42 protein-coding genes, 6 tRNA genes, 4 other RNA genes and 12 pseudogenes (2 of these 64 running past the window's edge) are annotated in these 57260 nt (G+C 57.6%); 32 read left to right on the forward strand and 32 right to left on the reverse strand.

Translation table 11 applies throughout. The annotated features are described in order from the left end of the window. Nucleotides 1-174, forward strand: partial view of a uracil permease gene (gene uraA, locus ABOC21_RS01415; protein WP_426811860.1) — the final stretch only. The gene continues 1125 nt to the left of window position 1, outside the view; the window shows 174 of its 1299 coding nt (coding positions 1126-1299); the start codon falls outside the window, past its left edge; its stop codon occupies nt 172-174. 94 nt (nt 175-268) lie between these two features. Next, on the forward strand, nt 269-970 hold the full coding sequence (locus ABOC21_RS01420; protein ID WP_217698328.1) for a DnaA inactivator Hda: 702 nt from the start codon (nt 269-271) through the stop codon (nt 968-970). A gap of 41 nt (nt 971-1011) precedes the next feature. On the opposite strand, the gene arsC is transcribed toward ABOC21_RS01420, so the two are convergent. Next, nucleotides 1012-1371 carry an arsenate reductase (glutaredoxin) gene (gene arsC / locus ABOC21_RS01425; protein ID WP_426811861.1) on the reverse strand — a complete coding sequence of 120 codons (360 nt, stop codon included), beginning with the start codon at nt 1369-1371 and terminating at the stop codon, nt 1012-1014. A gap of 9 nt (nt 1372-1380) precedes the next feature. Continuing rightward, nucleotides 1381-2845, reverse strand: a pseudogene (bepA, locus tag ABOC21_RS01430) (beta-barrel assembly-enhancing protease). Nucleotides 2846-3070: 225 nt separating this feature from the next. Between bepA and ABOC21_RS01435 the strand changes: the two are divergent. Next, the gene (locus ABOC21_RS01435) at nt 3071-4141 is read left to right on the forward strand and encodes an AI-2E family transporter (RefSeq protein ID WP_426811862.1); all 1071 of its coding nucleotides are present in this window, start codon (nt 3071-3073) and stop codon (nt 4139-4141) included. Between the two features lie 79 nt (nt 4142-4220). On the opposite strand, the gene bcp is transcribed toward ABOC21_RS01435, so the two are convergent. Beyond that, the gene (bcp, locus tag ABOC21_RS01440; RefSeq protein ID WP_041146681.1) at nt 4221-4691 is read right to left on the reverse strand and encodes a thioredoxin-dependent thiol peroxidase; all 471 of its coding nucleotides are present in this window, start codon (nt 4689-4691) and stop codon (nt 4221-4223) included. 3 nt (nt 4692-4694) lie between these two features. Beyond that, a complete protein-coding gene (locus ABOC21_RS01445; RefSeq protein ID WP_426811863.1) occupies nt 4695-5264 on the reverse strand; it encodes a glycine cleavage system transcriptional repressor in 570 nt (189 codons plus the stop codon). Nucleotides 5265-5417: 153 nt separating this feature from the next. Between ABOC21_RS01445 and dapA the strand changes: the two genes are divergently transcribed. The 6 genes and pseudogenes from dapA to ypfH all read left to right on the forward strand — a co-directional run bounded on the left by dapA (nt 5418) and on the right by ypfH (nt 11956). Continuing rightward, nucleotides 5418-6296, forward strand: a complete 879-nt coding sequence (gene dapA / locus ABOC21_RS01450) for a 4-hydroxy-tetrahydrodipicolinate synthase (RefSeq protein WP_426811864.1) — start codon at nt 5418-5420, stop codon at nt 6294-6296. A 16-nt stretch (nt 6297-6312) separates the two neighbouring features. After that, a pseudogene (gene bamC, locus ABOC21_RS01455) lies at nt 6313-7345 on the forward strand (outer membrane protein assembly factor BamC). A 113-nt stretch (nt 7346-7458) separates the two neighbouring features. Beyond that, a complete protein-coding gene (purC, locus tag ABOC21_RS01460) occupies nt 7459-8172 on the forward strand; it encodes a phosphoribosylaminoimidazolesuccinocarboxamide synthase (protein ID WP_095100368.1) in 714 nt (237 codons plus the stop codon). Nucleotides 8173-8294: 122 nt separating this feature from the next. Further along, a pseudogene (gene ypfJ, locus ABOC21_RS01465) lies at nt 8295-9168 on the forward strand (KPN_02809 family neutral zinc metallopeptidase). Nucleotides 9169-9180: 12 nt separating this feature from the next. Next, nucleotides 9181-11181, forward strand: a complete 2001-nt coding sequence (locus ABOC21_RS01470) for a tRNA(Met) cytidine acetyltransferase TmcA (RefSeq protein WP_426811865.1) — start codon at nt 9181-9183, stop codon at nt 11179-11181. 76 nt (nt 11182-11257) lie between these two features. Further along, nucleotides 11258-11956: an esterase gene (gene ypfH, locus ABOC21_RS01475; protein ID WP_426811866.1), complete on the forward strand. Its 699-nt coding sequence runs from the start codon at nt 11258-11260 to the stop codon at nt 11954-11956. Nucleotides 11957-12050: 94 nt separating this feature from the next. On the opposite strand, the gene ABOC21_RS01480 is transcribed toward ypfH, so the two are convergent. From ABOC21_RS01480 to ABOC21_RS01490, 3 genes are read right to left on the reverse strand one after another with little or no spacing between them, the layout of a single operon-like run. Next, on the reverse strand, nt 12051-12251 hold the full coding sequence (locus tag ABOC21_RS01480) for a YpfN family protein (protein ID WP_426811867.1): 201 nt from the start codon (nt 12249-12251) through the stop codon (nt 12051-12053). 50 nt (nt 12252-12301) lie between these two features. Then, nucleotides 12302-13429, reverse strand: a complete 1128-nt coding sequence (gene dapE / locus ABOC21_RS01485; RefSeq protein WP_426811868.1) for a succinyl-diaminopimelate desuccinylase — start codon at nt 13427-13429, stop codon at nt 12302-12304. A 3-nt stretch (nt 13430-13432) separates the two neighbouring features. Then, nucleotides 13433-13789, reverse strand: coding sequence for an ArsC family reductase (locus ABOC21_RS01490; RefSeq protein WP_426811869.1), 357 nt, complete (start codon nt 13787-13789; stop codon nt 13433-13435). Nucleotides 13790-14261: 472 nt separating this feature from the next. On the opposite strand from ABOC21_RS01490, the gene ypfM reads away from it, so the two are divergent. Further along, on the forward strand, nt 14262-14321 hold the full coding sequence (gene ypfM, locus ABOC21_RS01495; protein ID WP_100181659.1) for a protein YpfM: 60 nt from the start codon (nt 14262-14264) through the stop codon (nt 14319-14321). 134 nt (nt 14322-14455) lie between these two features. Here the strand turns inward: ypfM and acrD are convergent, their stop codons facing one another. After that, nucleotides 14456-17569, reverse strand: a complete 3114-nt coding sequence (acrD, locus tag ABOC21_RS01500) for a multidrug efflux RND transporter permease AcrD (protein ID WP_426811870.1) — start codon at nt 17567-17569, stop codon at nt 14456-14458. A gap of 613 nt (nt 17570-18182) precedes the next feature. On the opposite strand from acrD, the pseudogene nudK reads away from it, so the two are divergent. Together nudK and ABOC21_RS01510 are read left to right on the forward strand one after the other, a co-directional pair. Further along, nucleotides 18183-18780: pseudogene (nudK, locus tag ABOC21_RS01505) on the forward strand (GDP-mannose pyrophosphatase NudK). 66 nt (nt 18781-18846) lie between these two features. Continuing rightward, on the forward strand, nt 18847-19893 hold the full coding sequence (locus tag ABOC21_RS01510) for a DUF1176 domain-containing protein (RefSeq protein WP_426811871.1): 1047 nt from the start codon (nt 18847-18849) through the stop codon (nt 19891-19893). On the opposite strand, the pseudogene tkt reads toward ABOC21_RS01510, so the two are convergent. Continuing rightward, nucleotides 19883-21878: pseudogene (gene tkt, locus ABOC21_RS01515) on the reverse strand (transketolase). The gene ABOC21_RS01510 and the pseudogene tkt sit on opposite strands and share 11 nt — an antisense overlap. Before the next feature lie 289 nt (nt 21879-22167). Here tkt and maeB point away from each other — a divergent pair. Further along, nucleotides 22168-24447: an NADP-dependent oxaloacetate-decarboxylating malate dehydrogenase gene (gene maeB, locus ABOC21_RS01520; RefSeq protein ID WP_426811872.1), complete on the forward strand. Its 2280-nt coding sequence runs from the start codon at nt 22168-22170 to the stop codon at nt 24445-24447. A 28-nt stretch (nt 24448-24475) separates the two neighbouring features. Here the strand turns inward: maeB and hemF are convergent. Beyond that, nucleotides 24476-25376, reverse strand: a pseudogene (gene hemF / locus ABOC21_RS01525) (oxygen-dependent coproporphyrinogen oxidase). After that, a complete protein-coding gene (amiA, locus tag ABOC21_RS01530) occupies nt 25373-26248 on the reverse strand; it encodes an N-acetylmuramoyl-L-alanine amidase AmiA (RefSeq protein ID WP_045856213.1) in 876 nt (291 codons plus the stop codon). Before amiA ends, hemF begins: the two are co-directional and overlap by 4 nt. A gap of 211 nt (nt 26249-26459) precedes the next feature. On the opposite strand from amiA, the gene ABOC21_RS01535 reads away from it, so the two are divergent. The 9 genes and pseudogenes from ABOC21_RS01535 (at nt 26460) to cysM (ending at nt 33996) form a co-directional block, all read left to right on the forward strand. Then, nucleotides 26460-26885 carry a GNAT family acetyltransferase gene (locus ABOC21_RS01535; protein ID WP_123710307.1) on the forward strand — a complete coding sequence of 142 codons (426 nt, stop codon included), beginning with the start codon at nt 26460-26462 and terminating at the stop codon, nt 26883-26885. Next, a complete protein-coding gene (locus ABOC21_RS01540) occupies nt 26872-27306 on the forward strand; it encodes a DUF2919 domain-containing protein (protein ID WP_426811873.1) in 435 nt (144 codons plus the stop codon). The genes ABOC21_RS01535 and ABOC21_RS01540 overlap by 14 nt, the downstream gene beginning before the upstream one ends. Nucleotides 27307-27367: 61 nt before the next feature. Next, a pseudogene (locus ABOC21_RS01545) lies at nt 27368-27944 on the forward strand (RpoE-regulated lipoprotein). 94 nt (nt 27945-28038) lie between these two features. After that, nucleotides 28039-28939: pseudogene (locus ABOC21_RS01550) on the forward strand (Dyp-type peroxidase). 209 nt (nt 28940-29148) lie between these two features. Then, on the forward strand, nt 29149-30165 hold the full coding sequence (gene cysP / locus ABOC21_RS01555) for a thiosulfate/sulfate ABC transporter substrate-binding protein CysP (RefSeq protein ID WP_426811874.1): 1017 nt from the start codon (nt 29149-29151) through the stop codon (nt 30163-30165). Beyond that, entirely contained in the window at nt 30165-30998 is an 834-nt protein-coding gene (gene cysT / locus ABOC21_RS01560) for a sulfate/thiosulfate ABC transporter permease CysT (protein ID WP_426811875.1), read from the forward strand. Before cysP ends, cysT begins: the two co-directional genes overlap by 1 nt. Next, nucleotides 30998-31873: a sulfate/thiosulfate ABC transporter permease CysW gene (gene cysW / locus ABOC21_RS01565; RefSeq protein ID WP_426811876.1), complete on the forward strand. Its 876-nt coding sequence runs from the start codon at nt 30998-31000 to the stop codon at nt 31871-31873. The genes cysT and cysW overlap by 1 nt, the downstream gene beginning before the upstream one ends. Beyond that, nucleotides 31863-32957, forward strand: coding sequence for a sulfate/thiosulfate ABC transporter ATP-binding protein CysA (cysA, locus tag ABOC21_RS01570; protein WP_426811877.1), 1095 nt, complete (start codon nt 31863-31865; stop codon nt 32955-32957). Before cysW ends, cysA begins: the two co-directional genes overlap by 11 nt. A 127-nt stretch (nt 32958-33084) precedes the next feature. Continuing rightward, nucleotides 33085-33996 (forward strand): cysteine synthase CysM, encoded by a 912-nt coding sequence (gene cysM, locus ABOC21_RS01575; protein ID WP_426811878.1) that lies wholly within the window; start codon nt 33085-33087, stop codon nt 33994-33996. Here cysM and ABOC21_RS01580 read toward each other — a convergent pair. Together ABOC21_RS01580 and ptsJ are read right to left on the reverse strand one after the other, a co-directional pair. Further along, complete coding sequence (locus tag ABOC21_RS01580) at nt 33993-34394, reverse strand: YybH family protein (protein WP_426811879.1); 402 nt, start codon at nt 34392-34394, stop codon at nt 33993-33995. The two genes, cysM and ABOC21_RS01580, sit on opposite strands and share 4 nt — an antisense overlap. A gap of 5 nt (nt 34395-34399) precedes the next feature. Next, nucleotides 34400-35708: pseudogene (ptsJ, locus tag ABOC21_RS01585) on the reverse strand (transcriptional regulator PtsJ). Between the two features lie 82 nt (nt 35709-35790). On the opposite strand from ptsJ, the gene pdxK reads away from it, so the two are divergent. Continuing rightward, the gene (gene pdxK / locus ABOC21_RS01590; RefSeq protein WP_426811880.1) at nt 35791-36660 is read left to right on the forward strand and encodes a pyridoxine/pyridoxal/pyridoxamine kinase; all 870 of its coding nucleotides are present in this window, start codon (nt 35791-35793) and stop codon (nt 36658-36660) included. 61 nt (nt 36661-36721) lie between these two features. On the opposite strand, the gene crr is transcribed toward pdxK, so the two are convergent. The 5 genes and pseudogenes from crr to cysZ all read right to left on the reverse strand — a co-directional run bounded on the left by crr (nt 36722) and on the right by cysZ (nt 41642). Continuing rightward, a complete protein-coding gene (gene crr / locus ABOC21_RS01595; protein ID WP_426811881.1) occupies nt 36722-37231 on the reverse strand; it encodes a PTS glucose transporter subunit IIA in 510 nt (169 codons plus the stop codon). Between the two features lie 42 nt (nt 37232-37273). Continuing rightward, on the reverse strand, nt 37274-39001 hold the full coding sequence (gene ptsI / locus ABOC21_RS01600; protein ID WP_426811882.1) for a phosphoenolpyruvate-protein phosphotransferase PtsI: 1728 nt from the start codon (nt 38999-39001) through the stop codon (nt 37274-37276). Between the two features lie 44 nt (nt 39002-39045). Continuing rightward, nucleotides 39046-39303 carry a phosphocarrier protein Hpr gene (gene ptsH / locus ABOC21_RS01605; protein WP_000487600.1) on the reverse strand — a complete coding sequence of 86 codons (258 nt, stop codon included), beginning with the start codon at nt 39301-39303 and terminating at the stop codon, nt 39046-39048. A gap of 381 nt (nt 39304-39684) precedes the next feature. After that, nucleotides 39685-40656 (reverse strand): cysteine synthase A, encoded by a 972-nt coding sequence (gene cysK, locus ABOC21_RS01610; protein WP_426811883.1) that lies wholly within the window; start codon nt 40654-40656, stop codon nt 39685-39687. Between the two features lie 223 nt (nt 40657-40879). After that, nucleotides 40880-41642, reverse strand: a pseudogene (gene cysZ / locus ABOC21_RS01615) (sulfate transporter CysZ). 230 nt (nt 41643-41872) lie between these two features. Here cysZ and zipA point away from each other — a divergent pair. The 3 genes from zipA to ABOC21_RS01630 all read left to right on the forward strand — a co-directional run bounded on the left by zipA (nt 41873) and on the right by ABOC21_RS01630 (nt 45193). Further along, on the forward strand, nt 41873-42883 hold the full coding sequence (gene zipA, locus ABOC21_RS01620; RefSeq protein ID WP_426811884.1) for a cell division protein ZipA: 1011 nt from the start codon (nt 41873-41875) through the stop codon (nt 42881-42883). Nucleotides 42884-42957: 74 nt separating this feature from the next. Further along, nucleotides 42958-44973: an NAD-dependent DNA ligase LigA gene (gene ligA, locus ABOC21_RS01625; protein WP_426811885.1), complete on the forward strand. Its 2016-nt coding sequence runs from the start codon at nt 42958-42960 to the stop codon at nt 44971-44973. Between the two features lies 1 nt (nt 44974). Next, nucleotides 44975-45193: a DUF3820 family protein gene (locus tag ABOC21_RS01630; protein WP_426811886.1), complete on the forward strand. Its 219-nt coding sequence runs from the start codon at nt 44975-44977 to the stop codon at nt 45191-45193. On the opposite strand, the gene ABOC21_RS01635 is transcribed toward ABOC21_RS01630, so the two are convergent. Beyond that, nucleotides 45190-46188, reverse strand: coding sequence for a bile acid:sodium symporter family protein (locus ABOC21_RS01635; RefSeq protein WP_426811887.1), 999 nt, complete (start codon nt 46186-46188; stop codon nt 45190-45192). The two genes, ABOC21_RS01630 and ABOC21_RS01635, sit on opposite strands and share 4 nt — an antisense overlap. An 89-nt stretch (nt 46189-46277) precedes the next feature. On the opposite strand from ABOC21_RS01635, the gene ABOC21_RS01640 reads away from it, so the two are divergent. Beyond that, on the forward strand, nt 46278-47204 hold the full coding sequence (locus ABOC21_RS01640) for a LysR substrate-binding domain-containing protein (RefSeq protein ID WP_426811888.1): 927 nt from the start codon (nt 46278-46280) through the stop codon (nt 47202-47204). Between the two features lie 45 nt (nt 47205-47249). Here the strand turns inward: ABOC21_RS01640 and ABOC21_RS01645 are convergent. From ABOC21_RS01645 to ABOC21_RS01680, 8 genes are all read right to left on the reverse strand, one after another. Then, nucleotides 47250-47386: non-coding RNA, RtT sRNA (locus ABOC21_RS01645), on the reverse strand. 43 nt (nt 47387-47429) lie between these two features. Further along, a non-coding RNA gene (locus ABOC21_RS01650) (RtT sRNA) lies at nt 47430-47566 on the reverse strand. Nucleotides 47567-47597: 31 nt separating this feature from the next. Continuing rightward, nucleotides 47598-47734: non-coding RNA, RtT sRNA (locus tag ABOC21_RS01655), on the reverse strand. Nucleotides 47735-47777: 43 nt separating this feature from the next. Next, nucleotides 47778-47914: non-coding RNA, RtT sRNA (locus ABOC21_RS01660), on the reverse strand. 43 nt (nt 47915-47957) lie between these two features. Further along, nucleotides 47958-48033, reverse strand: a tRNA-Lys gene (locus tag ABOC21_RS01665). A 4-nt stretch (nt 48034-48037) separates the two neighbouring features. Then, nucleotides 48038-48114, reverse strand: a tRNA-Val gene (locus ABOC21_RS01670). 46 nt (nt 48115-48160) lie between these two features. Then, nucleotides 48161-48236, reverse strand: a tRNA-Val gene (locus tag ABOC21_RS01675). Between the two features lie 44 nt (nt 48237-48280). After that, nucleotides 48281-48356 (reverse strand) — tRNA-Val (locus ABOC21_RS01680). Nucleotides 48357-48615: 259 nt separating this feature from the next. On the opposite strand from ABOC21_RS01680, the pseudogene gltX reads away from it, so the two are divergent. After that, nucleotides 48616-50035: pseudogene (gltX, locus tag ABOC21_RS01685) on the forward strand (glutamate--tRNA ligase). 43 nt (nt 50036-50078) lie between these two features. On the opposite strand, the gene ABOC21_RS01690 reads toward gltX, so the two are convergent. Both ABOC21_RS01690 and ABOC21_RS01695 read right to left on the reverse strand, forming a co-directional pair. Beyond that, on the reverse strand, nt 50079-50468 hold the full coding sequence (locus ABOC21_RS01690) for a YfeC-like transcriptional regulator (protein ID WP_426812015.1): 390 nt from the start codon (nt 50466-50468) through the stop codon (nt 50079-50081). 4 nt (nt 50469-50472) lie between these two features. Continuing rightward, nucleotides 50473-50826 carry a YfeC-like transcriptional regulator gene (locus ABOC21_RS01695; RefSeq protein ID WP_426811889.1) on the reverse strand — a complete coding sequence of 118 codons (354 nt, stop codon included), beginning with the start codon at nt 50824-50826 and terminating at the stop codon, nt 50473-50475. A 219-nt stretch (nt 50827-51045) separates the two neighbouring features. On the opposite strand from ABOC21_RS01695, the gene ABOC21_RS01700 reads away from it, so the two are divergent. From ABOC21_RS01700 to ABOC21_RS01710, 3 genes and pseudogenes are all read left to right on the forward strand, one after another. Further along, nucleotides 51046-51121 (forward strand) — tRNA-Ala (locus ABOC21_RS01700). Between the two features lie 40 nt (nt 51122-51161). After that, a tRNA-Ala gene (locus tag ABOC21_RS01705) sits at nt 51162-51237 on the forward strand. A 210-nt stretch (nt 51238-51447) separates the two neighbouring features. Further along, nucleotides 51448-53630: pseudogene (locus ABOC21_RS01710) on the forward strand (EAL domain-containing protein). Between the two features lie 41 nt (nt 53631-53671). On the opposite strand, the gene nupC reads toward ABOC21_RS01710, so the two are convergent. After that, complete coding sequence (gene nupC / locus ABOC21_RS01715; RefSeq protein ID WP_426811890.1) at nt 53672-54874, reverse strand: nucleoside permease NupC; 1203 nt, start codon at nt 54872-54874, stop codon at nt 53672-53674. Nucleotides 54875-55218: 344 nt separating this feature from the next. Between nupC and ABOC21_RS01720 the strand changes: the two genes are divergently transcribed. After that, nucleotides 55219-56457, forward strand: a complete 1239-nt coding sequence (locus tag ABOC21_RS01720) for an Nramp family divalent metal transporter (RefSeq protein ID WP_426811891.1) — start codon at nt 55219-55221, stop codon at nt 56455-56457. A gap of 52 nt (nt 56458-56509) precedes the next feature. Here ABOC21_RS01720 and ABOC21_RS01725 read toward each other — a convergent pair whose 3' ends face one another. Together ABOC21_RS01725 and mgrA are read right to left on the reverse strand one after the other, a co-directional pair. After that, the gene (locus tag ABOC21_RS01725) at nt 56510-56851 is read right to left on the reverse strand and encodes a DUF2502 domain-containing protein (RefSeq protein ID WP_426811892.1); all 342 of its coding nucleotides are present in this window, start codon (nt 56849-56851) and stop codon (nt 56510-56512) included. Nucleotides 56852-56996: 145 nt separating this feature from the next. Next, nucleotides 56997-57260, reverse strand: the 3' end of a protein-coding gene (gene mgrA, locus ABOC21_RS01730) for an L-glyceraldehyde 3-phosphate reductase (RefSeq protein WP_426811893.1). The gene runs 729 nt beyond the window's last position; the window shows 264 of its 993 coding nt (coding positions 730-993); the start codon falls outside the window, past its right edge; it ends in the stop codon at nt 56997-56999.

The following is a 57260-nucleotide window of genomic DNA, read 5'->3' on the forward strand; positions in this document are numbered from 1 at the left end:
GGCGTCAGCGGCGCGAAGGTGCATATCGGCGCGGCGGAGCTGAAAGGCATGGCGCTGGCCACTATCGTCGGCGTCGCCCTGAGCCTGATCTTCAAGTTAATCAGCATTCTGCGCCCGGAAGAGGTGGTTCTCGACGCCGCCGATGCGGTTGAGGAAGCCGAGGCAAAACGCTGATCCTCCGGCCGGGCGGCGATCCCGCCCGGTTCTCTCCCGGCACACTTCGTGCTAAACTCTTGACGTTTTTCTGTCAGTCTATGATGAGGTCCATCTGAACGCACCGGCACAGCTATCCCTGCCACTGTACCTTCCTGACGATGAAACTTTTGCGAGTTTTTGGCCGGGGGGTAATCCTTCTCTTCTCGCTGCCCTACAGAACGTTCTGCGGCAGGAGCACAGCGGGTACATCTACATCTGGTCTCGTGAAGGCGCGGGGCGCAGCCACCTGCTGCATGCCGCCTGCGCGGAGCTTTCCCAGCGCGGCGATGCGGTGGGCTACGTGCCGCTGGATAAGCGCACGTGGTTTGTTCCGGAAGTGCTGGAGGGGATGGAGCAGCTGTCGCTGGTTTGTATCGATAACATCGAATGCGCGGCCGGCGACGAGCCGTGGGAGATGGCGATCTTCAATCTTTACAACCGGATCCTTGAATCAGGTAAAACCCGCCTGCTGATCACCGGTGATAGCCCTCCGCGCCAGCTCAATCTTGGCCTCGCGGATTTGGCCTCGCGCCTTGACTGGGGACAAATCTACAAGCTGCAGCCGTTATCCGATGAAGACAAGCTGCAGGCGCTGCAGCTGCGCGCGCGGCTGCGCGGGTTTGAAATGCCGGAAGACGTCTGCCGCTTCCTGCTTAAGCGCCTCGATCGCGAAATGCGCTCGCTGTTTATGACGCTCGATCAGCTCGATCGCGCTTCCATTACCGCCCAACGTAAGCTGACCATTCCCTTCGTTAAAGAGATCCTCAAGCTCTAGCGAGCCGGGGGGCGGCGCCATCGCGCGATGGCGCATATTGCTTAATTCACGATATCCAGCACCTGCTCCGGCGGTCGGCCGATCCGCGCCTCGCCGTGGCTGACGACGATAGGGCGTTCAATCAGCTTCGGGTTGGCGACCATCGCCTGGATCAGCGCATCTTCGCTGAGCTGAGGGTCGGCAAGTTCTAATGACTTATACAGATCTTCCTTCTGGCGCATCAGCTCGCGGGCGCTCGCCATACCCAGCATTTTCAGCAGCTGGCGCAGCGTCGCCGCATCCGGCGGCGTCTCCAGATAGAGCACCACTTCCGGGTCGATACCGTTAGCCTTCAGCAGGCTGAGGGTGTCGCGGCTCTTGGAACAGCGGGGGTTATGGTAGATTTTTACCGCGTCAGACATGACGTCTCCTTACATTTTTTGATATGGGCGGAACCGTTCCTGCAGCTGGCGCAGCTGATCGATGCGCGCATCGTAGCGGGCCTGCTGCAGGCTGCCCAGTTTCACCTGTGAACTGGCGCTGCTGAGCAGCGAAATAGCCTGCGCAAGCTGGCCGACCAGCGCCATGCCTTCCGCGCGGGCCGCCAGCTCCTGATCGCGATTGCCGAGGGCCGCTTCCGCCTGCGCCAGCAGGTCCCAGCCGTTGACATCGTCCTTATTATTAAAGGTGTAGCGGTTAAGGATATTCGCCGCGTCGGCCGGCTGGCCGCCCTGCAGGTAGGCGTTGGCGAGGTTCAGCTGCAGGACCGGATTGGTGCGGATCTCGCGGGCGTTCTTCAGCCGGTTAATCGCATCGGCCGTTTTCTTCTGGCCAAGGTCAATATCGGTTGCCAGATCGAGATACCAGGCATTTTGCGGATCGGCGCTCAGCAGGGGCTGCAGGGTTTTACGCGCCAGATCGTAGTTATTGCTGCCCATCGCCAGCAGGGCGCGGCCGTACTGCGCGGCGTGCTGCTCGCGGATATTGCCTTTCGCCCACGCGTTCAGCAAATCATCGCCGAGCTTGTTGTCTCCGTTGTTATACATTCCCAGCGTTCGCGCCTTGGCCATATAAAAATCGGCCGATGATTGCACCACCACCGGACGCATCTGGTTCGCGCGGTTGCGGGCGTCAGACAGGCGGCTTTCCGGCAGCGGGTGGGTGAGCAGCATTTCCGGCGGCCGGGTGGAGTAGCGCGACTGGTCAAGCAGCTTGCTCATAAACGCCGGCATCGCCTGCGGATCGAACCCGGAGCGCTGCAGCACCTGAATCCCGATGCGGTCGGCCTCTTCTTCATTCTGGCGGGTAAAGCTGATCAGCCCCTGCTGGGTGCCGGCCAGCGTGCCGGTGAGCGCGGCCATACCGGCCTGCGGGCTGGCCATCGCCAGCAGAATCGAGCCCAGTGCGCCGACCCAGGTCAGGGGGGCGTTGCGCTTTTGGTCTTCCATCGCGCGCGCTAGGTGACGCTGGGTGACGTGCGAAATTTCGTGCGCCATGACTGACGCCAGCTCGCTCTCCGTATCCGAGTAGCGGAACAGGGCCGAGTGCAGCACTACGTTGCCGCCAAAGAAGGCGAAGGCGTTAATCTCGTCGTTATTAATCAGGTAGAAGTGGAAGGGCGTTCGCACCGAGTTGGCGTGCGCAACCAGGCGCATACCTAATCCGTTAACGTACTGTACCAGCAGAGGGTCGTTAATTAGCGGAGCGCTGCCGCGGGAGCTGGCGGACGTAGTAATCCCCCATCTGCATCTCCTGACCGATGGAGAGCGTGCTTCCTGCTGAGGTACCCATATCAGGCAGGGTATCTGCGGAGTCAGCAAAAGCAGGTAAAATCGAACCCAGCGTCAGCGACGCTATCACGGTTGCCACCAGCGTTTTCTTTAACTGCCTGAACATAACCTCTGTCCTGTGTATGTGGATGTGCCAGTTTGACCGGTAGGGCGGCGTAATGTTCCCTTTCCGCGCGTCCTGCGAGTTTAGCTGTGGTTGACGCCGTTGAAAATATGATATTGCCGCGGGAGGTCATGTTTGTTGTTTTGCTAATAAAAAGCGAAGTCTTTTTTGTGACATTTAGATACACTTCCTCGGGTTGTTGCGGTTTTACGCTTCAGGGAAGGGTTTATGCTTGAGTTGTTAATACAGTGGTATCGCCGGCGGTTCAGCGATCCGGAGGCGATAGCGCTGCTGGTTATTTTGCTGGCTGGATTCGGCATTATGTTCTTTTTCAGCGGTCTGCTGGCGCCGCTGCTGGTGGCTATTGTGTTGGCCTATCTGCTGGAGTGGCCAACCGTCAGGCTTGAGCGCGTGGGGCTGTCGCGTACCTGGGCGACGTCGATCGTGCTGATACTGTTTGTCGGTATTTTGCTGCTGATGGCCTTCGTGGTGATGCCCGTCGCCTGGCAGCAGGGTATCTATCTGATCCGCGATATGCCGGGCATGCTGAATAAACTCTCCGATTTTGCCGCCACCGTGCCGCGCCGCTATCCGGCGCTGATGGACGCCGGGATCATCGACGCGATGGCGGACAATATGCGCAACCGCATGCTGACCGTCGGCGATTCGGTGGTGAAATACTCCCTGGCCTCGCTGGTGGGCCTGTTGACGCTGGCGGTCTATCTGGTGCTGGTGCCGCTGATGGTTTTCTTCCTGCTGAAAGACAAAGAGCAGATGCTGAACGCCGTACGCCGCGTGCTGCCGCGTAACCGTGGGCTGGCAGGGCAGGTGTGGAAGGAGATGAATCAGCAAATCACCAACTACATTCGCGGTAAGGTGCTGGAGATGATCGTCGTCGGCGTAGCGACGTGGATCGGCTTTATTCTCTTCGGACTCAACTATTCGCTGCTGCTGGCGGTGCTGGTCGGCTTTTCGGTGCTGATCCCCTATATCGGCGCTTTCGTGGTCACCATCCCGGTGGTGGGCGTGGCGCTGTTTCAGTTCGGCGCGGGCACCGAGTTCTGGAGCCTGTTTGCGGTCTACCTGATTATTCAAGGGCTGGACGGTAACCTGCTGGTGCCGGTGCTGTTCTCAGAAGCGGTTAACCTGCATCCGCTGGTGATTATCCTGTCGGTGGTTATCTTTGGCGGGCTGTGGGGGTTCTGGGGCGTATTTTTTGCCATCCCGCTGGCGACGCTAATCAAGGCGGTGGTGCACGCCTGGCCGGACGGAATGGTGGTTGAAGAGGATAATAAATAGCGCGACGGCTTGACGAGCGAAGGGGCTAAAAGGACGCCGGGGCGGTGAAATGCCCCGGCGTCCCGCGTTCAATAAAACGTTAACCGTTTTCTTTCAGCCAGTTCAGCACCACGTCGTGGTGATTGCTGGTTTTGAAGTTATCAAACACGTGTTCAACTTTGCCATCTGTATCAATCAGGAAACTAATACGGTGAATGCCGTCGTAGGTTTTCCCCATAAACGATTTTTCGCCCCAGATACCAAACTGCTCGCAGACCTGATGGTTTTCATCAGACAGCAGCGTGAAGTTCAGCAGCTCTTTTTCGGCGAAACGGGAGAGTTTTTCTGGTTTATCCGTACTGATGCCGAGAACCTCAACGCCCGCTTTCTTTAAGTCATCCATATTATCGCGCAGGCCGCAGGCCTGAACGGTACAGCCCGGGGTCATGGCTTTCGGGTAAAAATAAACCAGAACACGCTGTCCCTGGAAGTCGGTCAAATTTACTTCCTCGCCGTCCTGGTCTGGTAAGCTAAATTTCGGTGCAATATCACCGGCTTTCAGTGGATTCATTACTCAAACTCCATCCTGTTCATCATGCTGTGAATAATTAACGATGTTAATACTGCCTTGTGCGTTCAGTTCTGTACATAGGGCTTTGAACGCTTGTTCGATATTTGATGCATTTTGCGTAGCGGGGCTGTGCGCCGTTATCTGGATGAACAGCTGGGCTGAATCGTCATCGCCGCCGATCCGGGTACGAGAAACCAGCTCGGCGATATTCATACTCCATGCGTCAAACAGGGCGGTGAAGCGCTCGATAATATGCGGCGAGTCCGGTACTTCAACCTGGACCCAAACGGTGTTCGGCATGGCCTGAGGCGGGCGAGCGGTTGTCCGTTTCATCACGATCAGCAGATCCAGCTCGGCGCCTTTCAGCGGTAAGGTCGATTCAATCAGGTTAATCGCGTTCCACGTCCCGGAAAGCAGCATGATAAACGTAAATTCGTCACCGAGCATGGCCAGCCGGCTGTCTTCGATATTACAGCCGCAGCTGCTGACGTGGCGGGTGATCGTGTTCACGATGCCGGGACGGTCAGCGCCCAAAGCGGTAATAACCAGATAGTGTTGTAATGAGGCGGTCAAACCTGTTCTTCCTTTAAAAAGGTGAGGTAACATTAGGAAAGCATAAAAAAAACCGGCATACAACATCCCTGAAGGCCTCGGGTCTCTTGCTTTTATTACGGCACCAAACGTAACATTGAGAATCTTGTCGCACTTCTGCTCTGAGGATGGCCCATGTTCACGGGAAGTATTGTAGCGCTTGTCACGCCGATGGATGAAAACGGTAACGTCTGCCGGACAAGCCTGAAAAAACTGATTGATTACCATGTCGCCAGCGGAACCTCGGCGATCGTTTCGGTAGGGACTACCGGTGAGTCCGCGACGTTGAGCCATGAAGAGCATGGCGACGTTGTGATGATGACGCTTGAGCTGGCCGACGGGCGTATCCCGATTATCGCGGGGACCGGTGCAAATGCAACCGCAGAGGCGATCAGCCTGACCCAGCGCTTCAACGACAGCGGAGTCGTTGGCTGCCTGACGGTAACCCCTTATTACAACCGTCCGACTCAGGAAGGCCTGTTCCAACACTTTAAAGCCATCGCAGAACACACCGACCTGCCGCAAATCCTGTATAATGTGCCGTCCCGTACCGGCTGCGATATGCTACCGGAAACCGTCGGTCGCCTGGCGGAAGTAAAAAATATTATCGGTGTTAAGGAAGCGACGGGGAACTTAAGTCGAGTTCATCAGATCAAAGAGCTGGTTTCAGACGACTTTATTCTGCTGAGCGGCGATGACGCCACCGGAATGGACTTTATGCAGCTGGGTGGTCATGGCGTGATTTCCGTCACCGCAAACGCTGCGGCGCGTGAAATGGCGGACATGTCCCGACTGGCTCTGGCTGGTCAATTTGCCGAAGCGCGGGCGATTAACCAGCGTCTGATGCCATTGCATACAAAATTATTTGTCGAACCCAACCCTATCCCTGTGAAATGGGCATGCAAGGCGTTGGGTCTTGTGGCGACCGATACGCTGCGCCTGCCGATGACGCCGATTACCGAAGACGGTAAGAAGGCGGTAACCGCAGCGCTGAAGCATGCCGGTCTGCTGTAAAGTTTAGGGAGATTTGATGGCTTACTCAGTACAGAAGTCGCGCCTGGCGAAGGTTGCGGGTGTTTCATTGGTCCTGCTTCTTGCGGCCTGTAGTTCGGATTCGCGCTACAAGCGTCAGGTGAGCGGTGACGAGTCTTACCTGCAAGCAACGCCGCTCAGCGAGCTTCACGCGCCTGCGGGGATGATTCTGCCGGTTCAGGTTGGCGATTATAATATTCCGGTTGCGACCAGCGCCGGCGCGGTGGGTAAAGCTCTGGACATTCGTCCACCGGCCCAGCCTTTGGCCCTGGTCAACGGCGCACGCACTCAGTTTAATGGCGACACTTCGACGCTGATGGTGGAAAACGGCCGCAGCGGTTCGCTGTGGGCGCAGGTCGCCAGCATTCTGCAGTCAAAAAACTACGTCATCACCAAACGTGACGATGCCAGCCAGACGCTGAACACCGACTGGGTGGAGTGGAATCGCCTCGATGAAGACCAGCAGTACCGCGGTCGCTATCAAATCTCAGTTAAACCGCAGGGCTATCAGCAGGCGGTGGTGGTGAAGCTGGTTAACCTCGAGCAGGCCGGGAAACCGGTATCCGATCCGGCATCGCTGCAGCGCTACAGCACCTCTATGCTGAACGTCATTTCCGAAGGTCTGGACATGAACGCCACCAGCGCGCAGAACGCGGCGCAGAAAAACGCCGGCGCGACCTTCGACGTGCAGAGCGCCGCCGACGATACCGGTCTGCCGATGCTGGTTGTCCGCGCGCCGTTTAACCTCGTGTGGCAACGTCTGCCGGGCGCGCTGGAAAAAGCGGGCATGAAGGTGACCGACAGCACGCGCTCTCAGGGCAGCATGGCGCTGACCTACAAGCCGCTGTCTGACAGCAGTTGGCAGGAGCTGGGCGCCCACGATCCGCAGTCTGGTTTCAGGTGACTACAAGCTGCAGGTCGGCGATCTCGATAACCGCAGCAGCCTGCAGTTCATCGACCCGAAAGGTCATACGCTGACCCAGTCGCAGAACGATGCGCTGGTTGCCGTATTCCAGGCCGCATTTCGGTAAGTAATAAACAGGGCTGGAGTAATCCGGCCCTTTTTTCTGTATAGTGACGCAAACGTGTGCGTCGGCAGAAAAACGCAATTTTTATCGTCTATATCTTCACTGGAGTGACAAAGATGAACAAGCAAGCTGAGTTGTATCGTGGTAAAGCGAAAACCGTTTACAGCACCGAGAACCCGGATCTGCTGATACTCGAGTTCCGTAACGATACTTCAGCAGGGGATGGCGCGCGCATCGAACAGTTCGACCGTAAGGGGATGGTGAATAACAAGTTCAACCATTTCATTATGAGCAAGCTGGAAGAAGCCGGCATTCCAACCCAGATGGAAGCGCTACTTTCTGACACCGAGTGCCTGGTGAAAAAGCTGGAGATGGTTCCGGTTGAGTGCGTAGTCCGCAACCGTGCGGCCGGCTCTCTGGTTAAGCGTCTGGGCATCGAAGAAGGTATTGAGCTGAACCCACCGCTGTTTGACCTGTTCCTGAAAAACGACGCGATGCACGACCCGATGGTCAATGAGTCCTACTGCGAAACCTTCGGCTGGGTGAATAAAAAGAACCTGGCCCGCATGCAGGAGCTGACCTTCAAAGCTAACGACGTGCTGAAAAAGCTGTTTGACGACGCGGGTCTGATCCTCGTCGACTTCAAGCTGGAGTTTGGCCTGTTTAAAGGTGAAGTGGTGCTGGGCGACGAGTTCTCGCCGGACGGCAGCCGCCTGTGGGACAAAAATACCCTCGATAAAATGGACAAAGACCGCTTCCGTCAGAGCCTCGGCGGCCTGATTGAGGCCTACGAAGAAGTGGCCCATCGCCTTGGCGTTAAGCTCGACTAATCCTCCCTTCGCCAGAAGGTGGCTCTACCTTCTGGCGCTCTTCTTGTTGTTTCCAGTGGTAATCCTGCGCCGAACCGCCTACGATCTCTCATATTCGAGAACTTGATGGATTGAGGTAGCCTATGCGCTGGCAAGGACGTCGCGAAAGCGACAATGTAGAAGATCGACGTAATGATTCCGGTTCGCCCCTTGGCGGAGGCGGCGGTGGCTTCCGTCTTCCCAGCGGGAAGGGCGGTATCGTCCTGCTGATTATCGTGCTGGTCGCCGGCTATTACGGCGTGGATTTGACCGGCATGCTGACCGGAGAGCCCGTTTCACAGCAGCAAACCACCACCCAACGATCCATCAGCCCGCAGGAAGAGCAGGCGGCGAAGTTTACCAAGGTGATTCTTGCGGATACCGAAGATACCTGGGGCGCTATTTTCCAAAAGATGGGCCGTCAGTACCCGCAGCCCAGGCTGGTGCTCTATCGCGGCGCTACGCGGACCGGCTGCGGTACTGGCCAGTCGGTGATGGGGCCGTTCTACTGCCCGGCCGATAGCACGGTCTACATCGATCTCTCGTTCTACGATGAGATGAAAAGCAAGCTCGGCGCGGACGGCGACTTTGCTCAGGCCTACGTGATTGCGCACGAGGTCGGGCACCACGTGCAGAAGCTGCTGGGCATTGAATCCAAAGTGCGTCAGTCTGCAGCAGCACGCGTCGCAGGCGGAAGTTAACCGCCTGTCGGTGAAAATGGAGCTGCAGGCCGACTGCTTTGCCGGCGTCTGGGGCCACAGCATGCAGAACCAGGAGGTGCTGGAAACCGGCGATCTGCAGGAGGCGCTGAACGCCGCAGAGGCCATTGGCGACGACCGCCTGCAGCAGCAAAGCCAGGGGCGCGTCGTCCCGGACAGCTTTACCCACGGCACCTCCCAGCAGCGCTATACCTGGTTTAAACGCGGTTTTGACAGCGGAGATCCGGCGCAGTGCAATACGTTCGGTAATGCGCTTTAACCGCTGTCGTAGATGGAAGACATCCTTAACCTGACGGCCCGGATGGCGCAGCAGGGTATTCGTCGCCTGCTGGTACTCAGCGGCGACGAGGCGTGGTGCCTGCAGCAGGCGCTGGCGCTGCGTGAACGGCTGGCCGGAGACGGCCTGTGGGTTGGGCCGCAGCCCGTCGTCGAACCCTGCACCGCGCCCGGCGCGCTGAAGTCTCTGCTCGGACGCGAATACCAGCACGCTTTCTTTGACGCCCGCAGCGGCTTCGACGTGGCGGCGTTTGCCGCCCTGTGCGGCACCCTGCGCGCCGGGAGCTGGCTGGTGCTGTTGACTCCTCCTTTTGCATGCTGGCCGGCACAGCCCGATGCGGATTCGCTGCGCTGGAGCGATGCGCCGGAAGCCATCCCAACCCCTAACTTTGTGCAGCGCTTTTGCCAGCTGGCCGCCGCGGCTAAAGAGGCGCTGGTCTGGCGGCAGGGGGAGCCGCCTCGCCTGCCGGATGCTCTCCCCCGGCCCCCGTGGCATGCCGCCGACGGCCATCCTCAGGCGGAACAGGCGGCGATTCTTGCCGAGCTGGCCGCTTTCCCTCCCGGTATTGCCGCGGTAACCGCCGAGCGCGGGCGAGGGAAATCGGCGCTGGCGGGAATGCTGATTCGACAGCTGGGAGGCGATGCGATCGTGACCGCCCCCGCCCGCGGCGCTACGGACGTTATCGCGGCGTTCGCCGGGGAACATTTCCGCTTTATGGCCCCGGACGCGCTGCTGGCGTCCGAGATTAACGCCTCATGGCTGATCGTTGACGAAGCGGCCGCCATTCCCGGGCCGCTGCTGTGTCGGCTGGTGGCGCGTTTCCCGCGCACGCTGCTGACCACCACCGTACAGGGATATGAAGGGACCGGCCGCGGCTTTCTGCTTAAGTTTTGTGCGGGCTTCACGCAGCTGCGCCAGTTCAGCCTCTCTGCGCCCGTTCGCTGGGCGCCGGGCTGCCCGCTGGAGGCGCTGGTGGGTGAACTGCTGCTGTTTGGCGATGAGGCCTTTATGCATCCACCGCAGGGCCAGGCGGTGCTGGAAACGCCTGACCAGGCCAGCTGGCAGCGGCAGCCGGCTCTGCCGGAGGCGATGTATCAGCTCCTTTCCGGCGCCCACTATCGTACGTCGCCGCTGGATTTACGCCGAATGATGGACGCTCCCGGGCAGCGGTTTATCTGCGCGCGCGCCGGGAGCCGCGTCGCCGGGGCGCTGTGGCTGGTGGAGGAGGGGGGGCTTGCCCCGGCTCTCAGTCAGGCGGTGTGGGCGGGATACCGCCGCCCGCGCGGCAATCTGGTGGCCCAGTCGCTGGCGGCGCACGGCGGCGCTCCGCAGGCCGCTACGCTGGTAGCGAGACGAATTAGCCGCATTGCCGTGCATCCGTCGCGCCAGCGCGAAGGGTTAGGCCAGGCGCTGGTGGCGAAGGCCGCGGCCGAGGCGGAGGGCCTTGATTATCTCTCGGTGAGCTTTGGCTATACCGCCGAGCTCTGGCGCTTCTGGCAGCGCTGCGGTTTTACCCTGGTACGCCTCGGCACGCACCGTGAAGCGAGCAGCGGCTGCTATACGGCGATGGCGCTGTATCCGTTATCCCCCGCCGGCCGCCGCCTGCAGCAGCAGGAGCTGGCGCGGCTGCAGCGCGACGAGTATTGGCTGCGCGCATGGCGGGAGGAGGCGCTGCCGCTGCCGGTTGTCGAGGCTGCTATGCTGACGGAAGAGGACTGGCTTGAGGCCGCCGGCTTTGCTTTTGCCCACCGCCCGCTGCTGGCGACGATAGGCTGCCTGAACCGCCTGCTGCTGCGGGTCGATCTGCCGCTTCCGGCTCTGCGCGCCCGGCTGCGGCGGCAGGATGAGGCCGAACTCTGCGCTTCTCTGCGGCTGGCCGGGCGCAAAGCGCTGCTGGCAAAGCTGCGCGAGGAGGCGGGGCAGGCGCTGTTCAGCCTCGATGCGCCCCGCGCCGATGCGCTGCGCCAGCGGGTTGAGCAGCTGCAATTTTTTTAACTAACTCATTCAGTTAAATGTCATGGTCATATTTTATCGGCGGCGTACACTGCCCGCGTAGACTAAGGAGAAAGCCATGAAACACGATCATTTTATTGTTCAAAGCCCCGTGACACCTGCCCAACAGCTGCTGCTGCTGTTTCATGGCGTCGGTGATAATCCGGTTGCAATGGGGCAGATCGGCAGCCTGTTCGCGCCGCAGTTCCCGGATGCGTTAATCGTCAGCATCGGCGGCGTTGAGCCGTGCGGCCCGGCGCCCGGCCGCCAGTGGTTCTCCGTGCAGGGGGTGACCGAGGAGAACCGGCAGGCGCGTATTGACGCCATCATGCCGATCTTTATTGAGACCGTGCGTTACTGGCAGAAGCAGAGCGGCGTGCCTGCGCAGGCAACGGCGCTGATCGGCTTCTCGCAGGGGGCGATTATGTCGCTGGAGAGCATCAAGGCCGAGCCGGGACTGGCCTCGCGGGTGATCGCCTTTAACGGGCGCTACGCCACGTTGCCGCAGTCGGCGACCACGGCGACCACCGTGCACCTGATCCACGGCGGCGAGGATCGGGTTATCGATCTGGCGTGGGCCGTCGCGGCGCAGGAGGCGCTGGTGCAGGCCGGCGGCGACGTGACGCTGGATATCGTTGAGGATTTGGGACACGCGATTGACGATCGCAGCATGCAGTTTGCGCTCGAACGCTTGCGCTATACCGTACCGAAGCACTATTTTGACGAAGCGTTAAGCGGCAGCACGCCGAAAGATGACGATATTATCGAACTGCTGTAATCAGGCGCTATTCGGCCCGCATAAGGCGCATAAGACCGCTATTCGGCAGATCCCCCGGCGAAGTGACCTTCACCGGGGAGACCGCGCAGAGAACCTACTTCTTCGACGAGTCGTGCTTTGGCCAGTCGTCGTCATCATCCCACTTATCGTTGCAATCACGATGGGGGGGAAGGTCCGGCTTATTGGCGAGAAACTTTTTGTGGTCGACGCGATTAAGGTCCTTAATCACGTTAATAATGACGCCCACTAAAAAGACTAACACCAGAATCCACCAGTATTTACTTAGCCATTCCATGCTGCTTCCTCTTTTATACCCGTCATCGTTCAGGGTATTTGTCGATGTTGTCAGGCGACCAGCTGTTCCATGATCCGTTGATACATCCGCGCCAGCAGCTGCAGGTCGGCGGCGTTCACGCACTCGTTAATTTTATGGATCGTGGCATTCACCGGCCCCAGCTCAACCACCTGGGCTCCCATGCGGGCGATAAACCGCCCGTCGGAGGTGCCGCCGTTGGTCAACAGCTGCGGCTTGATCTCATTATAGTGCTCAATGGCATTCACCACCGCTTCAACCAGCTTGCCGCGGTCGGTCAGGAACGGCTGGCCGGAGAGCCACCAGTCGAGGGTGTAACGCAGCTGGTATTTTTCCAGCAGCGCGACAACCCGGGCTTTGATCATCTCGTCGGTCAGCTCGGTGCTGAAGCGGAAGTTGAACTGAACGAACATGTCGCCCGGAATGACGTTATTGCTACCGGTTCCCGCCCTGACGTTGGCAATCTGCATGCTGGTCGGCGGGAAGAACTCGTTGCCTTTGTCCCATTCGATGCCCACCAGCTCGGTGAGCATCGGCGCGGCGCGGTGCACCGGGTTATCCGCCAGATGGGGATAGGCGACGTGGCCCTGTACGCCGTGGATGGTTAAATTGCAGGTTAACGAGCCGCGGCGGCCGTTCTTTACCACGTCCCCGACAACTTCGGTGCTGGAGGGCTCGCCCACCAGGCAGTAGTCGAGGCGCTCTTTGCGGGCCATCAGGGCTTCAACGACTTTCACCGTACCGTTATGGGCGCTGGCTTCCTCATCCGAGGTGATCAAAAAGGCCAGCCGCCCTTTATGGTTCGGGTACTGGGCGACAAAACGCTCGGCGGCGACCACCATCGCGGCCAGCGAGCCTTTCATGTCCGCCGCGCCGCGGCCAAACAGCATGCCATCGCGAATAGTCGGTTCAAACGGCGGGTTAATCCACCGGTCAGCGTCGCCGGCCGGAACAACATCGGTATGGCCGGCGAAGGCCAGAGTTTCGCCGCGTCCGCGCCAGGCCCAGAAATTTTGGGTATCGCCGAAATCCATCGGTTCCACGGTAAAACCAATCGCCCGCAGACGTTCAACCATTAATGCCTGACATCCGGCATCATCGGGGCTGAGGGAAGGGCGGCGAATAAGCTGCTGAGCCAGCTCAATGACCGGGCAAGACATAGACTATACCTCGTTAACAAGCGTCTTATAAGTGAGTTCACTGAAGCCCAGCAGCATAGGCTGACCGGGCGCGTAGAGCAATGGGCGTTTGATGATCGCCGGCATTTCGAGCATCAGTTCAGCCGCGGCATCGGCGCTATCGATACGAGAGCGAACCGCTTCGTCCAGCTTACGCCAGGTGGTGCCGCGGGTGTTGAGCAGCGCTTCCCAGCCCAGTTCGGCAATAAACGTATCTAATAATTCACGCTCCAGCCCATCGGCGCGATAATCGTGGAAGCGGTATTCAATCTGGTTAGCCTCCAGCCAGCGGCGGGCCTTTTTAACGGTGTCGCAGTTTTTTATCCCGTACATGGTCAGCATGATGAAACCCTTTTTATTGAATTAAGCGCGGAACGCAGATTTTTCCGAATATACTCATGACACCCTGGCATCCGTCCGTTAGCATCCTGATACTTGAGTTGTCCTGGCGGTATATAAACCGATAGGGAATAATACGTGAATCGCTTTCGTAAATGTAATTTTTTGCCGGCAATATATAACCATGCTTATATATTGGTTAAATATTCATCTGTCGCCGCTGGATTGTGACGGCGCTCGCGCGCTGAAATCCTCGCCCCTTCGGCCGTAGACGGTCAACGCATAAAAACGACGTTCATATTGCAAAATGTTGCTGCCTATCACATTAAATTTACACTGGCAGCGGCATAGTAGCAGCAAATCAGCGATAGCTATCCTGGCAGCGGCCATCGGACAATCAAAGCAATAGGGGCAGGCAACTTCCCATTACCGATGAATTTACATAAAATCACCCATAATAATAAGAGAGGCTATTATGATTGAACATGAACTAGGGAACTGGAAAGATTTTATCGAAGGCATGCTTCGTAAATAAATTCCGCAATGTGAGCAGGCTATTCTGAGCGCGAAAATAACGCTGCAGTGAATCTGAACACATAAAAAAGGCGACCTGATGGTCGCCTTTTTTGTTATTCCATCGCGACGATAGCGCCTCGCGATGGCCGTAGGTTATTGCGGCCGCTCTTTTAGCGGGAAGCGGCGACGTACCAGCACAAAGAACAGCGGGACGAAGAAAATAGCGAGAATGGTGGCGGAGATCATGCCGCCCATCACCCCGGTACCGACCGCGTGCTGGCTACCCGAGCCCGCGCCGGTGCTGGTCGCCATCGGCAGCACGCCGAAAATAAAGGCCAGCGAGGTCATCAGAATCGGCCGCAGGCGCTGACGACAGGCCGAAAGCGTCGCAACCAGTAAATCCTCTCCTTTCTCATTGAGCTCATTGGCAAACTCGACGATCAGAATGGCGTTCTTCGCCGACAGGCCGATAACCGTCAGCAGCCCCACCTGGAAGTAAACATCGTTCTCAAGGCCGCGCACCCAGGTTGCCAGCAGGGCGCCGATGACCCCCAGCGGCACCACCAGCATCACGGAGAACGGTACCGACCAGCTCTCATACAGCGCCGCCAGGCACAGGAAGACCACCAGCAGGGAGATCGCATACAGCGCCGGGGCCTGAGCGCCGGATAAGCGCTCCTGATACGACATCGCCGTCCACTCGAGGCCAAAGCCGTTCGGCAGCTTTTGCGCCAGATCTTCCATAATCGTCATCGCCGTACCGGTACTGACTCCCGGCGCGGCTTCGCCGACAATTTCGACCGCCGAGTAGCCGTTATAGCGTTCCAGGCGCGGCGAGCCGGTTTCCCAGCGCGAGCTGGCAAAGGCCGAGAAGGGCACCATCGTGCCGCTGCCGTTGCGTACGTACCACTGATTAATATCGTCCGGCAGCATGCGATATTTTGCCGCCGCCTGGACGTAGACTTTTTTCACCCGGCCGCGGTCCATAAAGTCGTTCACGTAGCTCGAGCCCCAGGCGGTTTGCAGCGTATCGTTGATATCGTCAATCGATATCCCCAGCGCCTGCGCCTTGCGCTGATCGATATCAACCTGCAGCTGCGGGCTATCGTCAAGGCCGTTGTGGCGCACGCGGGTTAGCTGAGGGTCGCTGGCGGCCAGCTCCAGCAGGGAGTCGCGGGCGGCCATCAGCGCGTCGTGGCCGTTGCCGGCGTGGTCCTCAAGCTCCATGTCGAAGCCGGCGGAGCTGCCCAGGCCGCTGATGGCTGGCGGGCTGCTGGCATAGACGCGCGCCTCTTTAATCTTGTTAAAGGCTTTGGTCGCCCGTTCGATAATGGCGAAGGCAGATCCGCTGGTGGGATCCCTCTGGTCCCAGTCCTTCAGGCGCACGAACATTCGCGCCACGTTCTGGCCGTTGCCGCCCGGGCCGGAGCCTATGGTGGCGAACACCGATTCAACGTTGGCCTTCTCGTTTTTGAGGAAGTAGTCTTCGGCCTTCTGCACCACCTTCAGCGTCTGCTGCTGCGTAGAGCCGGCGGGCAGCTGCACCGAGGTGGTGAACATCCCGCGATCTTCCTGTGGCAGGAACGAGGTCGGCAGGCGGATAAACAGAAATACCATCCCGCCCAGCAGCAGGACGTAGATCATTATCCAGCGCAGCGAGCGGTGAAGAATTTTGCCGACCGCCGATTCGTAGCGGCTGGCGTTGCGGTCAAACATGCGGTTAAACCAGCCGAAGAAGCCCGTCTGGCCGTGGAGTTCGCCTTTATGAATCGGTTTGAGCAGGGTGGCGCACAGCGCCGGGGTGAGGATCATCGCCACCAGCACCGACAGCACCATCGCGGAAACGATGGTGATTGAGAACTGGCGGTAGATGGCGCCGGTAGTGCCGCCGAAGAAGGCCATCGGGATGAACACCGCCGACAGCACCATGGCGATGCCCACCAGCGCGCCCTGGATCTGCCCCATCGATTTGCGGGTCGCCTCCCGGGGCGAGAGTCCCTCCTCGCTCATGATACGCTCGACGTTCTCCACCACCACGATGGCGTCATCCACCAACAGGCCGATCGCCAGCACCATGGCAAACATCGTCAGGGTGTTGATGCTGTAGCCGCAGGTATAGAGCACCGCGAAGGTGCCCATCAGAACCACCGGCACGGCGATGGTCGGGATCAGCGTGGCGCGGAAGTTTTGCAGGAACAGGTACATCACCAGGAACACCAGCGCGATCGCTTCAATCAGCGTTTTCACCACGTCGGTAATTGACGCCTTAACGAACGAGGTGGTCTCGTAGGCGATTTTGTACTCCAGACCGTGGGGGAAATATTGCGAAAGCTCGTTCAGGCGGGAGATGACCCGCTCGGCGGTGGCCATTTCGTTGGCGCCGGAGGCGAGCTTAATGCCCAGCCCTGATGCCGCCTGGCGGTTATAGCGGCTGAGGTAATCGTACTTTTCGGCCCCCATCTCAACGCTGGCAACGTCGCCGAGCGTCACTTCTGAGCCATCCTGATTAACGCGCAGCGTAATATCGCGGAACTGATCCGGCGTCTGCAGCAGCGACTGGGCGTTGATGGTGGCGTTAAGCGCCTGCCTGTCAACCGACGGCGTACCGCCTAGCTGGCCGACGGCAATCTGGGCATTCTGCGATTTAATAGCGTCGGTGACGTCTTTCGCCGTCATCTGGTAGCTGTTGAGCTTCGCCGGATCGAGCCAGATTCGCATCGAGTACTGGGAGCCATAGGCATCGATATCGCCGACGCCGTTGACGCGGCTTAAGGGGTCCTGGACGTTACTGGCGACGTAGTCGGCAATATCCTGTTTATCCATGCTGCCGTCGGTGGAGACAAAAGCGAGGGTCAGAATGTTGGTATCACCGGTTTTGCGCACCGTGACGCCCTGATTTTGCACATCCTGCGGCAGTTTACGCATCGCCGACTGCAGCTGGTTTTGCACCTGCTGCACCGCTTCATCGGGGTCGGTTCCGGCGGTAAAGCTCAGGGTGACCGTTGCCTGGCCGGTGGCGCTGCTCTGCGATGACATATACATCAAATTATCGAGGCCGGTCATATTCTGCTCGATAACCTGAGTTACGGTGTTCTCCAGCGTTTGCGCGGAGGCGCCGGGGTAGTTGGCGGTGATCCGCACGTTCGGCGGCGCCAGCTCGGGATATTGCTCGACGGGAAGCGATAAAATCGCCAGCGTTCCGGTCAGGCACAAAAGAATAGCCAGTACCCACGCAAAAATGGGGCGATCGATAAAGAAATTCGCCATCAGAATCAGGACCTCTTTTTGTACATTTTTTGTTATTGCACAGCCTGTGACACTCTAGCGGTAAGCCCACTGGCAATCGTGGAGAAATTAAGGAGATAGTGTAATTTATCGTGTGCCTTTTACGGCGCGGTAAAGACGTATCCTGCCCTTTATCCAGGGTCTGCCCACTGCGCTACCCTTTCGCAATCGCCGCCGGAAGTAAACAGATTTTATCGCTTTTATGCCGGGCTTGATTATCGCCTGAATAAATAAAGCACCATTTTATTTAGCTCAAAAAATTTGATCCCAAAAGGATTCTCGCCAGATAAGCGCGATCCCAGGCAGATGAACATCGTTTCCCTCCCACCTTATCGGGCACTTAATAACCATTCTTACTAAGTGGTTATTGGCCGCGTATTACGGTCATCCAAGGCGAGCAGAAATGTAACGCCATTACGTGTCACCATTGTGAAGGCGCTCCCTGTCCCCGAGCGGCCCGAACGGCGCGATAAGCCAGGCTGACGCGACGGGGCTGTAAATCCTGCAGGGTGGCCTAAAATCGATTCCGCCCGGCTAACGACAAAGCGGACTTCGCAGCGTAGTATGACTGCGTCATTCTCTGCTGCGAGGTCGTATGTCACTCAATATCAACGTCATTAAAGATAAAATCCTCTCGGAAAACTGGTTTGTTTTGCGCAATATGACCTACGAGCTGACGCGCGGCGACGGCAGCGTGGTGCGCCATAAGCGCGAGGTTTACGATCGCGGCAACGGCGCAACGGTTCTGCTCTACAACCGGCGTAAGCAAAGCGTGGTGCTGGTGCGCCAGTTCCGCGTCGCCACCTGGGTGAACGGTAACGAAGATGGAATGCTCATTGAGACCTGCGCCGGGCTGCTGGATAACGACGAGCCGGAAGCCTGTATTCGCAAAGAGGCGATCGAGGAGACCGGCTACGAGGTGGGCGAGGTTCGCAAACTGTTCGAGCTGTATATGTCCCCCGGCGGCGTCACCGAACTTATCCACTTCTTTATCGCCGAATACAGCGATGCTCAGCGTAAAAACGGCGGCGGCGGGGTGGATGATGAAGAGATTGAGGTGCTGGAGCTGCCCTTCAGCCAGGCGCTGGCGATGGTGGCCGGCGGCGAGATCCGCGATGGGAAAGCGGTTATCCTGCTGCAGTATCTCCACGCTTCGGGCCTGATGTCCGGGGATATCTGATAAATCCGATTGAGTAACCCCCCGACGCTGGCGAAGATAGCGGCTGTTTTTCGCGCTATCTTCCGGGGTTGTACCACGCATGCTTTATCGGCTTATCTTGATTCTGCTTTTCGGCCTGTTCCCCGCGTCGCTGGCGTGGGCGGCGCCGGTGCAGCAGACTTTCGACGACTGGCTGGTGACCTGCAACAATCAAAACTTCTGCGTAACCCGTAACGTCGGGCTGCACTATGGCCTGGTGATGACCCTCAGCCGCAGCGCCGGCGCGGCAACCGATGCCAGCCTGCGCATTGAGCTGGGCGGCGTCGGCAATCCGGTCGCGGCGCTGGCGCCGATCGGCCCTCGTCTGCTGCTTGACGGTAAGCCTCTGGCGCTGGTGGATAAGCGCTGGCAGGTTGCCGACAAGCTGCTTAAAACCGACGATAGCGCCGCCATCGACGCTTTTCTCCAGCAGGTGCAGGAAGGGCAGGCGATAAGCCTGGTGGACGGTCTGCAGACCATTTCCTTGCAGGGCCTGAAGGCCGCGCTGCTGTTTATCGACAGCCGCCAGAAGCGGGTCGGCAGCGAAACGGCGTGGATTGGCAAAGGTGAAGAGCCGCCGCTCAGCGTCCCTCCGGCGCCGGCGCTGCGCACGGTAGCGAAAGTCGACGTATCGCAATCGCCGCTGAGCCGCGACGAGCTGAATGACCTGATGGACTACGGCAACGAGCGCATGAGCAACAGCGCATGCTCGCTCGATCCCTCCCTGCGGGAGGTGCGGGTGACCGCGCTGACCGATGAGAAGGTGCTGCTGATGTTCAGCTGCGAAGCGGGAGCTTATAACACCGTATGGCGGGCGTGGCTGGTTTCGCGCCAGCAGCCGTACGCCGCTCGTCCGCTGCGCCTGACGCTGCCTTTCCAGCCGCCCGACGGCGCGGGGCGCGAAATTGAGCTGATGAATGCCAGCATCGACGAGCAGCGCCACGAGCTGGTGACCCTTGAGAAGGGGCGCGCCCCGGGGGATTGCGGCACCCAGACCCGCTGGCGGTATGACGGCCAGCGGTTCAGCCTGGTACGCTTTGCCCGGCAGCCGCAGTGCGATAACTGGCAGAGGCCAGATGCCTGGCCTACGCTGTGGATCACCCGTTAAGCAGCCCTTCGGCGGTGCTCACAATATTTTCGACGGTAAAGCCAAAGAACGGGAACAGTTTTTCCGCCGGCGCCGATTCGCCGTAGCTTCTCATACCGATAATGGCGCCCTTCAGGCCAACGTATTTATACCAGTAGTCGGCAATTCCGGCCTCGACGGCAATACGGGCGCTGACGTCAGACGGCAGCACGGATTCCCGGTATGCCTCATCCTGGGCGTCAAACACATCGCTTGACGGCAGCGAAACCACCCGCACGTTGACCCCTTTCGCCAGCAGCTTTTCCGCCGCCAGGGCGGTGATTTCGATCTCCGAGCCGGTGGCGATCAGGATCAGATCCGGCTTACCGCCGGCATCTTTCAGCACGTAGCCGCCGCGCGCAATATCCTCCACCTGCTGCGGCGTGCGCGCCATCTGCGCCAGGTTCTGGCGCGACAGGATCAGCGCGGTCGGGCCGCTCTGCCGCTCAATGGCCGCGCGCCAGGCGACCGCGGTTTCCACCTGATCGCAGGGGCGCCAGGTGCTGAAGTTTGGCGTCAGCCGCAGGCTGGCCAGCTGCTCAACCGCCTGGTGCGTTGGGCCATCTTCCCCCAGACCAATGGAATCATGGGTGTAAACCATGATCTGCCTGGCCTTCATCAGCGCGGCCATGCGCGCCGCGTTGCGCGCGTACTCCACGAACATCAGGAAGGTCGAGGTGTAGGGGATGAACCCGCCGTGCAGGGCAATGCCGTTGGCGACGGCGGTCATACCAAACTCGCGCACGCCGTAGTGGATATAGTTGCCGGCGGGATCGTCTTTAATTGAGGTCGAGCCCGACCAGATGGTCAGGTTGCTGGGCGCCAGATCCGCCGATCCGCCGAGCAGACTCCGGTAGCGCCGGCCCGTAGGCGTTAAGCGCATTCTGTGAGGCCTTGCGGCTGGCGATTTTTTCCGGGCTGGCCTGCAGCTTCGCGATGTAGCCGCGAACGATCTCGCTCCAGCTTTCAGGCAGATCGCCGTTCATCCGGCGCGTAAATTCGTCCGCCAGCTCGGGGTACTCCTGCCGATAGGCGGCGAATTTGTCGTTCCACGCGTGCTCGGCTTTTTCACCGCGCGGCCGGGCGTCCCACTTGTCATAAATCTCTTTGGGGATCTCGAACGGGGGATATTTCCAGCCCAGCTTCTCGCGGGCTAAGGCTACCTCTTTTTCCCCGAGCGCCGCGCCGTGCGACTCCTCCGATCCGGCTTTATTGGGCGAGCCGAAGCCGATGATGGTGCGGCAGATAATCAGCGACGGCTTATCTTTGACGCTTTGCGCTTCGCGAATCGCCTGCTCAACCGCCTGCGGGTCGTGGCCGTCGATATCGCCGATCACGTGCCAGCGATAGGCCCGGAAGCGTTCGGCGGTATCATCAGTAAACCAGCCCTCAACGTGGCCGTCGATCGAAATGCCGTTATGGTCATAGAACCCGATAAGCTTACCCAGCCCCAGGGTTCCCGCTAGCGAGCTGGCCTCGTGGGAAATCCCCTCCATCAGGCAGCCATCGCCCATAAACACCCAGGTATGGTGATCGACTATTTCATGTCCCGGGCGGTTGAACTGCGCCGCCAGCGTCCGTTCCGCAATCGCCATCCCGACCGCGTTCGCCAGGCCCTGACCTAGCGGGCCGGTAGTGGTCTCTACGCCTGGGGTATAGCCATGCTCCGGGTGGCCGGGGGTTTTAGAGTGCAGCTGGCGGAAGTTTTTGAGCTCCTCCATCGGCAGGTCGTAGCCGGTTAGATGCAGCAGGCTATAGAGCAGCATTGAGGCGTGACCGTTGGATAGCACAAAGCGGTCGCGATCGTACCAGTGCGGGTTCTCCGGATTGTGCCGGAGGAAGTCATTCCACAGGACTTCGGCGATATCCGCCATGCCCATCGGGGCGCCGGGATGGCCGGAATTGGCTTTCTGTACGGCGTCCATGCTGAGGGCGCGAATCGCGTTGGCAAGTTCTCTTCGGGACATAATCTACTCCTGAAACAATATGTTGCATGAGTTTTTGATGATCAATAGCAGCGGGAATTTATAGGGTGAATAACTAAAAAGCATAGCAGACGGGGCTATCATTGCCTGCGAAACCAGGTTACAAAAATGTTATAAATCGATAACAAATATACCTTTGTGATGGCGAGAGTTTGGCGGCGTTCAAAGTTTGAAAAACCGGCAGGCGAGATACTATGTCCCACCTTGGGTGGACATCAGGATAGACATTACCCGTCACCCCCTACGATCGATACGTGAAAGGAACAATAAAATGGATGAGCAGTTGAAACAAAGCGCCCTCGACTTCCATGAATTTCCCGTCCCTGGAAAAATTCAGGTTGTGCCGACTAAACCCCTCGCGACGCAGCGCGACCTTGCTCTGGCCTACTCGCCGGGCGTAGCAGCGCCTTGCCTGGAGATCGAAAAAGACCCGCTGGCCGCCTATAAATACACCGCGCGCGGCAACCTGGTTGCGGTCGTCTCTAACGGTACTGCGGTGCTCGGCCTTGGCCATATTGGCGCGCTCGCCGGTAAGCCGGTGATGGAAGGTAAGGGCGTTTTATTTAAGAAGTTCGCCGGCATTGACGTGTTTGATATTGAAGTTGACGAGCTGGACCCGGATAAGTTTATCAACGTGGTGGCTGCGCTGGAGCCAACCTTTGGCGGTATCAACCTGGAAGATATCAAGGCGCCCGAGTGTTTCTACATCGAGCGGAAGCTGCGTGAGCGCATGAATATCCCGGTATTCCATGACGATCAGCACGGTACGGCCATTATCAGCACCGCCGCCATTCTCAACGGCCTGCGGGTGGTCGAGAAAAACCTCTCCGACGTGCGGATGGTGGTTTCCGGGGCGGGCGCCGCGGCTATCGCCTGTATGAACCTGCTGGTGGTGCTGGGAATGCAGAAGCACAATATCGTGGTCTGCGATTCCAAAGGCGTGATCTATAAAGGCCGTGAGCCAAATATGGCGGAGACCAAAGCGGCCTACGCGGTGGACGACGACGGTAAGCGTACCCTCGATGAGGTGATCGACGGGGCGGATATTTTCCTCGGCTGCTCCGGCCCGAAAGTGCTGACCGCGGAGATGGTGCAAAAGATGGCCCGCGCGCCGCTGATCCTCGCGCTGGCTAACCCGGAACCGGAAATTCTGCCGCCGCTGGCGAAGCAGGTCCGCGAAGACGCGATTATCTGCACCGGCCGTTCTGACTATCCGAACCAGGTTAACAACGTGCTGTGCTTCCCGTTTATCTTCCGCGGCGCGCTGGACGTCGGCGCCACGGCGATTAACGAAGAGATGAAGCTGGCGGCGGTGCACGCGATTGCTGAACTGGCGCACGCCGAGCAGAGCGAAGTGGTGGCTTCCGCCTACGGCGATCAGGATCTGAGCTTCGGCCCGGAATATATCATCCCGAAACCGTTCGATCCGCGGCTGATCGTTAAGATCGCGCCGGCGGTGGCGAAGGCGGCGATGGACTCCGGCGTGGCGACGCGCCCGATTGCCGACTTTGACGCCTACATCGAGAAACTCAGCGAGTTCGTGTACAAAACCAACCTGTTTATGAAGCCGATTTTCTCCCAGGCGCGCAAAGAGCCGAAGCGCGTGGTGCTGGCCGAAGGGGAAGAAACGCGCGTTCTGCACGCTACCCAGGAACTGGTCTCTCTGGGGCTGGCGAAGCCGGTTCTGGTGGGGCGCCCGAGCGTTATCGAGATGCGTATTCAGAAGCTGGGCCTGCAGATTAAAGCCGGCGTTGATTTTGAGATCGTCAATAACGAATCCGATCCGCGCTTCAAAGAGTACTGGAACGAATATTACCAGCTGATGAAACGCAGCGGCATCACCCAGGAGCAGGCGCAGCGGGCGGTCATCAGCAATACCACGGTGATTGGCGCGATCATGGTCCATCGCGGCGAGGCGGATGCGATGATCTGCGGCACCATCGGTGATTACCATGAGCACTACGCCGTGATTCAGCCGCTGTTTGGCTATCGCGACGGCGTGAACACGGCGGGGGCGATGAACGCGCTGCTGCTGCCGAGCGGCAACACCTTCATTGCCGATACGTACGTTAACCACGATCCGACGCCGGAGCAGCTGGCCGAGATCGCCCTGATGGCGGCGGAGAGCGTGCGCCGCTTCGGCATCGAGCCGCGCGTCGCGCTGCTGTCGCACTCCAACTTCGGCTCCGCCAACTGCCCGTCGGCGAGCAAAATGCGTAAAACGCTGGAGCTGGTGAAGGCGAGCGCGCCGGATCTGATGATCGATGGCGAAATGCACGGCGATGCCGCGCTGGTGGAGAGTATTCGCCACGATCGGATGCCGGACAGCCCGCTGAAAGGGGCGGCCAACATTCTGGTGATGCCGAATATGGAAGCCGCGCGCATTAGCTACAACCTGCTGCGGGTTTCGAGCTCCGAAGGGGTAACCGTTGGGCCGGTGCTGATGGGGGTGGCAAAGCCGGTGCATATTCTGACGCCGATTGCCTCCGTTCGCCGCATCGTCAATATGGTGGCGCTGGCGGTTGTGGAAGCGCAAACTCAGCCGCTGTGATCGACAAAGCCCCGTTCGGGGCTTTGTTTTATATCCACTCTTTGACTTTGATGAACTCACTCAGGGCAGCCTCCGGGCTGCCTTCCTGCGGCTGGTAGTCATACTCCCAGCGCACCAGCGGCGGCATCGACATCAGAATCGACTCCGTGCGCCCGCCGGTCTGCAGGCCAAACAGCGTCCCGCGATCCCACACCAGGTTGAACTCCACGTAGCGCCCGCGGCGATAGAGCTGAAACTGACGCTCCCGCTCGCCGTACGGCATCGCCTTACGCCGCTCAACGATCGGCAGATAGGCGTCGGTGTAGCCGTTGCCGACGGCCTGCATAAAGCTGAAGCAGTGGTCGAAGTCCGGGGTATTTAAATCATCGAAGAACAGGCCGCCAATGCCGCGCTGTTCGTTGCGGTGCCTGAGGAAGAAGTAGTCATCGCACCACTTTTTATAGCGCGGGTAGACCGCTTCGCCAAACGGCTGGCACAGGTCGCGCGCGGTGCGGTGCCAGTGGCGGGCGTCCTCTTCGAAACCGTAGCAGGGGGTCAGATCGAAACCGCCGCCAAACCACCATACCGGATCCGCGCCGGGCTTTTCGGCGATAAAAAAGCGCACGTTGGCATGGCTGATCGGCACATAGGGGCTGCGCGGATGAACCACCAGCGACACGCCCAGCGCTTCAAAGCTGCGGCCGGCCAGCTCCGGGCGATGAGCCGTCGCCGAAGCCGGCATGGCGTCGCCGTGAACGTGAGAAAAGTTGACCCCGGCCTGCTCAAAGATTGCGCCTTCCCGCAGCACCCGGCTCCGCCCGCCGCCGCCGCCTTCGCGCTGCCAGTTATCTTCGCGAAACGGCTGGTCGTCGAGGGCGCTAAGCTGCCGGCAGATAGCGTCCTGCAGACTGGAGGAGGTAGCGTTTAACCTGTTGCACGTCGGGCTTCATTTACGTCTCTTTGAGTGGGCTTTTTGGTTATCGAACCAGTGGAAGTAGCTGATGATGCCGGAGGCAATGGCGCTGGCGATTTTCTGCCGAAACGCGGTGGTGCCTAACAGCTTTTCCTCGCCCGGGTTGGTAATAAATGAGGTCTCGACCAGCACCGACGGAATCGACGGCGACTTCAGCACGACGAAGGCCGCCTGTTCGGTGTTGCGGCTGTGCAGCTTATGCACCGGCTTAATATTTTTCAGGATATGCGAGCCCAGCGTGAGGCTATTTTTGATGGTGTCCGTCTGGACCAGATCGAACAGCACCTGCTGTAACAGATGGTCCTTCGCCGTCGTCTTTTTCCCTGCAACCTCATCGGCGCGGTTTTCGCGGTCGGAGAGGTATTTCGCCATCGCGCTACTGGCGCCGCGGTTGGAGAGGGCAAAAACGGACGCCCCGGCGGCGCTGGGGTTAGTGAAGCCGTCGGCGTGAATAGACATAAACAGATCCGCGCCGTGCTGATGGGCGATTTCCACGCGGTCGTACAGCGGAATAAAGGTATCGCTGGTGCGCGTCAGGCGCGCGTCGATACCGTTATTGCGCAGAATGCCGCGCACGGTTTTGGCAATCGCCAGCACGACGTGTTTCTCTTTGGAGCCGTTGTGGCCGATAGCGCCGGTATCAATGCCGCCGTGTCCCGGGTCGAGCATGACGACGCGCTTCGCGCCCGCTTTTTTGGCGGCTGGTTTACTGTGCCCGTTGGACGTCGTCAACGGCTGTTCTTTTGCGCTGGCCTGCGAGGCAATCCCGCTAAGGGTGACGGCAGCCAGCCCGGCTTTCAGCACCTGGCGGCGCGAAGCAAGTATTTTTAGAGGTTTAAAAGTGCTCATTCGGCCTGAATTACAAACAAGTGGTACCCAATGTTATATCGTATCGTGTTTTTCGTTACGACCTTTCGTAATAAGAATTGTTTTACTTTTCATTTCAATACGTGACAAGGTCGTATTATGTCATTTTTTGAGGTTAATTTCGCCTGATATTGGCTATCGGGCGTAATCACGCCATAATCACTTTTTTTATGTCTAAAAGATGGGGAATACCATGGAGATACGCGTTTTTCGCCAGCAGGATTTTGAAGAGGTGATAACTCTCTGGGAGCGCTGCGAGCTTCTGCGCCCGTGGAATGACCCGGAAATGGACATCGAACGTAAGGTTAATCACGATGTCAGCCTGTTTCTGGTTGCCGAGGTTAACGGCGAAGTCGTCGGCACGGTGATGGGCGGCTACGACGGCCATCGCGGTTCGGCCTACTATCTCGGCGTTCATCCGGAGTACCGCGGCCGCGGAATCGCCAACGCGCTGCTGAGCCGGCTGGAAAAAAAACTTACCGCCCGCGGCTGTCCGAAAATTAATATCATGATCCGCGAAGACAACGAGGTCGTACAGGGCATGTATGAACGGCTTGGTTACGAATATGCGGATGTGCTCAGCCTGGGTAAGCGTTTGATTGAAGATGAAGAATACTGAGCTAATCCCCGCTGATTTTGATGCGCACGGCCGGCTAAGGCTGCCGTTCCTCTTCTGGTGCGTCCTGCTGCTACAGGCGCGGACCTGGGTGCTGTTTATTATGGCCGGGGCCTCGCGGCAGCAGGGCGATGCTCTGCTGAATCTGTTCTACCCCGATCATGACAACTTCTGGCTTGGGCTGCTGCCCGGTATACCGGCGGTGCTGGCGTTTATCGTCAGCGGCCAGCGGCAGCGCTTTCCCCGCTTCTGGCCGCTAATCCGCTGGCTGCTGGTGATTTCTCAGGCGCTGCTGCTTATCTGGCAGCCGCTGCTGTGGCTGGGCGGCGAGTCGCCTTCGCCGCTGACCATCGGCCTGCTGGCGGCGGATATTTATGCGCTGTGGTGGCTGCTGAGGGCCTGTTTCCAGGAAGAGCAGGTTTAACGGCACTTTTTGCCGATCCCGCACTCCAACAGGCGTCGAATTAACAGGAAAGGACGATCTCATGAAATCGCTACGTTTACTTCTTTGCGCGCTACCGCTGGCGTTAACCGGCTGCTCCACGATGAGCCTCGGTCAACTGGTCCGGGGCCCTGCCGTGGAACTGGTTTGGCTCCTCAATGGAGGTGACCGAGCAGGGAGTGGGTAAGCTGACGGCCGCCACGCCGCTAAATGAACAGGCCATCAGCGACGCCCTCGGCGGCGGCTACCGCCTGCGCAGCGGTATGAAAAGCGCCAACGGCAATATCGTGCGCTACTTTGAGGCGCTGAAGGACGACAAGGTGGCAATGACGATTAACGGCGAGAACGGCACCATCAGCCGCATCGACGTGCGCGACGGCGAGATTAAAACCGAGAGCGGCGTGCAGGTAGGCACTCCGTTCAGCGAGCTGTACAGCAAAGCGTTCGGCAACTGTCAGAAGGCCAGCAGCGACAACGGCGCGGTGGTCGAATGTCAGGCGCAGGGAAGCCAGCATATCAGCTACGCCTTTACCGGCCACTGGAGCGGCCCGCAAGAGCTGATGCCCTCGGACGATACGCTGAAAAACTGGAAAATCGCGAAAATCACCTGGCGCCGCTAATTTGATCTGAAGAGACACGGCGGTGGCAAAAAACGCGTACAATAGCCGCGTTTAAGCACCACACCGTTGTGGTCGTTTCATTTCAGGAGGAGCGATGTCTCAGGTTCAGAGCGGCATTTTGCCGGAACATTGCCGTGCGGCGATTTGGATTGAAGCCAATGTTAAAGGGGACGTTAACGCCCTGCGTGAAGCCAGCAAAAACTTTATCGATAAATTAGCCACCTTTCAGGCGAAATTCCCGGACGCGCAGGCTGGGGGCGACCATTGCCTTCGGCAATAACGTCTGGCGTGAGCTGAGCGGCGGCGTAGGCGCCGAAGAGTTAAAAGATTTCCCGGTTTACGGAAAAGGCCTGGCGCCGTCGACTCAGTACGATCTGCTGATTCATATCCTGTCCGCTCGCCATGAGGTCAATTTCTCCGTCGCCCAGGCGGCGATGGCGGCATTTGGCGGCAGCGTTGAGGTCAAAGAGGAAGTGCACGGCTTCCGCTGGATCGAAGAGCGCGACCTGAGCGGCTTTGTCGACGGGACCGAAAACCCGGCCGGCGAAGAGACGCGCCGCGAGGTGGCGATTATTAAAGAGGGCGTCGACGCCGGCGGGAGCTACGTCTTCGTCCAGCGCTGGGAGCACAATCTCAAGCAGCTTAACCGCATGAGCGTTCCGGATCAGGAGATGATGTTTGGCCGTACCAAAGAGGCCAATGAAGAGATTGACGGCGACGACCGCCCGGAGACCTCGCATCTCAGCCGCGTTGACCTGAAAGAGGACGGCAAGGGACTGAAAATTCTGCGCCAGAGCCTGCCGTACGGTACCGCCAGCGGCACTCATGGCCTCTATTTCTGCGCCTACTGCGCCCGTATCCATAACATTGAACAGCAGCTGCTGAGCATGTTTGGCGATACCGATGGCAAGCGCGACGCCATGCTGCGCTTTACCAAACCGGTGACCGGCGGCTACTACTTCGCGCCGTCCGTGGAGCGTATTCTGGCGCTGTAGCGCCTCTTTCGCCATAGCCCTCTCCCCGCAGGGGAGGGCGGCTATCGGCTTCTGCCTCTCCTCTACTTTGCCGCCAGCGGCGGTTTTCAAACTCCTTATTCTCTTTTCTACTTCCAAATCGCCAAACGGTATATAAAACCGTTACTCCTTTGGTACGCGTTATAAATATTATGGCCATATGAAAGTCATCAATCTTATAAGGGTGCGCAATGGCCGTTAAATCACTGAACAAAGGATATCTGGCGCTGGCGGCTTCTGTGCTGCTGGTTGCGCAGGCTCAGGCAACTGAATTGCTGAACAGCTCCTACGACGTTTCTCGCGAGCTGTTTGCCGCCCTTAACCCGCCGTTTGAACAGCAGTGGGCCAAAGATAACGGCGGCGATAAGCTGACGATTAAGCAGTCCCACGCCGGCTCGTCAAAGCAGGCGCTGGCGATCCTGCAGGGCTTAAAAGCCGACGTGGTGACCTATAACCAGGTAACCGACGTGCAGATCCTGCATGACAAAGGCAACCTGATCCCGGCCGACTGGCAAAGCCGCCTGCCGAACAACAGCTCGCCGTTCTACTCCACGATGGGTTTTCTGGTGCGTAAAGGGAACCCGAAAAATATCCATGACTGGAACGATCTCGTCCGTTCCGATGTGAAGCTTATCTTCCCGAACCCGAAAACGTCGGGCAACGCGCGCTACACCTATTTAGCCGCATGGGGCGCAGCGGATAAAGCCGACGGCGGCGACAAGGCCAAAACCGAGCAGTTCATGACCCAGTTCCTGAAAAATGTCGAAGTGTTCGATACCGGCGGCCGCGGGGCGACCACCACCTTCGCGGAGCGCGGGCTGGGCGATGTGCTGATTAGCTTCGAATCGGAAGTGAACAATATCCGCAAGCAGTATGAAGCGCAGGGTTTTGAGGTCGTGGTGCCGAAAACCAACATTCTTGCCGAATTCCCGGTGGCGTGGGTGGATAAAAACGTCAAGGCCAACGGCACGGAGAAGGCGGCAAAAGCCTATCTGAACTGGCTCTACAGCCCGCAGGCGCAGACGATTGTCACCGACTACTACTACCGGGTGAACAACCCGCAGGTGATGGAAAAGCTGAAGGATAAATTCCCGCAGACCGAACTGTTCCGCGTCGAGGACAAGTTCGGCTCCTGGCCGGAAGTTATGAAAACCCACTTTGCCAGCGGCGGCGAGCTGGACAAACTGTTGGCGGCGGGGCGTAAGTAATGTTTGCTGCCGCCTCTAAGCGCGTGCTGCCGGGCTTTACCCTGAGTCTCGGCACCAGCCTGCTGTTTGTCTGTTTAATTCTGCTGCTTCCTCTCAGCGCGCTGGTGATGCAGCTGGCGCAGATGAGCTGGGGACAGTACTGGGACGTTGTTACCAACCCGCAGGTGGTTGCCGCGTATAAGGTGACGCTGCTGTCGGCCTTTGTGGCCTCGGTGTTTAACGGCGTGTTTGGCCTGCTGATGGCGTGGATCCTGACGCGCTATCGTTTTCCCGGCCGCACGCTGCTCGATGCGCTGATCGATCTGCCCTTTGCGCTACCGACGGCGGTAGCCGGCCTGACCCTGGCGTCGCTGTTTTCGGTTAACGGCTTCTACGGCGAGTGGCTGGCGCAGTTTGATATCAAGGTTACCTATACCTGGCTGGGTATCGCGGTGGCGATGGCTTTTACCAGCATTCCGTTCGTGGTGCGTACCGTCCAGCCGGTGCTGGAAGAACTGGGTCCTGAATACGAAGAGGCCGCGGAAACGCTGGGCGCCACGCGTCTGCAGAGCTTTCGTAAAGTGGTGCTTCCGGAGCTTTCTCCGGCGCTGCTGGCCGGCGTGGCCCTGTCGTTTACCCGCAGCCTGGGCGAGTTCGGGGCGGTTATCTTTATCGCCGGGAATATCGCGTGGAAAACCGAAGTTACCTCGCTGATGATTTTTGTGCGTCTGCAGGAGTTTGACTACCCGGCGGCGAGCGCAATTGCCTCAGTAATCCTGGCCGCCTCGCTGCTGCTGCTGTTTTCCATCAACACCCTACAAAGTCGCTTTGGTCGACGCGTGGTAGGTCACTAATGGCGGAAGTTACTCAATTGAAGCGTTATGACGCGCCCCGCATCAACTGGGGGAAATGGTTTCTGATTGGTGCCGGGGTGCTGGTTTCGGCCTTCATTCTTATCGTGCCGATGGTCTACATCTTCGTTCAGGCCTTTAGTAAAGGGCTGATGCCGGTCCTGCAAAATCTCGCCGACCCGGATATGCTGCACGCCATCTGGCTGACGGTGATGATTGCGCTGATTACGGTGCCGGTGAACCTGGTCTTCGGTACGCTGCTGGCGTGGCTGGTGACGCGTTTTACCTTCCCCGGCCGCCAGCTGCTGCTGACGCTGCTGGATATCCCTTTTGCCGTCTCGCCGGTGGTGGCGGGGCTGGTCTATCTGCTGTTTTACGGCTCCAACGGCCCGCTCGGCGGCTGGCTGGATGCGCATAATCTGCAAATTATGTTTGCCTGGCCGGGCATGGTGCTGGCGACTATCTTCGTCACCTGTCCGTTTGTGGTACGCGAGCTGGTGCCGGTGATGATGAGCCAGGGCAGCAATGAAGATGAGGCGGCGATTCTGCTCGGCGCGTCGGGCTGGCAGATGTTCCGCCGGGTGACGCTGCCCAATATTCGCTGGGCGCTGGTGTACGGCGTGGTGCTGACCAACGCGCGCGCCATCGGCGAATTCGGCGCGGTGTCGGTGGTCTCCGGGTCAATTCGCGGCGAGACGTTGTCGCTGCCGCTGCAAATTGAGCTGCTGGAGCAGGATTACAATACCGTGGGTTCATTTACCGCCGCAGCCCTGCTGACGTTAATGGCTATTTTGACCCTGTTTTTGAAGAGTTTGGCGCAATGGCGTTTGGCCAATCAGGAAAAACGCGCGCAGCTGGAGGGAAATCATGAGCATTGAGATTGCCAATATTAAGAAATCTTTTGGTCGCACCCAGGTGCTGAATGATATCTCGCTGGATATCCCTTCCGGACAGATGGTGGCGCTGCTGGGGCCGTCAGGCTCCGGGAAAACCACGCTGCTGCGCATTATCGCCGGCCTGGAGAATCAGTCCAGCGGCCATATTCGCTTTCACGGCACCGACGTGAGCCGCGTGCACGCCCGCGATCGCAAAGTGGGCTTTGTGTTCCAGCACTACGCGCTGTTCCGTCATATGACGGTGTTCGACAATATCGCTTTTGGTCTGACGGTGCTGCCGCGCCGCGAGCGGCCAGACGCTGCCGGGATCAAGGCTAAGGTGACGAAGCTGCTGGAAATGGTGCAGCTGGCGCATCTTGCCGATCGCTATCCGGCGCAGCTCTCCGGCGGTCAGAAACAGCGCGTGGCCCTTGCGCGCGCGCTGGCCGTTGAGCCGCAGATTCTGCTGCTTGATGAGCCCTTCGGCGCGCTGGATGCCCAGGTGCGTAAAGAACTCCGCCGCTGGCTGCGCCAGCTGCATGAAGAGCTGAAGTTTACCAGCGTGTTCGTGACCCACGACCAGGAAGAGGCGATGGAAGTCGCCGATCGCGTGGTGGTGATGAGCCAGGGCAGCATTGAGCAAGCCGACGCCCCGGAACGGGTATGGCGCGAACCTTCTACCCGCTTCGTGCTGGAGTTTATGGGCGAAGTTAACCGCCTGAAGGGCACCATCCGCGGCGGCCAGTTCCACGTTGGCGCCCACCGTTGGCCGCTGGGCTATACCCCGGCGTACCAGGGGCCGGTCGATCTGTTCCTGCGCCCGTGGGAGGTCGATATCAGCCGCCGCACCAGCCTCGATTCGCCGCTGCCGGTACAGGTGCTGGAAGCCAGCCCGAAAGGGCACTACACCCAATTAGTCGTGCAGCCGCTGGGGTGGTATGACGAACCGCTGACCGTGGTCCTGCCCGGCAATGATGCGCCGTATCGCGGCGAACGCCTGTTTGTCGGTTTGCAAAACGCGCGCCTGTATAACGGCAATGAGCGCATCGAGCCGCGCGAGGAGCTTGCTCTGGCAGAATCTGCCTGATAGCTTAAGCCTCAGTTTATCGTCGTTCAGGCGACGGCAGGGATTAGGTAGCCCGGATGCACCGCCATCCGGGGACGTTTGCAGGCCGGGTAAACTCACCTCCCGGCCTTTTTATTGGGTAAAAACCGTGAATACATTAGAACAAACCATCGGCAATACTCCTCTGGTTAAATTGCAGCGCCTGGGGCCGGCCAACGGCAGCGAAATCTGGGTCAAGCTGGAAGGCAATAATCCGGCGGGCTCCGTTAAGGACCGCGCCGCGCTTTCGATGATCGTCGAGGCGGAAAAACGCGGCGAAATCGCGCCCGGCGACGTGCTGATTGAAGCGACCAGCGGCAATACCGGCATCGCGCTGGCGATGATTGCGGCGCTGAAAGGCTATCAGATGAAGCTGCTGATGCCCGACAATATGAGCCAGGAGCGCCGCGCCGCCATGCGCGCCTACGGCGCCGAGCTGATTTTGGTCACCAAAGAGCAGGGGATGGAGGGCGCGCGCGACCTCGCCGCGGAGATGGCGCAGCGCGACGAAGGCAAGCTGCTGGATCAGTTCAATAATCCCGATAACCCCTACGCGCATTACACCACGACCGGGCCGGAAATTTGGCAGCAGACCGAGGGACGCATTACCCATTTCGTCTCCAGTATGGGCACCACCGGCACCATTACCGGCGTCTCACGCTTCCTGCGTGAACAGGATAAAGCGGTGAGCATTGTCGGCCTGCAGCCGGAGGTAGGGAGCAGCATCCCGGGCATTCGCCGCTGGCCGGCGGAGTATATGCCGGGCATTTTTAACGCCTCGCTGGTGGACGCGGTGCTGGATATCCATCAGCAGGATGCGGAAAACACCATGCGGATGCTGGCGGTTCGGGAAGGCATTTTTTGCGGCGTAAGTTCGGGCGGGGCGGTCGCCGGCGCGCTGCGCATTGCCCGGGAAAATCCCGGCGCGGTGGTGGTGGCGATCGTCTGCGATCGCGGGGATCGCTACCTCTCCACCGGCGTGTTTGGCGAAGAGCACTTCGCCCAGGGGGCGGGCATCTAAGCCGGCGGCAGCTCCAGCAGGTCGGTACCGTAGGAGTTATCTACGGTACAGCGCCAGCGCTGGTTCTGCAGCCGGAAAACATAGGTCGCGCGCCGCGTGACCTGCGTTGAGCCGCCTTCCGCGGTGGGGATATCCAGCCGGGTTTCCATTATCACCAGCGCATTCCCCGCGCCTTCGACGATCTCCATTTTTCCCTGGGTGACCACCAGTCGATGTTGAAAATAGTCGGCAATGGCGACAAAAGCCTTGCGGATATTCTCTTTTCCCCTCACTACCATTCCCGGCTTAACCACCAGCGCGGCGTCTTCCGCGTAGTGGGTCATTAAGGTGGCGTAATCTTCCTCTGAGATAGCCCGGTCACAGGCTTCGATGACCGCTTTTAGCTGCGGATTTGACATGATATTTACTCCGTTTTTTGTGGGGAGAGCGCGTGATGGAGATCCTCGGCCAGCCGGTCAATCTCATCGGGAGCGAGGGCGGCGAGCGAGAGCCGTAATCCATACGACGGCGTGCTAATGCCAAAGGGCTCTCCTTCGCGCACCAGCCAACCCGCGCGGGCCAGGCGCAGCGCCAGCGGCTGGCTCGGCGCCGACAGCGGAAGCCAAAAGTTCAGGCCATCGCCGGCTCCAGGGTTATCGATACCGCGGCGGGTAAGGGCGCTGGCCAGCCTTTCGTTACGCAGGCGATAGGCGCGGCGGGTTGCCGCCAGAGAGGCGGTAAACAGACTATCATTCAGGCAGGCCAGCACTAAATCCTGTAGCAGATGGCTGACCCACTGGCTACCCGAGTTGAGACGCAGCCTCAGCGCCGCTGAGGTTGTGGGATCGCTGGCGACAACCGCCAGGCGTAAATCGGGCCCCAGCGTTTTCGACATCGAGCGGATCAGCGCCCAGCGCTGGGTTTGCGCGGGCAGAGGGGATCGCCACGGCGCGGATGAGAGCAGCGCGAAATGGTCGTCGAGAATCACCAGTACCTGCGGATAACGGGCCACTATTTCGCGGATCGCTGCGGCCCGCGCTTCGCTCAGGCTGCAGCCGGTGGGATTATGCGCGCGCGGCGTAATAATCACCGCCCTGGCGCCCTGACGTAAGGCCTCCTCCAGCGCGGCGGGCTGCATGCCTTCGCCATCAACCGGTACCGGGCAGGCGTTAAAGCCGGCATCGCGCAGCATATTGATGCTGGTAAGAAAGCAGGGATCTTCCACCACCACCCGATCGCCGGGCAGCAGCAGCGCGCACAGGAGCCGCTCCAGGGCGTCAATCGCGCCGCTGGTGAGATTGATTTCACTCTGCGCTCCCACGTCTTGCTGCATCCAGTCCTGGGCCCAGCGGGCCAGACTCGGGTCGACGGCGGCGCTGCCGTACAGGCGGGGAGCAGGGCTGAGGGTCGCGAGGTAGCGGTTGAGGTCGGGGAGACGCCGTGGGTCGGGGTTGCCGCCGGAAATATCGTTCAGCGCGGAGCCCTGGGCGCTGCCTTCCAGCGCTATTGGCCCGCCGGGGGATCTGATGGCCGTACCCTTGCGCCCCTGGCTCAGGGCCAAGCCGGAGGTCACCAGGCGCTTATAGGCGGCGGCAACGGTGTTGCGGTTAACGGCGAGTCTGGCAGCCAGGCTCGCGAACCGGAGGCAGCAGGTCACCGGGCTGTAGCATTCCGCTCTGCACCAGATGACGGATGTTATCAAAGATATCATTGGCGGTTTTTCCGGCGAACATTATTGACCTATGACAAAATGAATTTTAGCATAAGACGAATGATAAGCAGGGGATAACCCGCTGTCCAGCGGGAGGAGACAGGATGGGCCAGCAAGACGAAATACAATCGGTGCTCTTCAATGACAAAAGCCGGGCGCTGCAGGTCGATATCGTTGCCGTGCAGTCGCAGGTCGTTTATGGCAGCGTGGGCAATAGCATCGCGGTGCCGGCGATCGAGCAGCACGGCCTGCGGGTTATGGCGGTGCCGACGGTACTGTTCAGCAATACGCCGCACTACGATACCTACTACGGCGGAGTGATCCCTGAAGAGTGGTTTGTTGGCTATTTGCGCGCGCTGGAAGAGCGCGATGCGTTACGCGAGCTGCGGGCGGTTACCGCGGGCTATATGGGGAGCGCGGTGCAGATTGAGCGGCTGGCGCAGTGGCTGCAGCGAATTCGCGAAAGTCATCCTGAGCTGTGTATTCTGGTCGATCCGGTGATCGGCGACGTTGATAGCGGCATTTACGTTAAGGCCGAAATTCCGCAGGCCTACCGTCGCCACCTGCTGCCGCTGGCCCAGGGGATCACGCCGAACCTCTTTGAGCTGGAAACGCTCAGCGGGATGTCCTGCCGCAGCCAGCAGGAGGCGGTGAACGCCGCGCGCAGCCTGCTGTCCGACACGCTGAAATGGGTGGTTATCACCAGCGCGCCGGGGCTCGATAGCAGCACCATCAACGTGCTGGTGGTGACGGCAGAGTCGGTGGAGGTGGTTATCCATCCGCGGGTAGAAACGGATCTGAAGGGGACGGGAGACCTTTTCTGCGCCGAGCTGATCAGCGGTTTAGTCTGCGGACTGGCGTTAGGTGAAGCGGCGCGGGCCGCGGCGCAGCGGGTGTTGGCGGTAATGACCTGGACCGCGGAGCGCGGTAGCGATGAGTTGATTTTGCCCCGCCGGGAAGAGGGTAAGCGCTGAGTTCGGCGATACGGAGATAAAAAAAATGGCGCCAGGAGGCGCCATTTTTCTGCGGCAAGAATTACTTCTTGATGCGGATAACCGGGGTTTCGCCCACGGTCACGCTACCGGACAGTTTGATCAGCTCTTTGATCTCGTCCATGTTGGAGATAACAACCGGAGTCAGGGTAGACTTGGCTTTCTCTTCCAGCAGCGGCAGGTCGAATTCGATAACCGGATCGCCGATTTTCACGCGCTGGCCTTCTTCGGCAATACGCTTGAAGCCTTCGCCTTTCAGCTCAACGGTATCAATACCGAAGTGAACGAACGACTCAATGCCGCTATCGGATTCAATAGAGAACGCATGGTTGGTTTCAAAGATTTTACCGATGGTACCGTCTACCGGCGCAACCATTTTGTTGCCGGTCGGTTTGATGGCGATGCCATCACCCACAATTTTTTCTGCAAAAACCACATCCGGCACGTCTTCGATGTTGACGATCTCGCCAGAGAGCGGAGCAATAATCTCAATAGTTCCGGTGTCTTTTTTGTCATCAGAAACCAGAGATTTCAATTTATCGAACAAACCCATGATCTTCTCCTAAGCAGTAATTTGGGCCGCGCATCTTATGGATTAGCAGATTGTTTTTTCTTCAATGAACTTGTTAACCAGCGTCATTAACTCGTCCGTTGTCGGTTGAGCAAGAGCCTGCTCTGCTAATACTTTCGCATCTTCGAAGTTCGTGTTACGAATAATCTTCTTGATACGCGGGATGGAAATGGCGCTCATAGAGAATTCGTCCAGCCCCATACCCAGCAACAGAAGTGTAGCACGTTCATCGCCCGCAAGCTCACCGCACATGCCGGTCCATTTACCTTCGGCGTGAGAAGCATCGATAACCTGCTTAATCAGCGTCAGGACGGATGGCGACATTGGCTGGTAAAGATGTGAAATCATATCATTACCACGGTCAACTGCCAGAGTATACTGCGTTAAATCATTGGTTCCGATGCTAAAGAAATCAACTTCCTTCGCTAAGTGACGCGCAATCGTGGCGGCGGCCGGCGTTTCAACCATCACGCCAACTTCGATTGTTTCGTCAAATGCTTTACCTTCATCGCGCAGTTCCTGCTTGTAGATTTCAATCTCTTTCTTCAGTGCACGCACTTCTTCAACGGAGATGATCATCGGGAACATGATGCGCAGTTTACCGAAAGCAGAGGCACGCAGGATGGCGCGAACCTGGTCACGCAGGATCTCTTTACGATCCATCGCGATACGCACGGCACGCCAGCCGAGGAACGGGTTCTCTTCTTTCGGGAAGTTCATGTACGGCGACTCTTTATCGCCGCCGATATCCATGGTGCGAACGATAACGGCCTGAGAGCCGCACGCTTCGGCTACCGCTTTGTAGGCCGCAAACTGTTCTTCTTCAGTCGGCAGCGCGTCGCGGTCCATGAACAGGAATTCGGTACGGTACAGGCCTACGCCTTCCGCGCCATTACGCTCGGCGCCGTCGATATCGCGAACGGTACCGATGTTGGCGCACACTTCAATCTGATGGCCGTCGAGCGTAATCGCCGGCAGATCTTTCAGCTTCGCCAGCTCGGCTTTCTCTTCGGCGACCTGGGCCTGCAGAGCGCGCAGCTCTTCAATTTGTTCGTTGCTCGGGTTAACCAGCACCTGGTTGTTGACCGCGTCAAGAACCAGATAATCGCCGTTTTTCACCTGCGTGGTGACGCTACCGGTGCCGACAATTGCCGGCAGCTCAAGAGAGCGCGCCATGATGGAGGTGTGGGAAGTACGGCCGCCCGCGTCGGTGATAAAGCCCAGCACCTTGTTGAGGTTCAGCTGTGCAGTTTCTGACGGGGTGAGATCGGCGGCAACCAGAATGACTTCATCCTGAATTGCGCTCAGATCGATGATTGCCAGGCCGAGGATGTTGCGCAGCAGGCGCTTACCAATATCGCGTACGTCAGCCGCACGCTCTTTCAGGTATTCGTCATCCAGCTCTTCAAGAGCGGTAGCCTGGCCTTCGATAATTTCATTTGCTGCCGCGTCGGCAGTCATGTTCTTATCTTTAATCAGGGCTATGATTTCCTGCTCAAGCTCCTCATCTTCCAGCAGCATGATGTGCCCTTCGAAGATGGCTTCTTTTTCTTCACCGAAAGTTTCACCAGCTTTGGTTTTGATGACCTCCAGCTGGGCGGAGGCCTTGGCGCGGCCGCTCAGAAAACGTTCAATTTCCTGGTCAACCTTATCGGCAGAAATTTTCTTCCGGTCGATGACAATTTCGTCTTCTTTCAGCAGGAGAGCCTTACCGAAAGCGATACCCGGGGATGCTAAAATGCCTGAAATCATAACCCTACCTTACTTGTGACTGATATTAAAAAGAACCCGTGAACTTACTCGAGTTCAGCCATCAGTTTTACCAGATGCTCAACTGCTTTCTGCTCATCTTCGCCTTCAGCGGAGATGGTGACGACGGTACCCTGAGTCAGGCCCAGAGTTTGCAGTTTGAACAGGCTTTTGGCGCTGGCGCTTTTGCCGTTGGAGGTTACAGTGATCTCAGAAGTGAAGCCTTTTGCTTCTTTAACAAACTGAGCAGCAGGGCGGGTGTGCAGACCGTTCGGAGCGGTAATGGTAACTTCTTGCTGGAACATTATATTTCCCCAACTTATAGGTTTAGTGTTGTGGACCTAAAGTCTAGCCTAACGGCCAGGCTTTAGCCTGTATTGTTAGCGCCGGCGTTACGTGTCTGGCTAAGGTGTCGGCAGCGGTTTAGCGCTGTGAGGACCATCTGGCCGTTGACGTCTGGCACGTCATTAAACATTATGCCGCGAAAGGAAGACTTGAACCAAATCATAAAATCGATTCAGCTTATGGAAATCCAATTCTGAATAATTTCGCGCATCAAAATAAATGTGCTGGTTAAATACCAGACCCTACGCGGTGAATCAATGCCAGGAGGGGTAAAACTTTGACGTGTGCCACAAAAAAGCACCTAAAAAGGTGCTTTTTTACACGATACTTACAAGCTGGCATCACTGTTGCAGTTCTTTCTCAGTGAAGAGATCGGCAAACAGGGCCGTGCTTAAATAACGCTCACCAGAAGAGGGTAGGATAACCACTATATTCTTATTGGTAAAGGCCTCATCTTCCTGCAGCTTGAGCGCGGCGGCGACGGCGGCGCCGGAAGAGATACCGGCGAGGATACCCTCTTCATCCATCAGGCGACGGGCGGTCGAGATCGCCTCTTCGTTGGTGATGGCGACCACTTTATCGACCAGCTTCAGATCGAGGTTGCCCGGAATAAAGCCGGCGCCGATCCCCTGAATCTTGTGCGGACCCGGCTTCAGCTCCTGGCCTGCCAGCGCCAGGGCGATCACCGGTGAATCGGTCGGTTCGACCGCCACGGTAATCAGATCTTTTTTGCCCTTGGTGCCTTTGATGTAGCGGCTCACGCCGGTCAGCGTACCGCCGGTGCCGACGCCGGAGATAAAGACGTCAACCTGACCATCGGTATCTTCCCAGATTTCCGGGCCGGTGGTCTTTTCATGAATTTCCGGGTTAGCCGGGTTGCTGAACTGCTGCAGCAGCAGATATTTTTCCGGGTTGCTGGCAACGATCTCTTCGGCTTTTTGAATCGCCCCTTTCATGCCTTTCGCGCCTTCGGTCAGCACCAGGTTGGCGCCCAGCGCTTTCAGCAGCTTGCGGCGCTCGATGCTCATGGTTTCCGGCATGGTCAGCGTCAGCTTGTAGCCGCGGGCTGCGGCGACGTAGGCGAGGGCGATACCGGTGTTGCCGCTGGTCGGCTCTACCAGCTCAACGCCGGCTTTCAATACTCCGCGTTTTTCAGCATCCCAAATCATATTGGCACCGATACGGCATTTAACGCTAAAGCTCGGGTTGCGAGATTCAACCTTTGCCAGGATGCGTCCGTTACCGATTCGGTTCAGTCGGACTAGCGGCGTATGACCGATAGTCAGGGAGTTATCTTCAAAAATCTTACTCATGGCCCGTCCTTAACTGTATGAAATTTGGGAGTACGGCTTCAGCATACCCGCTTAAAGAATATGCGGAAGTAAGGATTTAGCATATCTATATTCGTAAGGGAAATAATGGCAAGCCAGAAGGAATAAGGCGCGACATAAGCCGTCGTCCGTCAGCGCCTGAAGGTGCGGGTTCGCGGAGTACCGATTGCGGCCCATCCATAGGCCTGCGCGCAGCCGGCAGAGCCTATTTCCACATCGCATGTTTATCGCGATAGCAGTCGACCCACATCGCCGTTGCGCCGCAAATGGCCACCGGCAGGATAACCAGGTTGAGGACCGGGATCATGGTGAACAGGCTGGTCAGCGCGCCAAACTGCATATTGGTGACTTTGCGCGTGCGCAGCGCCTCGCGCATGGTTTTAAACGGCACTTTGTGGTTATCAAACGGGTAGTCGCAGTACTGAATGGCCAGCATCCACGCGCTGAACAGGAACCACAGCACCGGCGCAGCGGTCTGGCCGATGCCTGGAATGAAGTACAGGATCAGCAGGATGATTGCGCGCGGCAGATACCAGGCAAACTTTTGCCATTCACGCTTCATAATGCGCGGGACGTCTTTCATGATGCCAAATACGCCGACGTCGGGAGGCGTGGCGCCGGTTAAGCGCGCCTCCAGACTGCTCCGCCAGCAGGCCGCTGAACGGAGCGGCGATCCAGTTGGCGATAGTCGAGAAAAAGTAGCCGAAGACCAGCAGAATCGAGATGACCATTAGCGGCCAAAGCAGATAGTTGAGCCAGCTCAGCCATTGCGGCACGTGGCTCATCAGCGAGGGGATCCAGCTATCAAGACGCGTGAACAGCCACCAGAAGGCGCCGCCCATCAGGATAATATTGACTAATAAAGGCAGGAATACGTAACGACGAATTCCCGGCAGCCCGATCAGTTTCCAGCCCTGCGAAAAATAGTAAACGCCGCTACGCGGGGAAGTTGCGGATGTTGAAACCATGGTCAGGCAATGCTCCTTTTTGAACATTCAGGCTGAATGCCCGCTTATTTTATCGGGTTGCCGGACAATAACCAGTTAGGAAATGTTCGAAAAAGCAGCAAAAAGCACGATTTAGTTCATCTTTATGTAGTGAAAGGGGCTGACCCACTTGCACTCGGCGTAATCGACAAATACTCTTAGTAAGTAAATGTTTGCCGTGGTGGCAAGGTGTTAGAACAACAGAGAATATAATGATGCAGGATTTGCGTCTGATATTAATCATTGTTGGCGCGATCGCCATAATCGCTTTACTGGTACACGGTTTCTGGACCAGCCGTAAAGAACGTTCCTCGATGTTTCGCGATCGCCCACTAAAACGTATGAAGTCTCGCGATGACGAAGAGTCTGAAAGCGATGACTTTGATGACGATGTTGAAGGCGTAGGTGAAGTTCGCGTTCACCGGGTGAACCACGCGCCAAATGGCCACAGTGGGGAGCAAGAGGCACCGCGTCAGACGCCACCGCACCAGTATCAGCCGCCTTACGAACGTCAGGTGCAGCCGCCCGTGCGTGCGGAAGAGCCCGTTCGTCAGCCGCAGCCTGCTCAGCACCAGCAGCAGGCCCCGCAGCCGCAAACCAGCGCGCCTCAGCATCATCAGCCCGTGCCGCACCAGCCTGTTCAGCAGCAGCCAGTAGCGCCGTATCAGGCGCCTCAGCAGCCGATAGCGCAGAGCGCGCCGCAGCCTGCTCCGGCCCAGCCCGCCGCCGCCGCACCGGCTCAGCCGGCGCCTGAACCGGTCGTTGCTGAACCCGCGCCGGCAGCTCCGCAGCCAAAAGAGCGCAAAGAGACGGTTATCGTGATGAACGTGTCGGCGCATCAGGGCTCGCAGATCAACGGTGAAGTGTTGATCAACAGCATCCAGCAGGCGGGCTTCAAATTTGGCGATATGAATATCTTCCATCGCCATCTCAGCCCGGACGGCAGCGGCCAGGTCCTGTTCAGCCTGGCTAATATGGTGAAACCCGGTACCTTCAACCCGGACAGCATGGCGAATATGACGACGCCTGGGGTCACTATCTTTATGCAGGTGCCGTCCTTTGGCGACGAGCTGCAAAACTTTAAGCTGATGCTGCAATCTGCCCAGTACATCGCCGATGAAGTCGGTGGCGTGGTGCTGGACGATCAGCGTCGGATGATGACTCCGCAGAAAATGCGTGAATATCAAGACCGTATTCGTGAAGTGAAAGAGGCTAACGCCTGATTCACCGACCTGCGTTTCGTCTCCCAATCCTGAACCCCCGCCCGTCGGGGGTTTTTTATCATTGATGGTGCGATATGGAACCGATCGAACAAAAACTGACTGAACTGCGAACCACGCTTCGCCATCATGAATATCTGTACCACGTTATGGATACCCCTGAAGTGCCCGATGCGGAATATGACCGGCTGATGCGCGAACTGCGCGAGCTGGAAGCCCTGCATCCCGAGCTCATCGTCTCCGACTCGCCGACCCAGCGCGTGGGGGCGGCTCCGCTGGCCTCCTTTAGCCAGATTCGTCATGAAGTTCCGATGCTCTCGCTGGATAACGTCTTTGACGAAGAGAGCTTCCTTGCGTTTAACAAGCGCGTCCAGGACCGGCTGAAAAGCAGCGACGATCTGGTTTACTGCTGTGAGCTGAAGCTGGACGGGTTGGCCGTGAGTATTCTGTACGAAAACGGCGTGCTGGTGCAGGCGGCAACGCGCGGCGACGGCACCACCGGGGAGGATATTACCTCCAACGTGCGGACGATTCGCGCGATCCCGCTGAAGCTGCGCGGTGACAATATCCCTGCGCGGCTGGAAGTCCGCGGCGAGGTGTTCCTGCCGCAGGCCGGGTTCGAAAAAATTAACGATGAGGCGCGCCGCAGCGGCGGGAAGGTCTTCGCTAACCCGCGCAATGCGGCCGCCGGCTCCTTGCGCCAGCTCGATCCGCGGATTACGGCGAAGCGACCGCTTACTTTCTTCTGCTACGGCGTGGGTACGCTGGAAGGCGGCGAGCTGCCGGCGAGTCATTCCGGGCGTCTGCAGCAGTTTAAGGACTGGGGATTGCCGGTCAGCGATCGCGTAAAGCTCTGCCGCACTCCAGAGGAAGTGCTTACTTACTATCGTAAGGTCGAAGAGGACCGCCCGAAGCTAGGTTTCGATATCGACGGCGTGGTGATCAAGGTGGACTCCCTGGCGCTTCAGGAGCAGCTCGGCTTTGTCGCCCGCGCTCCGCGCTGGGCCGTCGCCTTTAAGTTCCCCGCTCAGGAGCAGATGACCTTCGTACGCGACGTCGAGTTCCAGGTTGGCCGTACCGGCGCCATCACGCCGGTGGCGCGCCTCGAGCCGGTCCATGTGGCCGGCGTGCTGGTGAGTAACTCCACGTTGCACAACGCCGATGAAATTGAACGCCTGGGTCTGCGAATTGGCGATAAGGTGGTGATTCGCCGCGCCGGAGACGTTATTCCTCAGGTGGTTAACGTGGTGCTCTCCGAACGCCCTGAGGATACGCGGGAAATTCTCTTCCCGACCCATTGCCCGGTGTGCCATTCGGACGTTGAGCGCGTGGAAGGCGAAGTGGTGACGCGCTGTACCGGCGGATTAATTTGCGGCGCGCAGCGTAAAGAGGCCTTAAAGCATTTCGTTTCCCGTCGCGCGTTAGACGTTGAGGGCATGGGCGAGAAGATCATCGACCAGCTGGTTGAGAAAGAGTACGTGCACACGCCTGCCGACCTGTTCCGCTTAAGCCCGGGCAAGCTCACCGGCCTTGAACGCATGGGGCCAAAGTCGGCGCAGAACGTAGTCAATTCGTTGGAAAAATCGAAAGAGACGACCTTTGCCCGCTTCCTGTACGCGCTTGGCATTCGTGAGGTCGGCGAAGCAACGGCCGCAGGGCTGGCGGCGCATTTTGCGACGATTGAGGCCCTCGAGCAGGCTTCCATTGACGATCTGCAGAAGGTGCCTGATGTCGGCATTGTGGTGGCGACCCACGTGCGCAATTTCTTTGCTGAGGAGAGCAACCGCGAAGTTATCGCCCAGCTGCTTGCGGAGGGCATCCGCTGGCCCGCGCCGGTGGTGGTCAATGCCGAAGAGATCGATAGCCCGTTTGCCGGTAAAACCGTGGTCCTGACCGGCAGTCTGAGCCTGCTCTCTCGTGATGACGCCAAAGCGCGGCTGGTGGCGCTGGGGGCGAAAGTGGCGGGCAGCGTGTCAAAGAAAACCGATCTGGTGATTGCCGGGGAAGCGGCGGGGTCGAAGCTGGCTAAAGCGCAGGAGCTGGGGATTGCGGTGATCGATGAAGCCGAAATGCTGCGGCTGTTGGGGGATTAACTTGGATAAAGAACAGCTTATTGAGATTGCCAATACGGAAATGCCGTTTGGCAAATATAAAGGCCGTCGTTTGATTGATGTGCCTGAAGAGTATTTGCTGTGGTTTGCTCGTAAGGAGCAGTTTCCCGCCGGCCATCTTGGCGATCTGATGGCGTTAACCTTATTAATTAAAACCGAAGGGCTGACCCAGCTGGTTCAGCCCCTCAGGCGGCCGCGTTAAGCCTCGGGCGCGCTGGCGTTCTCACGCGCCAGCCGCTCTTCCGCCTGGCGTTTGTAGCGTCGCGCCAGCACGGCGCATACCATCAGCTGGATCTGGTGGAAAATCATCAGCGGCAGCACCATGATCCCCAGAATCGACGTTGGAAAGAGAATGTTGGCCATCGGGATCCCGTTTGCCAGGCTCTTTTTCGATCCGCAAAAGACGATGGTAATTTCATCCGCTTTATTAAAGCCGCATTTACGCGCCACCAGGGTATTGATGGCGATGACGATGGCCAGCAGCACCATGCTGACGACGACGATGAACAGCAGCGAGCCTGGGCCAACCTTATGCCAGATGCCATTCACCACCGCTTCGCTAAACGCCGAGTAGACGACCAGCAGGATAGAGGTCTGATCGGTTTTTGAAATCCATTTTTTATGCCGCGCCACCCACGCGCCAATCCACGGGCGGGAGAGATGACCGAGAACGAACGGCAGCAGAAGCTGCAGCATAATCTTGCCGACCTGCTCCAGGCTGCCGCCGGCGCCGTGCAGATTCATCAATAGCCCGACCAGAAGCGGAGAAATGAAAATCCCCAGCAGACTCGATGCCGAGGCTGAACATACGGCTGCCGCCACGTTTCCGCCAGCCAGCGACGTGAAGGCGATCGCTGACTGCACGGTAGCGGGCAGAATGCAGAGATAAATAAAGCCGGTATAGAGCGCAGGATCGACGTTTATCGGCGCCCACCACGCAAACAGCACCCCCAAAACGGGGAAGACGATAAAGGTGCTGCACATCACCCACAGATGCAAACGCCAGTGGCCGCCGCCGGAAATAATCGCCTCGCGGGAGAGCTTTGCGCCGTGCATAAAGAACAGCAGGGCAATGGCCGCGGTGGTTAAATTCTCAAAGAAGGGGACAAATCCGCCGCGCGCCGGGAAAAAAGAGGCCAGCAGAACAACGGTCACCAGGGTAAGGGTAAAGGGATCAAGAATGCGGAAAAATTTCATAAACGCTCCTGAAAATCGATTTCGCTATTGTGCTTTTTTTAGTTTGAGAAATAAAATTGATTTATTGCATCTATTCATGAATAAAAAAGATGAATTATTCGCTGCGTCAGTTAAAGGTATTTGTCACCGTCGCCAGGGCGAGAAGCTTCAGCCGGGCAGGGGAGATGATTGGGCTCAGCCAGTCAGCGGTGAGCCACAGCGTCAAGGAGCTGGAGCATCAGACCGGCGTGCGGCTGCTGGACAGAACCACCCGGGAGGTGGTGCTGACCGAAGCGGGGAATCAGCTGGCGGGGCGGCTTGAGCGGCTGCTGGACGAGCTGAACAGCACGCTGCGTGACGCCGGGCGCGTGGGTCAGCAGCTGACGGGAACCGTGCGGGTCGCTGCCAGTCAGACTATTTCCGCCCATCTGATCCCTCAGTGTATTGCGCACAGCAATCAGCGCTACCCGGAGATTGATTTTGTGCTCCACGATCGCCCTCAGCAGTGGGTTCTGGAGAGCATTCGCCAGGGCGAGGTGGATTTTGGCATTGTTATCGATCCGGGCGCGGCAGCGGATTTACAGTGTGAAACGGTCCTGTCGGAACCGTTTTTGCTTTTATGCCGGGAGGATCATCCTTTTGCCGAAAGGACATCGGTGAGCTGGCAGGATCTTCACCACCAGCGGCTGGTATTGCAGGATTACGCCTCCGGCAGTCGGCCGCTGATTGACGCCGCGCTGGCGCGCTTTGGCATTGACGCCAATATTGTGCAGGAGATAGGACATCCGGCTACGTTGTTTCCGATGGTGGAATCAGGGATTGGGATTAGCGTTTTGCCGGCGCTGGCGCTGCCTCTACCGCAGGGCAGCCATTTGCGGGTCAGGCGGCTAACGCCGGTTGTTGAGCGGCAGCTGATGCTGGCACAGCGTAAGAAGCGCTCGCTGTCAACCGCCGCCCAGGCGCTGTGGGAGGTGGTGCGTGAAGAGGGAAGCGCGCTGACCGCAGGCAGAACTGACGATCCGCTGTATCAGCGGTGAGGTCGGCGTGGTGCTAAAAAATAACAGAAAAGTGAGGGATAGAGCTGCCAGGTCGTGCAGGATACTACTTGCCTCATCCTGAGGCTCGCCCTGCGGGTCGCCGCGAGCGGCGATGCAAAATCGTTCCCGACGATTTTGTCGAACCTGCGGCAGGTTCTCATCCTGCACGGTTGGGCATGGTGCTCAGAAACGAAAAAAGCGCCTAAAGGCGCTTTTTTCTTAATTTGGTGGGTCGTGCAGGATATCACTCGTCTCATCCTGAGACTTGCCCTACGGGTCGCCGCGAGCGGCGATGCAAAATCGTTACCGACGATTTTGTCGAACCTGCGGCAGGTTCTCATCCTGCACAGTTGGGCATGGTGCTCAGAAACGAAAAAAGCGCCCAAAGGCACATGGTGGGTCGTGCAGGATATCACTCGTCTCATCCTGAGACTCGCCCTGCGGGTCGCCGTAGGCGGCGATGCAAAATAGTTCCCGACGATTTTGTCGAACCTGCGGCAGGTTCTCATCCTGCACGGTTGAGCATGGTGCTCAGAAACGAAAAAAGCGCCCAAAGGCACTTTTTTCTGAATATGGTGGGTCGTGCAGGATATCACTCGTCTCATCATGAGACTCGCCCTGCGGGTCGCCGCGAGCGGCGATGCAAAATCGTTCCCGACGATTTTGTCGAACCTGCGGCAGGTTCTCATCCTGCACGGTTGGGCATGGTGCTCAGAAACGAAAAAAGCGCCTAAAGGCGCTTTTTTCTGAATATGGTGGGTCGTGCAGGATTCGAACCTGCGACCAATTGATTAAAAGTCAACTGCTCTACCAACTGAGCTAACGACCCGAAGTGGTGGGTGATGACGGGATCGAACCGCCGACCCCCTCCTTGTAAGGGAGGTGCTCTCCCAGGCTGAGCTAATCACCCACTTCGGTACTTCATTTTATTGCAAGAAATCCAGCTGGCGAGAAATTGGTGGGTGATGACGGGATCGAACCGCCGACCCCCTCCTTGTAAGGGAGGTGCTCTCCCAGCTGAGCTAATCACCCACTTCTCAATTTCTTGCTACACGGCGGAGACTACATAAAGTAGTTGGTGGGTGATGACGGGATCGAACCGCCGACCCCCTCCTTGTAAGGGAGGTGCTCTCCCAGCTGAGCTAATCACCCCCGCTGTGTGGAGTCGCATTATAGGGAGAGTTGAAAATGAGTCAACGCCTTTTCTAAATAATTTGTTCGTTCGTCGTAAAATTAGACAAAACGATCGCGAAAGCATCCGCGGAGCATGATTTATAAACAAAAATGGCAAAGCATGACGTTCCGACGGGAACTCCATTGAGGAATCAGCCTACGGTGTTAGAATATTCCCCCATAAATACCAACGGACTCTGCCGGTTGTCGGCATCTTTATTAAACGTAAGGCCATTTCATGAAAATCAAAACTCGCTTCGCGCCCAGCCCGACAGGCTATCTGCACGTTGGCGGCGCGCGTACTGCTCTCTACTCCTGGCTTTTTGCCCGCAACCACAACGGTGAGTTTGTACTGCGTATTGAGGACACCGATCTCGAGCGTTCCACGCCGGAAGCAATTGAAGCCATTATGGATGGGATGAACTGGCTGAATCTGGAATGGGACGAAGGCCCGTATTTCCAGACTAAACGTTTTGACCGCTACAACGCCGTAATTGATGACATGCTGGAAGCCGGCACGGCCTATAAATGCTACTGCTCCAAAGAGCGCCTCGACGCGCTGCGCGAAGAGCAGATGGCCAACGGCGAAAAACCTCGCTATGACGGGCGCTGTCGCCACGGCCACGAGCATCATGCGGACCACGAACCGTGCGTGGTGCGTTTTGCCAACCCGCAGGACGGTTCCGTTATTTTTGACGATCAGATCCGCGGACCGATCGAATTCAGTAACCAGGAGCTGGACGATCTGATCATTCGTCGTACCGACGGTTCCCCGACCTATAACTTTTGCGTCGTCGTAGATGACTGGGATATGGCGATCACCCACGTGATCCGCGGTGAAGATCATATCAACAACACCCCGCGCCAGATCAACATCCTTAAAGCACTGAACGCGCCGGTGCCGGTATATGCGCACGTTTCAATGATTAACGGCGATGACGGTAAAAAGCTCTCCAAGCGCCACGGTGCGGTGAGCGTGATGCAGTACCGTGACGATGGCTACCTGCCCGAGGCGCTGCTGAACTATCTGGTACGCCTGGGCTGGTCCAGCGGCGATCAGGAAATTTTCACCCGTGAAGAGATGATTAAGCTCTTCTCCCTCGGCGCGGTCAGCAAATCCGCCAGCGCGTTTAACACCGAGAAACTGCAGTGGCTGAACCATCACTACATTAACTCTCTGGCGCCGGAGTACGTGGCAACGCATCTGCAGTGGCATATCGAGCAGGAAAATATCGATACCCGCAACGGCCCGCAGCCTGGCTGAGCTGGTGAAGCTGCTCGGCGAGCGTTGCAAAACGCTGAAGGAGATGGCGGCGAGCTGCCGTTACTTCTATGAAGAGTTCGATGAGTTTGACGCCGACGCGGCGAAAAAACATCTGCGCCCGGTTGCGCGTCAGCCGCTGGAAGTCGTACGCGATAAGCTGGCGGCGGTGACCGACTGGACGGCAGAGAACGTTCACCACGCTATTCAGGCGACGGCGGATGAGCTGGAGGTCGGAATGGGCAAGGTTGGGATGCCGCTGCGCGTTGCGGTTACCGGCGCCGGACAATCTCCAGCCCTCGACGTAACCGTTCATGCGATTGGTAAATCCCGCAGCGTGGAACGCATCAACAAAGCGCTGGCGTTTATCGCTGAACGCGAAAGCCAGCAGTCCTGAGCATTATAAGCTACGCATAACGGCAGGTATTCCTGCCGTTTTTTTACTCTTTCGAGCGCTCGGCGTTAATCCCCAGACGCGATAAAAATCCGCTGATCCCCTCCCTTGCAAGAAAGTCCCGCAAATGCTGCTGTTCTTCCGGCGTCATAAGATGAAGCGTCTCGGCAATTTGTCGCCAGATAGCCCCGGCATCATTAATAGGCGGTTCTGCCAGCTGATAATCGGCAATCAGGTGCCGCAGCGCGGGAATGTTTGCCAGAAAATCGAGAACCGGCCTGTCGATAACGATGAGACGGGCGCGTCCGCCTTTGACGCCGGGAATGGCCTCCGTACGCCATTTTTGTTCTCTGACCCAGCGGTTAATCGTTTGTCTGGCAAGACCAAGACATTCCGCAAGTTCTGCCGGGGTCATCTTATCTTTTAATTTCATCATCATATTACTGGTCGCGAATATCCAGGCGCTGAAGTAAACCGGTGATGCCTTCGCGTAGCAGAAGCGACATCAGCTTTTTCTGTTCGCCGGGAGTCATCTCTTTGCTCAGCGTAAGCAGCAGCGGTTCAAGGTCGTTTTCAACGGTGGTGTAGGAGGGGGGCGTTTCCGCCACGCGCTGCGCGCTGCGAATAAAATCTCGCACCTGCTCGTTGACGTGCACGAGTCGGGCTTTGCCTCCCTGCACGCCGGGGCGGGGGGATGTTTGCCATCCTTCTTTGCGAACCCATTTATTGATCGTCTGCCGGCTGAAGCCGGTGAGATGGGCGATTTCTTCAGGTGTCATTCGTTCCTTGAGCATACTATTTCCTGAGTAAAAATGTGGGAATTAGTTGTTCATGTTATAGCATCCTTTTAGATGAAAGAGTGACATGTTTAGCTTCTCCATGCGATAAGCTTCGCAATGTCAGCGATTTGCCTGCTTTTTCAGCGATCAAATTCAGAGGGGTGATTTTGCCGTTGACACCTGACGAAGGAATTCATATTATGCCGCCCGTCAACACGACGCGTTTTACGTTACGGGGCTATAGCTCAGCTGGGAGAGCGCTTGCATGGCATGCAAGAGGTCAGCGGTTCGATCCCGCTTAGCTCCACCAAATCCTGTTCCCATCAGGTTTGGTTGTAAAACGTTCTGTTGGGGCTATAGCTCAGCTGGGAGAGCGCTTGCATGGCATGCAAGAGGTCAGCGGTTCGATCCCGCTTAGCTCCACCAAATTCGAAACCCTCGCTACGGCGGGGTTTTTTTGTTTTATCTTCTCCGCCAGCGTAAAGCACTTTGTGCTTAGGTCAGCAAATCTCTGCTTAGTAGAATGAAACGTAATTTAAGATTTTTCCTCGGCTTATTACCTTGCCTGCCATAATTAACCAACATAGTATTTGGATATTAAATATAATTCCTGCGCGAGAGCTTTAATTAACAATAATGACTGGCAAATTTAACATTAATATCAGAAGAACTTTACTCGCGCTGACCGTTTGTTTAATTGCGATTCCATTAGTCAGGTTTATTTCACCTCAGGCTACGATCGACGGTAACCAAATTTTTCTCGCCTGGCTACCGCTAAGTATGATGTACGCGGTCATCTTTATTTTTGGCCGCTATGCGGTCGCTCCGCTGATTATCGCCTTTGCTATAACTAATGCCTGGATAATCCCTTTGACGGCAGCGCAGTCGGCAATCTTATTATTCTGTCAGCTATTCTCGGTGCTGGCGTCATGCGCCGTTGTCCGCATGCTGCTCGGTAAAACGTGGCGCAGCGGTCTAACGACAAAGCGGATGGGCATCAGAATCTTTTGGGGCGGATTTTTTGCTCCCGTGCTCATGAAAGGTACCATGTATCTGGCGGGGGTATTTTTTTCTTTCCCGTTGCTTATATCGAGCTATTTCAAAGATATGCCAGCAATTTATACTATTATCGATATTCAGAGTTTGATTTGCGCGGCGTTAATATTTACTACCTTCTTTTATTATCCTTTGCGGATGATTATCAATCCGCGCTTTGCCCGCACGTTTTGGCTTCGCCACTGTCAGCCGTGGCTTACGCGCAAACGTCGGGTATTTACGCTGTACTGGTTCATCGCGCTCGCGGTAATATTAGTGGTGCTTTGCGCGCCTTATGATTCTGTTTTTATCGCCGGTTATTTAGTCCCGCTTATTTTCATCCTTTATTTTATTGGTATTAGCCGCCTGGGCCATGCGCTGATTCGTATTTCATGGTCCGTTTCAGCATTTTTGCTGGTCGCGTATAATCAAAATTTCCTCCAGGGCGTAAAGACCGAATACGCGCTATCGTTCGTGCTCTCGGTTCTTATCTCATTCACCATCTGCCTGTTTTATATGCTGGATATTTACGCTCAGAACGAGCGAATCAAGCTCAGGTGGCGGGATCAGGCGCAGGAGGATCCGCTGACCGGACTGCCGAACCTTCGCGCCCTGGAGTGCCATTTGCGCCGCAATCCCGAGGTCGCCATCAGCAGCCTGCGCATTGATAACCTCGATTTCCTCAGCCGCCATTACGGTATGATGATGCGCGTGGACTGCAAGCGGCACATTGCCGCTAAAGTGCAGCCGCTGCTGGGGCCTGGCGATAAAATATTCCAGCCTGCCCGGCTGCGAGCTCCTGCTGATTCTATGCGGGCCGAAGCCCGAGGCGCGGCTGGGCCACATCGTGGCGATACTTAACCACAAGAAATTTAGCTGGAATAACCAGGCGCTGGATCTGGAGTTTGGCGCATCGTGGGGCAGGCATCACGGCGTCGAGGCCGAGCTTCATCCGATGCTGGGCCAGCTGACCTGGCTTTCGGAGCAGGCCGGCGCCACGCAGCAGGTGCTGGCGCTGAATGCGGCGCAGGAGCAGGTTTCCGATCAAACCAGCGAGCAGGTGCGGATGCTGACCCGGATCAAGCAGGCGCTCAATAAACGCGATCTGCTGCTGTATGCCCAGCCGATCCGGAACGCGGCGGGGGAGGGCTATTATGAAGTGCTTACGCGGATGCGGTGCGGCGACACCGTCATTACGCCGGAGCGGTTTATTCCGCTCATCGTACAGTTCAACCTGAGCCAGCGTTTCGACATGCTGGTACTGGAAACGTTGTTCAGCGCGCTACACCGACATCCGGGCCAGCACTTCTCCGTTAATCTGCTGCCTTACACCCTGATGCAGCGCGACAGCGCGGCGCAGATTATTGCTCTATTCAGACGCTACCACCTCCGGGCCGAAGCGATCACCATCGAAATTACCGAAGAGCAGGCCTTCTGCGATGAGCAAATCAGTCTGCGCAACATCCAGCAGACTGCGGGATTTTGGCTGCGCCATTGCTATCGATGACTTCGGTACCGGCTATGCGAACTATGAGCGCCTGAAAAGGCTCCAGGCGGATATCGTGAAGATTGACGGCTGCTTCGTGCGCGACGTGGAGACCGACCCTCTGGATGCGATCATTATTAAATCCATTATCGAGATGGCGAGGGTGAAAAAGCTGACGGTTGTGGCGGAGTATGTGGAAACGGAAGAGCAGAGGGCGCGGCTGCTGACGCTCGGCGTCGACTATTTGCAGGGCTACCTGATCGGCAAGCCCCGGCCGCTTCAGGAATTACAGGCGTAAAAAAGCCGGGACCAGCCCGGCTTTTGCACAACCTTAAGAAATTACAGCACCAGCGCGGCGATAGACGCGGAGAGCACGCTCACCAGGGTCGAGCCGTAAACCAGCTTCAGGCCAAAGCGGGAAACGACGTTACCCTGTTCTTCGTTGAGGCCTTTAATCGCCCCGGCAATAATCCCGATTGAGGAGAAGTTGGCGAAGGAGACCAGGAAGATGGAGATAATGCCTTCCGCGCGCGGAGAGAGCGTGCTGGCAATTTTCTGCAGATCCATCATCGCGACGAATTCGTTTGAAACCAGCTTGGTGGCCATAATACTGCCGACCTGCAGCGCTTCACCAGCCGGCACGCCCATCACCCATGCAATCGGGTAGAAGATGTAGCCGAGGATGCCCTGGAAGGAGATGCTGTAACCGAACCAGCCGGTAACGGTCGCGAACAGGGCGTTCAGCGCAGAGATCAGCGCGATGAAGCCGATCAGCATCGCCGCAACGATAATCGCGACCTTAAAGCCTGCCAGGATGTACTCGCCCAGCATTTCAAAGAAGCTCTGACCTTCATGCAGATTCGACATCTGAAGGTTTTCTTCGTTTTCATCAACGCGGTACGGGTTAATCAGCGACAGCACGATAAAGGTGCTGAACATGTTCAGAACCAGCGCCGCAACGACGTATTTCGGCTGCAGCATGGTCATGTACGCGCCGACGATAGACATGGAAACGGTAGACATCGCGGTAGCCGCCATGGTGTACATGCGGTTACGCGACATTTTGCCGAGGATATCTTTATAGGCGATAAAGTTTTCCGACTGGCCCAGAATCAGAGAGCTGACGGCGTTGAATGATTCCAGTTTACCCATGCCGTTAACTTTAGAGAGCACGGTACCGATCGCGCGAATCACGATCGGCAGAATGCGGATATGCTGCAAAATACCGATCAGCGCGGAAATAAAGACGATTGGGCACAAAACCTTAAGGAAGAAGAAGGCGAGGCCTTTATCGTTCATATTGCCGAAGACGAAGTTGGTCCCTTCGTTAGCAAAGCCGAGAAGTTTTTCGAACATCTCGGAGAATCCTTTCACGAAACCCAGACCGATATCAGAGTTCAGGAAGAACCATGCCAGCAGGACTTCAATGACAAGCAATTGAATAACATAACGAATACGAATCTGCTTACGGTTGTGGCTGACCAAAAGGGCCAAAATAGCCACCACGACGATCGCGAGAATAAAGTGCAGGACGCGGTCCATATTTGCTCCAAATATGAGGCAGGTTAAATTTCTGTGCACATTCTATGTAACAAGCCCAAAGAAAACGAGATCAAACACACACTATTGCAAGGAACTGTGACTAATCACCAAAATAGTGATCAAACATACATTTTTGTTATGTTGCGTAAAGGTTTTAAAAGTTGCTTAGTTGTACTAATCTGATGACCAGGCGGGATGGGCTCCATCACTGCCACCTTTTCATTGTTAGCCGCTATCGTTCCCCCCTATCAAAGCAATAATTATCGCCGTTATAAATGAACTTGATAATCATTCGCGTTTTGGTAGCATGAAACATAGCAAAGGCTATATTTCTGAGGCAGAAAATGACAAGCAGTCGCGTTGAGAATAGCAGCGGTCGCGCAGCGCGCAAGATGAAGCTCGCATTGATGGGGCCTGCCTTTATTGCTGCCATCGGGTATATCGATCCCGGTAACTTTGCGACCAATATCCAGGCGGGCGCCAGCTTTGGCTACCAGCTGCTGTGGGTGGTGGTGTGGGCTAACCTGATGGCGATGCTGATTCAGGTCCTGTCGGCCAAACTGGGAATTGCCACGGGGAAAAATCTCGCGGAGCAGATTCGCGACCACTATCCGCGCCCGCTAGTGTGGTTCTATTGGGTGCAGGCGGAAATTATCGCCATGGCAACGGATCTGGCCGAGTTTATCGGCGCGGCGATCGGCTTTAAGCTGCTGCTTGGCGTCTCGTTACTGCAGGGCGCCGTGCTGACCGGGATCGCCACGTTTCTGATTTTGATGCTTCAGCGTCGCGGGCAGAAGCCGCTGGAAAAAGTGATTGGCGGGCTGCTGCTGTTTGTTGCCGGCGCCTATATCGCGGAGCTGATTTTCTCCCAACCGGCGCTGGCGCCGCTGGCGAAAGGGATGATTATCCCGAGCCTGCCTAACGTAGAGGCGGTGTTCCTGGCCGCCGGGGTGCTGGGGGCGACCATTATGCCTCACGTCATCTATCTGCACTCGTCGCTGACCCAGAACCTGCATGACGGTTCGCGCAAAGAGCGCTATAACGCAACCCGCTGGGACGTGGCGATTGCCATGACGATAGCCGGCTTTGTCAACCTGGCGATGATGGCTACCGCCGCCGCCGCGTTTCACTTTAACGGACATACCGGCGTCGCCGATCTTGATGCCGCCTACCTGACGCTGGAACCGCTGCTGAGCCACGCCGCGGCAACCATATTCGGCCTCAGCCTGGTGGCCGCCGGGCTGTCGTCGACGGTTGTCGGTACGCTGGCGGGCCAGGTGGTGATGCAGGGGTTTATTCGCTTCCATATCCCGCTGTGGTTTCGCCGGACGATTACCATGCTGCCGTCGTTCATCGTCATCATGATAGGGCTCGATCCTACCCGTATCCTGGTGATGAGTCAGGTTCTGCTGAGCTTTGGTATCGCACTGGCGCTGGTGCCGCTGCTGATTTTTACCAGTAACCCACAGCTGATGGGCGATCTGGTGAATACCGTATGGATTAAGCGAATCGGCTGGGTCATCGTGGCGATTGTGGTTTTGCTGAACGGCTGGCTGCTGGTGGGAACGGTGTTCGGATTATAAGCTGATAATAAATCGGTGAGCCCTGCGGCTCCCCGATTTGGTTAAAACGTATCTAGTGATGGCCGTGTCCGTGACCTCCCGGTCCGCGGCCCCAGCCGCCGCGACGGTCGTTGCGATCGTGCCAGCCCTCACGGTAGCCGCGCTCATAAGCCCTGCGCTTATCCCAGCCGCGGTCATAGCCGTGGTTATGACGCCACCAGCGGTTATTACGCCATTCGTAGTTACGACGCCAGTAATCACGGTCGCGCCAGCCGCCACCGTCCCAGTAATTACCGTAATTGTCGCGATCGCCTATTTGTAATTTTACCGATGGCAGCAGGGTGATTTCACCGGCGGTAGCAACTAACGGCGCCGAGGCCAATAGCACTGCGGCCAGTATCAGTGACCTGAACATACTCTTTCTCCTTCACGATCGAGCCTTGCGGCTTGTTAACGCGATATTACGGGGCCGTTAAGCCCCGCAGCATCGGAGGAACTCCTAAATCGTGGATAAGAGCACTTTTTGCTAAAGTGACTTTTTTGCTAAAGTAACTTTTTGTTTACGCCGCCAAAATCGCGTCAATTTTCGCGCACTCTTCCGGGCTGAAGTGACGGTTGGCGAGCATCCCGACGGCATCATCAAGCTGGGTCGTTTTGCTGGCGCCGATCAGCACTGAAGTCACTTTTTCTCCGCGCAGCACCCAGGCCAGCGCCATCTGCGATAGCTTCTGTCCGCGAGTCTGCGCCAGGGCGTCCAGCTGGCGGACTTTCTCCAGCTTTTCCGCCGTCAGCTGATCCGCCTGCAGGAAGCGGCTGCCGCTGGC

It is taken from the genome of Klebsiella sp. WOUb02, assembly GCF_050058015.1.
GTDB lineage: Bacteria > Pseudomonadota > Gammaproteobacteria > Enterobacterales > Enterobacteriaceae > Klebsiella.

Excerpts from the sequence above, each read along its gene's own strand:
- amiA (WP_045856213.1), bottom strand. The coding sequence starts at position 26,248 with ATGAGCACTTTTAAACCTCTAAAAATACTTGCTTCGCGCCGCCAGGTG.
- ABOC21_RS01480 (WP_426811867.1), bottom strand. The coding sequence starts at position 12,251 with ATGGAATGGCTAAGTAAATACTGGTGGATTCTGGTGTTAGTCTTTTTA.
- bcp (WP_041146681.1), bottom strand. The coding sequence starts at position 4,691 with ATGAATCCACTGAAAGCCGGTGATATTGCACCGAAATTTAGCTTACCA.
- cysW (WP_426811876.1), top strand. The coding sequence starts at position 30,998 with ATGGCGGAAGTTACTCAATTGAAGCGTTATGACGCGCCCCGCATCAAC.
- cysA (WP_426811877.1), top strand. The coding sequence starts at position 31,863 with ATGAGCATTGAGATTGCCAATATTAAGAAATCTTTTGGTCGCACCCAG.
- purC (WP_095100368.1), top strand. The coding sequence starts at position 7,459 with ATGAACAAGCAAGCTGAGTTGTATCGTGGTAAAGCGAAAACCGTTTAC.
- arsC (WP_426811861.1), bottom strand. The coding sequence starts at position 1,371 with ATGTCTGACGCGGTAAAAATCTACCATAACCCCCGCTGTTCCAAGAGC.
- ABOC21_RS01490 (WP_426811869.1), bottom strand. The coding sequence starts at position 13,789 with ATGCTGACCATGTACGGGATAAAAAACTGCGACACCGTTAAAAAGGCC.
- ABOC21_RS01725 (WP_426811892.1), bottom strand. The coding sequence starts at position 56,851 with ATGTTCAGGTCACTGATACTGGCCGCAGTGCTATTGGCCTCGGCGCCG.
- ABOC21_RS01580 (WP_426811879.1), bottom strand. The coding sequence starts at position 34,394 with ATGTCAAATCCGCAGCTAAAAGCGGTCATCGAAGCCTGTGACCGGGCT.
- ABOC21_RS01635 (WP_426811887.1), bottom strand. The coding sequence starts at position 46,188 with ATGAAATTTTTCCGCATTCTTGATCCCTTTACCCTTACCCTGGTGACC.
- ABOC21_RS01690 (WP_426812015.1), bottom strand. The coding sequence starts at position 50,468 with ATGATGAAATTAAAAGATAAGATGACCCCGGCAGAACTTGCGGAATGT.
- ligA (WP_426811885.1), top strand. The coding sequence starts at position 42,958 with ATGGAACCGATCGAACAAAAACTGACTGAACTGCGAACCACGCTTCGC.
- ABOC21_RS01720 (WP_426811891.1), top strand. The coding sequence starts at position 55,219 with ATGACAAGCAGTCGCGTTGAGAATAGCAGCGGTCGCGCAGCGCGCAAG.
- ptsH (WP_000487600.1), bottom strand. The coding sequence starts at position 39,303 with ATGTTCCAGCAAGAAGTTACCATTACCGCTCCGAACGGTCTGCACACC.
- ypfH (WP_426811866.1), top strand. The coding sequence starts at position 11,258 with ATGAAACACGATCATTTTATTGTTCAAAGCCCCGTGACACCTGCCCAA.
- maeB (WP_426811872.1), top strand. The coding sequence starts at position 22,168 with ATGGATGAGCAGTTGAAACAAAGCGCCCTCGACTTCCATGAATTTCCC.
- pdxK (WP_426811880.1), top strand. The coding sequence starts at position 35,791 with ATGGGCCAGCAAGACGAAATACAATCGGTGCTCTTCAATGACAAAAGC.
- dapA (WP_426811864.1), top strand. The coding sequence starts at position 5,418 with ATGTTCACGGGAAGTATTGTAGCGCTTGTCACGCCGATGGATGAAAAC.
- acrD (WP_426811870.1), bottom strand. The coding sequence starts at position 17,569 with ATGGCGAATTTCTTTATCGATCGCCCCATTTTTGCGTGGGTACTGGCT.
- cysP (WP_426811874.1), top strand. The coding sequence starts at position 29,149 with ATGGCCGTTAAATCACTGAACAAAGGATATCTGGCGCTGGCGGCTTCT.
- ABOC21_RS01510 (WP_426811871.1), top strand. The coding sequence starts at position 18,847 with ATGCTTTATCGGCTTATCTTGATTCTGCTTTTCGGCCTGTTCCCCGCG.
- cysT (WP_426811875.1), top strand. The coding sequence starts at position 30,165 with ATGTTTGCTGCCGCCTCTAAGCGCGTGCTGCCGGGCTTTACCCTGAGT.
- dapE (WP_426811868.1), bottom strand. The coding sequence starts at position 13,429 with ATGTCTTGCCCGGTCATTGAGCTGGCTCAGCAGCTTATTCGCCGCCCT.
- ABOC21_RS01640 (WP_426811888.1), top strand. The coding sequence starts at position 46,278 with ATGAATTATTCGCTGCGTCAGTTAAAGGTATTTGTCACCGTCGCCAGG.
- ABOC21_RS01540 (WP_426811873.1), top strand. The coding sequence starts at position 26,872 with ATGAAGAATACTGAGCTAATCCCCGCTGATTTTGATGCGCACGGCCGG.
- zipA (WP_426811884.1), top strand. The coding sequence starts at position 41,873 with ATGATGCAGGATTTGCGTCTGATATTAATCATTGTTGGCGCGATCGCC.
- nupC (WP_426811890.1), bottom strand. The coding sequence starts at position 54,874 with ATGGACCGCGTCCTGCACTTTATTCTCGCGATCGTCGTGGTGGCTATT.
- ptsI (WP_426811882.1), bottom strand. The coding sequence starts at position 39,001 with ATGATTTCAGGCATTTTAGCATCCCCGGGTATCGCTTTCGGTAAGGCT.
- ABOC21_RS01695 (WP_426811889.1), bottom strand. The coding sequence starts at position 50,826 with ATGCTCAAGGAACGAATGACACCTGAAGAAATCGCCCATCTCACCGGC.
- ABOC21_RS01435 (WP_426811862.1), top strand. The coding sequence starts at position 3,071 with ATGCTTGAGTTGTTAATACAGTGGTATCGCCGGCGGTTCAGCGATCCG.
- cysK (WP_426811883.1), bottom strand. The coding sequence starts at position 40,656 with ATGAGTAAGATTTTTGAAGATAACTCCCTGACTATCGGTCATACGCCG.
- ABOC21_RS01470 (WP_426811865.1), top strand. The coding sequence starts at position 9,181 with ATGGAAGACATCCTTAACCTGACGGCCCGGATGGCGCAGCAGGGTATT.
- ABOC21_RS01535 (WP_123710307.1), top strand. The coding sequence starts at position 26,460 with ATGGAGATACGCGTTTTTCGCCAGCAGGATTTTGAAGAGGTGATAACT.
- crr (WP_426811881.1), bottom strand. The coding sequence starts at position 37,231 with ATGGGTTTGTTCGATAAATTGAAATCTCTGGTTTCTGATGACAAAAAA.